Below are 47,633 nucleotides of genomic sequence, written 5' to 3'. Positions count from 1 at the left end.
GTCCCCCTCTTTGGCCCGTAGGCATCATGCGGTATTAGCCATCGTTTCCAATGGTTATCCCCCACATCAGGGCAATTTCCTAGGCATTACTCACCCGTCCGCCGCTCGACGCCGTTATCGTTCCCCGAAGGTTCAGATAACTCGTTTCCGCTCGACTTGCATGTGTTAGGCCTGCCGCCAGCGTTCAATCTGAGCCATGATCAAACTCTTCAATTTAAAGTTTTTGATTCCCTAAATAAATAGGGAGAGGCTCAATGAATACTGACTTCAAAACTACTAATGTAATTTTAAAGCTATTATCGTTCCAACAGAACGATAATGAATTGACTGTGCCAAGTCCGAAGACTTGATTGGTCACTTCGTTTCATTGAAACCTAATTTGATACCGCTTTCCGTTAAGAAAGAAATATCTAATTGGATTATCATCAACGAGTGCCCACACAGATTGATAGGTCTATATTGTTAAAGAGCTTGCTTCGTAAGCTTTGCTATCGAAGCGGAGGCGTATTCTAAGGAATTAATTTTCAGTGTCAAACACTTTTTTAAATTAATTTTTAGAAGTTTTCTTTCGCCTTCTTGCCAACCGCTTTTGCGTTTCCGCTTTGCCCTGACAACGGAGGCGCATTATAGGGAGATGATTTTTCTTGGCAACCCTTTTTTAGAAAAAAACTTTAAAAAAAACGTCGAGTGATGAAATCTCACTCAAACGCTTATTTTTAACACTTAGTTGTTAACTTAACGTAGCAAATAGGCAATCAATATGTGTCAATCCAAGACTCTTCAAAGCTTGTGATATCAAGATCCAGTGACTTCGCCGCTTCGATTTGCTCAATTGCCTCTAATTCTTTATTTACACTGCTCATCGTTAATGTGTTGTTGTCTAACTCAAACACCTGACTTTGAGTCGTATAGTAGAACTTAAGTATCGTCAGCGCTTTTACATCGTGCTCAACAGAAGCGGCTTTAATGCTTTTCAGTTTGCGAAAGATCTTGTTGTGCAGCTGCTTGAGCTTCCAGACATACAACACTTCTTCCATATAAGGGCGTGTTTTGAATTGGTTCAACAAAGACAGTGAAGTAGCTAAGGCAAGCACAACACCAATTAAGTTCCAGTGAAAGTTCCCCGTCGACTGTTCAGGTACTACATCTGTATTACCGAACAAAACGATCAATAGCGTACTAAAAGCAAGAGAAGAGATAGCAAGCAAGGCAACAAAGCCACCAATCACTAGGTTGACCTTCTTTCTATAGACTTGTTTGTTTATTTTTTTGATTTCCATATACCGCTCCTAACAGGTTGCCTCTATTCTAACCAGCACACTCCGCACGACAATCGAAGCTTTGTAAGTAAGTTCACATTTGCTATTAAACTCGCATCCCTTCCCTGCTTGGGTATATACTTCCGCGCATTCACTCTTCCTATATAGAGGCTAAATTCATGCGCTCTTTTGTTTTACGAGCTCGCGCGGCGCCAACCACCAGCAAAGCACTGTTAGAAAGTGTTGGTAATGAAGCGCATACAGAGATTCTTGCTCATACCATGATGAACACTATGTTCGTTGCTCAATCACACCGTGAAGATGTGGTTGTTCACCTGGTTTTGGAAAGCACAAAAGATTTCTCACGCACCATTACTATTCGCTCCAACGACATCACCAACATTGGCGGCTTCCATGAGTCAACTTTGATTGCAGCAGTGGCTCGCGCTTTGGATGCTTCGGTTGGTATGGGTAAAGAGCAACTTCGTGAAGTCGAACCTGGTATCACCGTTCGTACCGTCAGTTTTGAACGCCTAGTGCAAGAACTGGCAGAAGATCACCAACTATATATGTTGGATAAAAAAGGCGAATTTATTCGTGATGCAGAAATTGGTGAAAACCCATGTTTCTTGCTAACTGACCATATACCGATGCCGAAAAAGTCTTTTAACAGCTTAAAGCGCCTTGGCACAGAGAAGATCAGCTTAGGTCCTAAGATGCTTTTCGCTTCTCAGTGTGTGGTATTGATCCACAATGAGTTGGACATACGCGAATTCTAGTTATTCACGCACACGTTGCTAGACAATGAAAGAGGACTCCATTGAGTCCTCTTTTTTGTTTCTATAGGGATGCTAAGTTTACTTACCACCAATTCTCAAACGAGCAAAACGAACGTCTGGCGAGAAGAAAGTTCGGCTATCGTTAATTAACTGAGTATCACCCACTGCCTCAACTTCTTGCAGCATCTTGTAGAAGTTACCCGCTACCGTGATCCCACGAACTGGCTGAACGCGCTCTCCATCACGGCACAAGAAGCCACTCGCACCAAATGAGAAATCACCACTCACTGCATCCGCACCAGAATGGACACCTTGAAGCTCGACTAACTCTAGGTACTCTCCCGCTTTTACTTCTGATGCACTGCTGTTGCCAGTCGCAATCACTTTGTGATTCGCTGATACGTCTAAGCTCGATTTTGCACCGCGAGCGGCACTTGCCGTCGACACTGCACCCAAATAATTCGCTGTTTGGCTATTGTGCAATAGCGTATTTAGTTGGCCATTGGCGATCAACACATTGTCTTGAGTGGCAAAACCTTCACTATCAAACCCTGCGATAGCCATACCATTCGGCATGTAAGCCGCATCGGTAAAGGTAATCAAGTCACTCGCAACACGTTGACCAAGCTTGTCACCCAGTGGCGTAATGCCTTTCATCGCGCTTACGCCAGAGAAAGCACTGCCGAAAGCACCGAATAAACTTGCTAGCGCATTAATGTGGAAAATAGCAGGGTAGTTACCTGTCGCAACCGGAGCACCTTCCAGAAGATCACGAGCAAGGTTGTAGCCACCTTCGATACAGTAAGCTGGATTCAACTCATCAAAACGGCGACCAAGTGACATTCTACCCGCCATTGACTGTTTGCCGTCTTTTTCAAACAAGGTATACGCGTAACAAGTGAACGAGCGCTCGAAGTGTTGACACAATGTGCCTTGAGTATTGGCAATGATCAGTTGTGTTTCGCCATCGCTGTAACCATTGTAAGGTGCGCTAGAAGCGTGAGGCAGAGCCACTACGCCTTGCTCAAGTGCGAGAGACAGTTCAATTTTTTCATCAACCGAAGTTGTGTCTTCTTGAGCAATCTCAGCCACGTCAGTCGTGATTTGGCTGTTCACACAACTAATGGTCTGATGTTCATCTTGCTTGGAAAAACGAGCGCTTTGCAGTGCATTAGTCAGCATCAAATCTAAGCTTGGTTGTTCTAACGACTCAGAATAGCTTGTTGCAACACGCGCATCTTTCACAACACGAACACCCAGAACTTGGCTTGAGCTTACTTTGTACTCATCCAGCTTTCCTTGGTTCGCTTTCAAAGAAAAGCTACTGTTACGGTTTACAATGACGTCCGCTTCTGCACCTTGGCGTTTTGCTTCTGATAGGACGTAATCAACCGCATTAAGAAGTTGTTGTTCTTGGCTCATTAGTTACCGCCTCCTACCAGAATGTTATCGACTTTCAGCGTTGGCTGACCGACAGTTGTTGGTACTGAACCACTCACGGAACCACACATGCCCGGCGCAAGCGCCATATCTTTGCCGACCATGCTGATTTCTTTCAACACTTTTGGACCCGTGCTGATCAGCGTTGCTGTTTTCAGAGGCTTGGTGATTTTGCCATTTTCAATGAGATAAGCTTCACGAACGGCAAAGTTGAACTCACCCGTACCCGGTTGAACCGAGCCGCCGCCCATCTTCTTCGCATAGATACCACGTTCAATGCCTGCAAGCATGTCATTAAGTGAATGCTCGCCCTCTTCGATAAAGGTGTTACGCATGCGCGAGGTTGGTGCGAACTTGTAGTTTTGACGACGACCAGAACCCGTAGGCTCATAACCTGTCTTCATGCCACCCATTTTATCGACCATGAAGCTGGTTAGCTTACCGTCTTTGATCAGTTGAGTGCGCTGAGTCTTCATACCTTCATCATCAATGTGAATCGAGCCCCATTCGTTGGTCATGGTGCCATCATCGACTGCATTCACTGCGGTGTGAGCAACCATTTCGCCCATCTTGTCGTGGAAGACTGATGCTTTCTTCGCAACTGAAGTGGTTTCTAGCAAGTGACCACATGCTTCATGGAAGATAACGCCGCCAAAGCCGTTACCAATCACCACCGGCATTTCACCCGATGGACAAGCATCCGCGCCAAGTTTTACTAACGCTTGCTGCGCGATAGTTTGACCTAGCTCTTTGGCATCAAGCTGTTCACTGAATTCCCAACCAGCAAGAGCGCCAGGACCTTCCATACCAGAAGACTGCTCATTACCTTTTTGCGCGACAGTGTTACCAGCAACACGAATGTAGTGGCGAGTATCGTCAACGTGTAGACCTTCTGAGTTGAAGATAGACACTTGTTGCTCGCGCTGAAGAACGCTGCCAATAAACTGGCTGATATGTTCACTCTCAGCACGTGCGGCTTGGTCAACTTTCAATAGAAACGCGATTTTTGAATCTAGGTTAGCATCCTTACCTAGCGGCATGCGGCAACCATGTTGGATTGGGTAGCGGTTCAAATTCAAAGAACCCGCTGACGCGATTTGCTCACGCTTGTCTTTTGCAGCAAGCAGCGAGGTTACGCGCTTTAGTTCGGCTTCATCTGTGCTGTTGGTGTAACCGTAAAGCACCTTATGACCGAAAAAAAGACGAATACCGATACCAAAATCGATACCCGAGTTAACCTTATCCACTTCACCAGATGCGATCTGGACAGTGTTGGTTTGGTGATGTTCAACGAATAGTTCAGCGAAATCAGCCCCCAAAAAGAGCGCATGATCGATCACTGACTTCGCTGTTACAGAATTAAGCATGAAGTCTCCTTGCTCGATGATCGTCTTAGCCTTCCTAATTAACTGTGAAAAAGTTCAACAAAGTTAAATTGGCAACACGTTAAATTTTAACAGTTTTTTAACCTTGTTTTGTGCTAATCCTTGCTTAACGAGACCACGATTATTTATTAAATATTCCAGGTTCTACTCATTCACCAGAGCGTTGCACTAGTAAATTCCACCCAGCAAACCATTTAGGTGCTTACTTTATCACTCACCTCGCATAATTGAATACTCATTATAATTACGCTCAAAAAACGTATCCCTTCCGCAATGGTCCTGCTATCATCCGAACGAAATAGTCGGGGGGCCACACGACAAGTGTTGGCTGAGATCGAAATTCGAGACCCGTTGAACCTGATTCAGTTAGCACTGACGTAGGGAACTATGCACACTTTGCCTTTCGTCGCCCCTCTTAGGTAAGCGATAGCGATCGAAAAATCGATCTATCTGCAACGGTCAAAGTCAGTTCCTATACGTCTTGTAGTAGGAGCGACCATGACGCAGCAATCACAACCTCATTCACATCACACGCCAGCCTTGCCTACCCCTATCGTATTGACCATCGCGGGCTCAGACAGTGGTGGCGGTGCAGGTATTCAAGCCGACATCAAAGCGATGTCCGCAACCGGCAGTTTTGCTTGCTCGGTAATCACGGCGATTACTTCGCAAAATACCCAAGGCGTTTCTGCGATTTTCCCCATTCCTCTCGACCATGTAGAGAGCCAACTTGATGCAGTATTTACCGACCTCAACATCGTTGCAGTCAAAGTGGGCATGCTGGCAGATTCCAACATCATCAAAGTCGTTGCAGACAAAATTAAACAATACCAGCCAAAACACCTCGTGATTGACCCTGTGATGGTGGCCACCAGCGGCGATCTATTACTGGAACAGTCGGCAATCAGCACTTTAAAAGAAGAATTGATTCCGCTCGCAGACATCATTACCCCTAACCTACCCGAAGGCGCAGCATTGACGGGTAAGCCAATGCCTCAATCAGAATCTGAAATGAACGATATGATTACCGACCTTCGTGCGCTTGGCGCCAAAGCTATTCTGCTCAAAGGCGGTCACCTTGAAGAAAATGAAAACAGCAACGATCTGCTTATCATGCAAGACAGTGCCGAGTTAATTAGCGCCAAGCGATTTCCAACCAAAAACACTCATGGCACAGGCTGTACACTTTCTTCCGCCATTGCGTCTTATCTTGGCCAAGGCAACAACCTACACAAAGCGGTGCACCTGGGTAAGCAGTACATCAGCCAAGCTATCGCACACGCTGATGAATTGGATGTAGGTAAAGGCCATGGCCCTGTGAACCACTTTTTTGCGGGTCATACTTATGTTCGCTAACGCGATTGGCATTCAGCTTTCCGATGCTAGTCTGCGATACAAAGACAGCCAAACACCAACGCTAGCAGGGTTGAGTATGACTATTCCTGCTAATCAATGGACAGTGTTACTTGGTCGCAGTGGCTGCGGGAAAACCACAATATTGCGTTACTTAGCTGGCCTACTGGATGACCAAGTTGACTGGCATGGCGAACTCATCACAACGGATGGCGCTGCACTGCATGACCGTATCGCTTACATGGCTCAGCAGGATTTATTGCTACCGTGGTTGAATGTGTTAGACAACGTCTGCCTCAGTTCTCGATTTTCTCAAGTGCAAGCACCAGAGCAAAATAGACAACGTGCACTGACTTTACTAAGCCAAGTGGGACTCGCCGATTACGCGGATGCTAAGCCAGCTCAGCTCTCTGGCGGCATGAGACAACGTGTTGCCCTTGCTCGCACTCTGATGCAAGACAAGCCTCTAGTTCTGATGGATGAGCCTTTCTCTGCACTGGACGCGGTTACTCGTCATAAGTTGCAAACCTTGTCTGCCGAATTGCTGAAAGATAAGACGGTTGTTCTGATTACCCACGACCCACAAGAAGCGGTGCGATTAGCTCACCAACTCTATGTGTTGCAAGGCACACCTGCGCAAGCTCAGCACTTGGTCGTTCCAGACTCCAAGCCGCCCCGAGTTCTCGATGGAGAGTGCGCGGCGTTACAACAAGCGATTTTGGATCAACTGGAGAAAGACTATGAGTGATATGACTCAGTACAACTCCGTTTCGGCACGCATTAGTAAAAAAGAACGCGTGACCCATCCGGCTCTGCGCTTGGTCATTAGCACAGCGGTGATCTTGGGATTGTGGCAGTTGATTGTTGTGGTATTCGACATGCCAAGCTTCATCTTACCTTCACCAATTGAAGTGCTGGATAGATTGGTCACTCGTTACGATGTCTTGCTCAAACATACTTGGGTTACCGCGCAAGAGATTTTACTTGGTTTGGCGCTTGGATTATCAATGGGTTTGCTGTTCGCATTGCAAATGCTGATGTTCGAACCGCTGAAGCGTTGGTTACTGCCCATTCTGATTGCTAGCCAAGCGATCCCTGTGTTCGCCATCGCGCCAGTACTCATGCTTTGGCTGGGTTACGGCATTGCATCGAAAGTCGTCATGGCGGCGATCATCATCTTTTTCCCCGTCACCACATGTTGCTACGACGGCTTACGTAATACACCAACAGGTTACCTCGACCTTGCCAAGACCATGGGCGCGTCTAAATGGCAGTTACTTCGTCATATTCAATTGCCAGCCGCCCTACCAACTTTAGCCTCAGGCATTCGTGTTGCCGTCGTTATTGCGCCGATTGGAGCAGTGGTCGGTGAGTGGGTAGGTTCAAGTGAAGGCTTGGGTTATCTGATGCTCCAAGCTAACGCTCGCATGATCATTGACGAGATGTTTGCAGCGCTGTTTATCCTCGCCGTGCTGTCTATCTCACTCTACTTCATCACCGATAAATTATTGAAAAAAGCCATCCCTTGGGAAAGCAAGTAATTGCAGAAAACAACCAAAGGAAATTGGGAAAGAAAAGGAACAACCCCATGAATAAAAACAAACTTATGAGCGCAGCTGCTCTACTCGCTTCAGTGGTATCAACCAACGTGCTCGCTGCTGAAAAAGAGATGACACTGATGTTGGATTGGTTCGTCAATCCAAACCATGGTCCTATCGTGATTGCCAAAGAGCGCGGTTACTTCAAAGAACAAGGTTTGAAGGTCAACATTCAAGAGCCTGCAGATCCAAGTACACCACCTAAGTTGGTCGCGGCGGGTAAAGTCGACATGGCGATTTCATACCAACCGAGCCTAACTATCGATGTCGCGGCTGGTTTGCCACTAATCCGCTCTGCGACTTTGATTGCTACGCCACTCAACACGCTGATGGTGTTGGACAACGGTAAGAATGAAAACCTTGGCGACTTAAAAGGTAAGAAGATCGGTATTGCGATCGCAGGCAACGAAGAAGCGACAATCGGCACCATGCTTGCGCAAGAGAACGTGAAGTTTTCTGACGTACAAATCATCAACGTAGGTTGGGCGCTGTCTTCGTCTCTTGCATCTGGCAAAGTGGATGCGATTTGGGGTGGTCTACGTAACTTCGAAACCAACCAACTGGCACTAGAAGGTTATAAAGCTAAAGCCTTCTTCCCTGAAGAACACGGAGTACCAGCGTATGACGAGTTAGTCTTCGTAGCCAATGCAAAAACCTACGACAAAGAAGCCATCAAGGCATTCAACAAAGCACTAGAGCAAGCGACCACTTACATCGTTAACCATCCAAAAGAGTCGTGGAAAGAGTTTGTGGCTTATTCTCCAGACACACTCAACAACGAGCTTAACCAACGCGCTTGGAACGACACGCTAACTCGTTTCGCTCTTCGTCCATCTGCAGTGGATCTGAAACGCTACGATGATTATGCGCAATTCATGTATTCACAAAAAATCATCGAAACACTGCCAAAAGCGAAAGATTACGTACCGAGCTTTGACTAATTCTACTGACCTTAGGATCTAAGCCTAGGGTCTTTTGATAACGAGATACCCATAATGAAATACCAAGATTTGATCGACGCTTGCCGCCAAGATTGGCAAGAATACACTGAGCATGCTTTCGTGCAGCAATTGGCGCAAGGCACTCTAGCTCAGCCTTGTTTTCTGCATTACCTAAAGCAGGATTTTCTTTTCCTAAAGCAGTACGCACGAGCTTACGCATTAGCGATCTACAAAGCACGTACTTTGGATGACATGCGCCGTGCCCTACCAAGCGTACACGCATTGCTCGATTCTGAAATCGCCCACCACGTGACTTACTGTGAGCAATGGGGACTGACAGAATCCGACTTAGAAAACGAGCCAGAAGATTTCGGCACTGTGGCTTACACCCGTTACGTATTAGATGCTGGCATGACGGGCGATCTTGTTGATCTATACGCGGCACTAGCACCATGCTCTATCGGTTATGCCGTAATCGGTAAGATGCTGATTGAAGACGAAAGCACTGTGCTCGAAGGTAACCCATACGCAAGTTGGATCAACCTCTACGGTGGTGAGGAATTCCAATCTGGTGTCGCAAAAGGTGCAGAACACTTTAATCAGTTATTGGCGGAAATCGATATCAATAGTCAGCGTGGTCAAAACCTGATTCAGGTATTCAAAACTGCAACGCGTATGGAAGTGGCATTCTGGCAACAAGGTCTAAACGCTCAGCAAGATTAATCGGAGAGTCTCATGTTAATTGAACAAATCACCCAAGCATTAACCGCAGTACGCCAGCAAAAGCCATTAGTCGTCAACATCACTAACTACGTGGTGATGAATAACACAGCAAACGCACTATTAGCGATCGGCGCTTCTCCAATCATGGCGCACTCCAAGCAGGAAATGGCAGAGATGATGTCGTTCGCGGGTTCACTGGTTATCAACATTGGTACCCTAGACAGCGTTTGGACACCACGTATGAGCTATGCCGTAGAGCAAGCCAATGCCAATGGTAAAATCGTTGTACTCGACCCTGTCGGTTGCGGAGCAAGCTCACTACGTACAGAGACATCACGTGAAATCGCACGCCTTGCAGACAAGTTGATCATTCGTGGTAACGCTTCAGAAATCATCGCTCTCGCTGGCGAGCAAGCACAAAGCAAAGGCGTTGATGCGTTAGACAGCAGCGACGCAGCACTTGGCGCAGCCAACTTCTTAGTCGCAGAGTATGGTGCAAGTGTAGTGATTTCTGGCGAGACTGATTACATCGTCACGAAAGAGCAAACCGTCCAGTTGAATAATGGTCACGAGATGATGCCTTACGTAACCGGAATGGGCTGTACACTAACGGCACTGACGGGTGCTTTCGCTGCTGTTGGTGATGATACCGGCCTTGCTGCAGCGGCGGTACTGGGCGTTGTTGGCGAGATTGCAGCGGAACAAGCTCGCGGCCCAGGTAGCCTGCAAATGAACCTGTTGGATGAGCTTTACCAGTTGGATGAAGAAACGCTGGCAAAACGCTTAAAGCTGCAAGTGAGCTAAGCTTTGCTCTAATAAATACCGGCCTCTCATTCCATCTAGGAGAGGCCCAAAGGAAACACAATGAACGCCTATCGTTTATATTTGGTCACCGACGACCAACAAGATTTAGCCACACTAAAGCGTGTTGTGAGAAAAGCCGTGAAAGGTGGGGTCACCATGGTACAGGTGCGCGAAAAACATGGTGACGTTCGTGCATTTATTGAACGAGCTCAAGCCGTGAAGACGATCCTTGAAGGCACTGGCGTCCCGTTAATCATCAATGATCGTGTTGATGTTGCCCTTGCCGTCGATGCCGATGGTGTTCACCTCGGGCAGTCAGACATGCCAGCAGAGATCGCTCGTCAATTGATTGGCCCAAACAAGATTCTCGGCTTATCGATTGAGACTGAAGAGCAGTTGGCAGAGGCGGGGTCTCTGCCCATTGATTACATCGGCTTGAGTGCCATCTTCGCGACGCCGACCAAAACCAACACCAAAAAACATTGGGGTATTGATGGTTTGAAAATGGCGTTAGAGACGACTTCACTGCCGATTGTTGCCATTGGCGGCATTAACGAAACCAACATTCCTGCCCTGAGTGCGACAGGTGTACACGGTTTGGCTTTGGTTTCTGCCATTTGTCATGCAGAAAACCCAACCAAAGCAGCAGAGTACTTACTTTCTCTGATGGATTAAGACCCCAACGCTTAAGGATGAGCGCCTTTACCCTCCGGATAAATGTCATCAATTCATCACTCAACCTTCATTCCCTCGTCAAATTGACAGAGCGTTGATAAGTTTTTCACGCCAGATAACGTAAGATAAGCCCCTTATTTTCACGTGGTTGAATAACCCTCAATAAAAACAAAACGCTCTCAATGAAAACCAAAAAATATGGATTGATGATGCTCGCCTTGTTTGTTCTTGGCATCATCCCAATGTCGCTGTTTGGCTCTTATCACAATCTCACTTCACAGGTGCCGGAAAGTCTGGGGATTACTTTTACTTTGCTCACAGATTCTGCTGGTAGCAAAGGCTTTTTAATTACGTTAACACTGCTACTGCTTTCTTTATTTCGCTTTAAACCAAGTCGCATTGAGTGGATACAAAAACTCTCAATGTTAGGGTTGTTACTGGTGATTGGTTTTGCCAGCAAAACGGGGCTAAAACTGATGACAGAAAGCCCGCGTCCCTACACGGAATTGCTCGCAGCAGAACAATTGATTGAGCACCCAGACGCGTTTTATCAGTTGGATACAAAGCAGCAAGCCAACGTAATTAACCAGATTTCTGAACACGTCAGTGATTGGCGAACGCGCCATTGGCAAGGCGAGAAAGACTATTCTTTCCCATCCGGCCATACGATTTTCGTTTCGATTTGTTTGGCTTTCTTTGGCGGGTTGTTCTTACAGAACAAGTGCTATATCTCTGCACTGTCATTATGGATGTGGGGAATGAGCGTCGCATATAGCCGCTTATGGCTGGGGATGCATCGCCCTGAAGATTTAATAGGCTCAGTCTTGTTTGTCGCGATTGTATTTACTTTACTCCCGACATTTCAAATTAAGAAACAGATGCCATTTGTTTCTCTCGCTTCGCGCTAATGTGAACGATTACTAGATAAAAAAGAAGCCAGCGATTCGCTGGCTTCTTGCTTTAAAACGCTACTTTTTTCTAACCATTTCTTGGTGGTTCAAACGCTGTTAGTTCTAATTCTGGGCCAGTGTATTTTTCAATACGAACCAGCGCCGAGTTCGCCGCACAGCCGTTTGCAAGTCGAGAGGTCGGAATATCCAACGTTAACACGTTACAACCGCCGTTCTTACAAATGCCGGTTTTCGGATCCAGATCCGGCCAGCCGCCTTCATGAATACACACTGAACCTTGCTTGATTCGGTCAGTCACTTCTGCACCAACCAATACTTGGCCACGATTGTTAAACGCACGAACTAGATCGCCCGTTTTAATACCACGCGCTTTCGCATCTTCAGGGTGAATCCAAATAGGTTCACGGTTTGCAATTGCGTACTCTTCGCGAATCTTCGCGTAGTTGAATTGGCTGTGTAGACGATGCGCTGCGTGAGCGGTCATTAGCTGCAACTCGCCATCTTTCGCAGTACCCGTGTACTCGGTTGGTGCCATCCACGTTGGATGTGGAGGACAGTCTTCCAACTGATAACCTTCAATGGTTTTCGAGAAGATTTCGATCTTACCACTTGGTGTACCGAGTGGATTCATGATCGGGTCTTCACGGAAATCTGCGTAACGAACAAACTGTGCGTTCTTCTCGTTCCACTTCATCTCGATCAGTTGGTTATCTTCCCAGAACTTGCTGAAGTTCGGCATTGCTACGCGAGAGCCACGGCCACCTTGTTGCGCCGCCTTGTAGAAGCCGTACAGCCATTCCATTTCGGTTTTGCCTTCGGTGTATACGTCACGGCCACCCGGAGCTAGCATCTCTGCCATGTCCGCGAATACATCGAAGTCATTACGCGCTTCACCTTGCGGCTCAACCACTTGCTTCATTGGCACCAAGTGTTGGTTACTGTAGTCACCCGTCATCGTTAAGTCGTTACGCTCGAACGATGTGGTGATTGGCAGAACGATGTCCGCGTGCTTCGCAGCCGCCGTCCAGTAAGGCTCTGAAATTACGATCAGCTCAGGCTTTTGCCACGCTTTAATCAAACGGTTGGTGTCTTGGTGGTGAGTAAAGTTCGCACCACCTGCCCACCAAATCATCTTGATATCCGGAAACGTCAGTTCATGACCGTTATGATGGTAGGATTGACCTGGGTTTTCCAACGCCTCGACAATACGCGCTACAGGGAAGCTTTGCACCGCGCCAGACACCGCCCAGTCGTTCCCCGCAGAAGAGCCGCCACCCAGCGATGCCGAAATCGCAGGAAGTACGCCAGCATCACGAGCAGGGCTACCACCGTTTGAGTAGTGGTAAGAGAAACCAAAACCACCGCCCGGTAAACCGATTTGACCCAACATCGTTGCCAGTGTAACCAGCATCCAGTGACGCTGCTCACCGTATTGTTGGCGCTGCATGCCCCAACCCGCCATCAGCATGGTGCGGTTTTTACTGAAGATGTCAGCCAGTAGCTCAAGTTGCTTCGCAGGTACGCCACAGATTTGTGATGCCCATTCTGCTGATTTTTCTACGCCGTCTTCTTCGCCCATCAGGTACGCTTCAAACTTGTCGTAACCTGCGGTGTATTTATCGAGGAAGGCTTTATCGTGCTTACCTTGTTTCACTAAGGTGTGTGCGATGCCCATCATCATTGCCACGTCGGTCATTGGGTGAGGAGCAATCCACTCCGCATTCTCACCAAAGAACTCGATGGTTTCAGAACGAATAGGGTCAATCGCAATGACCGTCTTGCCTGATTTTTTCAATTGATGGAAGAACTCAAGACCAGCACAGTCTGTTGAGCTCCACGCGATTTTTAGAGTGTTGATCGGGTTTAAGCCCCAAAGCACAACCACATCGCTGTGCTCTAATACCACTGGGTACGTAGTTTGTTGCTCGTACACTTCGATAGAGCCCACAACGTGCGGCATGATGACCTGCGCAGCCCCCGTTGAGTAGTCACCCAAGTGGCCTGAATAGCCGCCCGCCATGCTCATGTAACGTTGCAGCAAGGTTTGTGCTTTGTGCAGCACGCCACTTGAACGCCAGCCGTAAGAGCCTGCAAACACAGAAGCCGGGCCGTATTCTTTGCGAATTCGCATGTGCTGTTCGTGGATCAGCTTGTAAGCCTCATCCCAAGACACACGCACAAACTCATCACTACCGCGCACACCTTCTGGCGACGATGGGTTTGCCAAGTAGCCTTTACGTACCATTGGGTACTTCACACGCGCCTTGGTATGCACTTGGTCAGGCCCAGTAGTTTGTAGACTATTTGGTACAGTTTGTGGAAGAGCATTAGTAGTCGAAACCAACTTACCATCTTTCACTTCACATAACATTGGGCCCATGCGGCCCGCTGTCAAAATGCCCTTGCCACGCTGGTTTGAAGACGCAACAGACATAGGTGCAAATGAAGTGAATGCCATTGCACCAGCCGCCATACCAGTGCCTTTTAGAAATCCGCGACGGGTCATATTAGTCATAATCTTATCCTTCTATTTATCGTTAGTGACCAACCACATCTTTCGCGTGGTGCTGGAAGAACTTGGTTAGAATTTCTAGGTTCTCGGCTGAAATATCAGTTCGATCACCCATACTTTTCGCTACCGGTCCCCATGCATTCACTGTGAAGTGATTTGAAGGAATTTTCGCGTGACAAGTTGCACAGTAAACGTTGTCCAACTCTTCTGCGTATGACCATACTGGTTCAAGCGTGTCAACAACTGGAGAATCAATAGCGCCAGTTAGAGAAACCGCGCGCCATTCGTTGCCGTAAACATCTGCCTCAAATTCACCAGTTTCAAGCGCTTGTTGGCCTTGCTCTGTTAGCGTTGCTACGATGGCACGTTGACCTTCTCCCATGTAAAGCACTTGCTCTGCGCCTTTCATTTGGAATGCGTTCAACTTAACAGTGCGGTTGTCGCCTTCAGAGCTGATTACTTCCAACTTCGTCGTTGGGTTAATTTTACCCATCTCACCCATTGCGATTTCAGTCACAGGGTAAACGACTTTGGCACCAGGTGATGTTTTTGTGGTGAAGCTCATCAACGTTTCAAATGCCTTGCTGTCTAGCTCTGCTTCTGGTGCAAAGTGCGCCACACCTTTATGACAATCGATACACGTTTGATCGTTTGCTTTCGCGTAAGCGTGCATCTTCGCCGCATCACGTGATTGCTCAAACTCTTCCATTGCATCGAAATCATGACACGAACGACACGTCGCTGAATCATTTTCACGGAACTGAGCCCATACCGTTTCAGCCATATCTTTACGATGTGCTTCATATTTCTCTGGCGTGTCGATCTTACCTGTCACAAATTCATGGTAGATGTCTTTCGACGCGCGAATTTTGGTGATCAGGTAATCCATTGGTTCTTGAGGAATATGACAGTCAGAACATTCCGCGCGAATGCCTTTCGCATTACTGAAGTGCACTGAGCCTTGGTACTCTTTGTAAGGGGTTTCCATAGAGTGGCACGAGAGACAAAATTCAGTATCTGAGGTGTAATGCATTACTGCCGCACTCCCCCCCAAAGTTAACCAGCCCACACCAATGCCGGCAGCAACCAGCAGTGCAACATATCGTTTTTTTATTGACATAATTAGCAACACTTCCAAATAAAATGTAATTATAGGTCGCAAATTACTACTTTATGGGTAGTTCTCTCTTGATCCACATCATTTCCGTGTTGCTCTGTATGCCTCAAGTATGAAATTTTGTTATTTGCATCTCAAAGATGAATATATGGCAATAATCCATTACCCAGCCAACCATTCACCACATAAATCACTTTTCTGAATGCAACTATTTGATTAAACAGATAAGAGGATGAGAGACTGAATCTCCACATTGATGCAGTAAGGACACGCATGTCAGTTTATATCGAGACGCACAGAAGCCAATTAAGACCCATCAAAGCCAGTGACTGGGAACTCTTTCAACGATTACTCTCCGAACAAGAGGTTATTGCGCTCTGTTTCGATCGTCCCAGCGAAACAGAAATAAGAGAAAAATTTGCTTCGCGATTATTACCATGGACCCCAAATAGCCAGCATTGGCTTTGCCTTGTAATACTCGATAAGCAATCTGAACAACCCATCGGCATCACTGGCTTTGCTATTGAAAACGGTAAGGCAGAGGTAGGTTACTTACTTTTGCCGGAATTTCATGGCCAACAGTTTGGAACAGAAACTCTTCAAGCGCTTCTATATTGGGCAACCTCGACACATAACATCAACCACTTTTCCGCGACGGTCACTGAAGGCAATATTGCGTCAGAGCGTGTCCTGATAAAATGTGGTTTCGAACTCATTGAGGTCATTCCAGACGCATACCAAATTGGTGGCAAACCCTACGCCGATAAAATCTACTCACTACAAAAATAAGGACGTATTTTGAATAAAGTAGTCATCATTACCGGCGCAAGCCGAGGCATTGGAGCCGCAACGGCGAAAAAGCTGGCCGAGCAAGGCTATCGCGTTTGCGTTAATTACCGCACTCAGCAAGAGGCCGCCGACCAAGTTGTGGCAGAAATACAAGCAAACGGTGGCAAAGCGATTGCCATCGCCGCAGACGTAGCCGATGAGAAGCAAGTGCTCTCCTTGTTTGATGAAACAGAACGTGAATTTGGTGCAGTGACGCACTTGGTCAACAACGTTGGCATCCTATTTACTCAATCGCCTTTGTCAGAAATCAGCTTGGAACGCTTTCAGAAAGTAATGAACACCAATGTGAATAGCTGTTTTCTCTGCTGTCGAGAAGCGGCGAAGCGATTCAGTGCAGGCGGTGCAATTGTGAATGTCTCCTCTGGAGCGTCGCGCTCAGGCGCGCCATTTGAGTATGTCGATTACGCCACATCAAAAGGCGCGATGGATACCTTAACTAAAGGGCTCTCGCTAGAGTTGGCAGAGCGCAATATTCGCGTCAATGGCGTTCGACCTGGTTTCATTTACACTGATATGCATGCCGACGGCGGAGAACCAAACCGAGTAGATAGACTCAGCCCTCAAATTCCTCTTAAACGCGGTGGCACGGTAGAAGAAGTAGCAAATGCGATCGCTTGGCTATTAAGTGACGAAGCCTCTTATGTCACGGGATCATTTATCGATATTGCAGGGGGCAGATAGAATGCAAGTCCATATCCGACAAGCAACTCCCGATGATTTAGACGAAATTTTTCAGCTTAATTTTCAAATTAATTCACTGCATTTTGCGAATGCGCCAGAAGCCTTTGTTGCGCCTTCAGAAGCTGACCGTAAATTTCTTGCACAAGCACTAGAGAACAAAGAGCGACTCTTTTTGATTGCCGAACGCGAACAGCAAATTCTCGGCTTCTTAACCGCGATGATCACCCAAAACGACACCGTCAGTTTTCTGATCAAAGACCCAATTTGTCGCGTGGGAACAATTGTTGTCGATGAAGCGCAAAAGCAGCAAGGAATCGGCCGCCAACTGCTCCAAACCTGTGAGCAATGGGCGCGCGATGCCAATGCCACACAAGTTCGATTGGAAGTGATGGAATTCAATCAGCCAGCACAGCGCTTTTACGATAATCAAGGTTTTAAAACTAACTCACGCATTATGCTGAAACATTTGTAACGATAACGACAATTAAGCGCTTTTCACGACTAAACCCACCTAAATCGCATTTATCGATGCAATTTACCCCCCTGATTTTAGAAAAAGACGATATGATGTGCGGATAAGGAGATTCGAACATGATTTATCTTTTCGATTGGGGGAACACCTTGATGGTAGATTTCCCTCACGCACAAGGAAAAATGTGCGATTGGGAACACGTAGAAGCTGTTCCTCAAGCCAGAGAAACACTGGCAATACTTTCCCAAAATCATCCCATCTACATTGCGACCAGTGCATCTGATTCCAACATGGAAGAGGTTCAGCGTGCATTTGTTCGCGTCGACTTAGACCAATACTTAAATGGCTATTTTTGTTTTGCCAACCTCGGTATCGCTAAAAACCTACCTGAGTTTTATCTCGCCATCGCAAAACAGTTAGGGGTTAACGTGAGTGGAATAACCATGGTTGGCGATTTACCTCACAAAGATATTTACCCTGCGATGAAAGCGGGCGTAAACACAATTTGGTTTAACCCAACGGGCGCTGATGCACCAGCCGAAGCCATTCCTAACCAAATTCGTTGTTTATCTGAGCTTATCCCCTAACCGTTACTAACCTGCACTAATCAAGGAAGATGAATGCAAATCAGATCCATCAAGGTGAGCGATATCGCGCGCTTCACCGCGCTGTGGAATCGAGTGTACTCCGAAGGGGAATTTTTGATTTCTCCTGCACCCGATAACGCAACGCTTCGCAGAATCCTGCAACGTGTGGAAAACGAGTCCATCCCTCAGTTTGTCGCGTTTGACCGCCAAAAACTTATCGGTAGTGTTGAAATCTACCCAGCTGAGATGTGCGGTTACGAAAGATGGCAACGCCTTCGCGTCGGTATTCTTGGTATTCACATCGACAAAAACTACCGAGGCAAAGGATTGGGGCGGAAACTATTGGCAGTCGCGATCGCACGTGGTTGGGAATTTGGTTACGACCAAATCGCACTCTACGTATACACAACCAACACACCAGCGATTGCTTTGTATGAACGGTTTGGATTTGAACATCAGGGGGAACTTGGGGAAGTGACCTTGCCAAATGGTAAAGTCTTGATGAGTCAAAAAATGGTATTGTATAAAGCGCAAAGCCCTTCGAAAAACCCCGATTTGTAGAGTCACGATAACCGTTGTTCGCAACACTTATTCGGGATTAACACCCTTGCGTCACATACCCTCGAACAATTGAATCGTTAGAGGCTTGATTCACGTAGTAGAAATAGCATGCCTCTTCTGCCAGTGTGTAACCTTGCGGCCAAATGTACACAACGCGATCAACTCCCGATTTATCTAAGAACTGATAATCAGGAATCGCGACAAAATGAGCACTGTTTGGGTGCTGCTGACCGATGATGCAAAAATCACTGCCTTTGCACGGCACGTCAATTTTCGAATAACCTCTGGCTGGTAGATCGATTTCTAACAAAGCTCGAATACTATCGGCACTCGCTTCTGGCATGCCTTTGCGTGTTTTGACATGTCGGTCAATGTAGTGAACGTGCTCTTGGCCGTAAGCGTTATCAATCACTGATTGAGCATGGAAGAACTTGAGAGCCGTACCCAAAGAAGACTGAGAACTGTGCAGCATCGCAGCGTATGCTTGGCGATGAATATCGAGTAGTACTGGTAAAGCAGCTAATGCGATGAAAGCCAAAGTGGTAAGCACTATGGTGATTTCCATCAGCGTAAATCCCTTTGATTTCACGTTTCTTATCTCAACTAGCCCAAGACAATAGCCCCACATCCATGTGAGACCGAGCCAATATATCGCCAATTTCTTACGATTAAAGGCTTAAGGGGTAAGAAGAGACAAACACCACGCAAACTTGAGAACAGCAGCCAAAGAGCAGTGTAACAAAACGACGCTATGTGTCAGATATTAGACGGTTTTTACTCTCTAGTTACTGAGTAAAGGCACATTATTTCGCACCAGACCACGACGAACATTCGTGCACATTTTGCCAAAACGACGAATCTCATCGAACTGCGGAACAATGCCGCGCTCCATGGCTGACTCCCAATAAGTGACTTCTGAATCGACCATTTCCAACAATTTCTTCGGACAGCCAATGCACTGCCCTTCTGGTCCACATACAAACGTTTCTGGTTCATAAATTGGTAGTTCCGCTTTTACTTGCTCGATGATGCTACGCATGGCGGTCATTCGATCTGGCTTTACCTTCATCATTCTGCTCCACGGATTAAGATGAAGCAGATTGTACCCACTGATACGCAAATGTCCCTAGCCAATTTAGGTATATTCTGTTTGAATCGATTTCTTTATCGTCAGATCCGGATTTTTAACCACCAAATACACCGCCGTAGCTGCCAGTACGAAACCAGAAATCCCCATCCAATCAAATGACTCTCCAAACGCGAGCCAAGCCTGAATCGCCGTCGTTGGCGGCACTAGGTAGAATACAGAAGCTACGCTCGATGCAGCACCGTTCTTAACCATGTACAGCAGCAGTAGAATAGCTACACAAGAGAGCACGACGACCAACCACAACACAGTCAAAATAAACTCCAGTTCCCACTGCACTTGCATGGTTTCAAACTGCATCGCAACGGGCAGAAACATGACGAGCGCGGCCAAATATTGCACCGTCGCACCACCCACCATATCCACTTGTTGGCAATGTTTTTTCTGATACAGCGTCCCTAGCGTGATACCAACCAAAGCCAACAAACACAAACCAATGGCCAACACTTTATGCTGCTCGGATTGCCACTCCATTTTGCCCATCAACACCATAGCGATACCGACAAAACCAAGAGCCAAACCCAACCATTGCGAGGGTTTAAATTCCTCACGAACAAACGCCACCAGTAAAGCCGCGGTTAAAATCGGTTGAATACCCACCAGCAACGAACTCAACCCAGCAGGCATACCCAAGGCGATAGCGAAATAAGTACCGCCCAGATAGAAACCGTGGATCAACGCACCAACTACACAGCTGTGCCAAAAATCTTTTCCTGTCGGCAACCTTCTACGCAATACCGCCACAAGAACCAGAAACAATAAGACATTGAATGCCATACGGATAGAAAGTAGTGTCGCTGGCTCGGCATATTGCAAACCAAAACGCGCACCAACGAATCCAGAAGCCCAAAGGATGACAAATACAAAAGGGATGGCTCGGATTAACATGATCGCCTCACTCACGCTTGTTTTATGTTTTGAGATACTGCTAATGTAATTAGGTACAGTGTTTTCAAAAAGTGACAGATGGAAGTGTTTTTATGGGTACAGATTTATTGGAAAGCGGTGAAGGGAATAAGTACCTCGTGGTGGAAAAACACCTCAAACAAGCCATCAATGGTGGCGTTTATCAGGCGGATGATCGACTGCCCTCCATTCGCTCGTTGAGCCAAGAATTAAACGTCAGTAAAAATACCGTGATTCGTGCGTATCAAGAGCTGGAAGCACAAAACTTGGTTTACTCGGTTCCCAAATCGGGTTATCGAGTTAAAGTCGCCTTGCCGACCTCTCGCTCAATTCCAGATCCGACTCGCGTGGATTTGCTCTCGATCTGCAAAGAAATCCTTACTTATCCTGAATACCAAGAGCGTTTGCCTACCGGTTCTGCCCACCCAAACATTGACTCCCCCGCGATCAAAAGCTTGTACGCCGAGATCGGCCGCCACAGCCGCCAGCAAACGCATGTACCGAGCCATTACCAATTACCACCCGGTGATCACCTCTTAATCAAACAACTAGCGAAAATCACGCAAGATTTGGGCACGCCAGCCAAGTTGGATGAGATCATGGTGACGCACGGCGCGCAACAAGCCATTAGCCTAGCGCTGCGCGCAACGACACAAAAAGGCGATATCGTCGCGGTGGAGTCCCCTTGCTATTTTGGCAACTTATTGATGCTAGAATCACTCGGCCTCAAAGTGGTGGAAATTCCGAGTTGCCCACGCGACGGTATGTGCCCCGAAGCCTTAGCAAAAGCAATGGCGACATGGGACATAAAAGCGATAATCGTAACGCCAAACTTCACCAACCCTACTGGTGCCATGATGCCGCTAGAAAAGCGCCAGCGATTGCTCTTGGCATCTGGCAATATTCCTATTATCGAAGACGATGTGTTTGGCGGGTTAAGCTATGACAAGCCGTTACCAAGCTTGAGATTGCTCGATGACAAGCAACGCGTAATTTACGTGAATTCGTTATCCAAAACGCTCGATTCGCGTTTGAGAATTGGTTGGATGTTGGCGGGGCGATATCGAGATCAAATTGAGCAATATCTACTGTGTGAGAACATGGGCAGTTTGAACCTGATGCAATCCGCCGTGGCAACGTTTCTAACATCAGGCAAGTATCGAACGCATACTGCGCGAATGGGACGGGTGTATCAAAACAACATGCGCCGATTTATCCAGATGCTTCATCAATACTTAGATGAGCACGAATCTCTAAAAAATCGATACCAGATCAACGCCGTACAAGGCTCGTTCTTACTTTGGTTGCGACTGCCCGAAGACACGGACAGCTATGCGTTGTATCAAGCATGCAATAAGCACAGAATCAGCCTACTTCCCGGCACCGTATTTGGCACTCAAGGGCAATATCGGCATTGCGTACGCCTCAGCGTGGCAAACTTTGGTCATGAAACCGATTGGAGTCACGCGATGCAAACACTGGCAAAATTGATAGCAAAGCATGCCTGTTAACTCGCTCTTACTAAATGAACTTATGCCGACACACGCAAACAGGTAACAACAAAAAACTCCACGCAAAGGTGGAGTTTTTCATATCGTCATCGCCTTCAGTGCGACTTAATTTGCCACATTCTCGCGACGTTTTCGGCTAAATTAGCAACGTTGACGTCGGCCTCTTTCATGGCCTCAGGTAAGCTCATCGCCCTTGGTACACAAGCAAACACCGCATCAATGCCGCACTCATAAACCGCCTGATAGTTGTCGCCCACACAGCCTGCTAATGCAATGACTGGTAAATTACACTTCTTGGCCACCTGAGCAACGCCCATCGGCGTTTTGCCATGTGCGGTTTGATAATCGATTCGACCCTCGCCTGTAAATACGATATCCGCATCCGCAACACGCTGAGCAAGTTTGACCGTATCAAGCACAATCTCAATTCCCGGTTGCAAACGTGCTGGCGTATACCCGAGCAAGGCCGCGCCCATACCACCAGCAGCACCCGCCCCTTCACGAGTCAGTACATGCTTACCCGTCGCTTGTTCCGTCAACTCGCCAAACTTGCGCAATGCGTTATCGAGCAGAGTGACGTCTGATACGGTCGCTCCCTTTTGCGGGCCAAAGATAGCCGACGCGCCTTTGTCACCACAGAGTGGGTTATCAACATCGCACGCTACCAACACTTCGCAAGTTGCTAAACGAGGGTCAAGACCAGAGATATCGATGGACGCAAGCGCCGCTAACCCGCCTCCATTTGGGGTAATTGCATGACCAGATTCATCAAGAAACGCCACCCCCAACGCGGTCAACATGCCCACGCCACCATCATTGGTAGCGCTGCCGCCCAAACCAATGATTAAGCGTTGAATACCTCTATCTAGCGCGTGTTTGATCAGCTGTCCAGTACCAATGCTACTGGTCAGTTTTGGGTCGCGAGCGTCACTCGGCACAAGGTGCAGACCACTGGCCTCCGCCATTTCAATAACCGCGGTTTCGCCGTCGCCGAGGATGCCATAAAACGCTTCAACATCATTCCCTAATGGCGCGGTCACCGTTGTGAAGACTTGTTCGCCTTGAGTTGCATCTATCAAAGATTGAACCGTGCCTTCGCCACCGTCTGCGACCGGAACCGTAACAAACTCGGCATCATGCCATACGCGAGCAAGACCCGTTTTGATCGCCTCGCTCACTTGTTTGGCGGTTAAGCTTTCTTTAAATGAATCAGGTGCAATTACCACTTTCATACGTATTTCCAGAGACTTATAAGAGGACGAGGCTCAAAATGTACACCAATGCCATTGCCGTGACACCTTGAACGAGCGTAGCCATGGTTTGCGCGCGGTACGCTAAGCCCACCGACATGCGGCTAAACTGCGAAACTACCCAGAAGAAACTGTCGTTTGCATGAGAAACCGTCATCGCACCAGCACCGATCGCCATCACCGTTAATACGCGGCCCATTTCTGAATCGAGCCCCAATTGCGTAAGCATAGGCGCAACCAAAGCCGATGTGGTCACCAATGCAACCGTTGATGAACCTTGCGCCGACTTTAGCGCAGCCGCAACGATAAATGGCATGAAAATACCCACGCCCAACGCCGATAGCGTCGTACCTAAGTATTCACCTAGCGGCGTTGCTTTTAATACCGCGCCAAAAGCACCACCCGCACCGGTAATCAAAAGAATAGGCGCAGCAGCCGTAATACCTTGGCTGATTCGCTCGCCAAATTCTTCAATCTTGTTGTCTGACTTGAGTAGACGAACAGAAAGGAACAGGCCAATCACCAATGCCGTTAGTGGCTGTCCTAAGAAAGTCAGAACATCAAACACAAAACCTTCGCCCAGCGGTAGGCTTGGGAATTTCGCGATAGAGCCAAAACAGATCAATAAGATAGGAACAAAAATAGGAGCGAATGCTTGGCTCGCCGTTGGCAATTTGCCGTAAGACGCTTTGAGTGCTTGCCAGTCTTGCTGAATTTCTTCTGCGGCTTCAATGCCATCTGGTTCAACATGTTGGAATCGGTTCGCCCACAACATCCCCGCTAACGCCGCAACCGCTGCAACAAACACACCCACACCAATCACTAAACCAAGGTTAGATTCCAGGCCTAAGTTACCCGCAGCGGCAATCGGTCCAGGAGTTGGCGGCACAAACGTGTGCGTTGCGTATAGGCCAGTTGCCAACGCCACACTCATCGCAACGCTTGAAGTTTTTAAACGCTTCGCGAGTGATTCTTTGAGCGAGTTCAGAATGACAAAGCCTGAATCACAAAATACCGGAACAGAAACGATGTAACCGATGATGCTCATGGTCAATGTTGGGAAACGCTCACCCAACACTTTGATGACCGTATCGGCCATAGTGATCGCTGCACCACTTTTTTCCAAAATAACACCGATGATGGTACCTAAAACGATAACCAAACCAATGTAACCAAGGATGCCGCCAAAGCCAGAAGCAATGGTTTTGGCAATGCTATCTGCCGGTAAGCCGTAAGCAAATGCCGCAAGGAACGCCGCGATGATCAGCGCTAAAAAGGGATGTAATTTGAATTTGGTGGTCGTGAGCACAATAAATGCGATCACCCCAAGCAGGATTAATATAAGGTTCATGATAACTCCATTTATTCTTATTTTGCTGAGCGAGTCAGTGTTGGCTCACTCAACATGTAGGGACGCATGAATTATTAATCGTTTGCTTTCGAATTCCTTTAGGCGGAGTGACAAATGATGTGGTCAAAAAATAACGCGTATTGTGCAAATGCACAACATCACGACATTTTTGAGAGCCGAGTCGCAATATAAAGCTCCGCTAACCCCACAAAATTGGTGGTTGGTAGCCCTGTTATCTCGGTGATTTTCTCTAACCGATAGCGCAGAGTGTTCCGGTGAATAAACAGCATTTTAGAGCATTCTGTTACATTGCCATTGCATTCAAACAGTGCATCTAGGGTTTTCAATAATTGCCCAGATTTGTCTTTCTCTTTCAACCGTTTCACACCATCAATAATTTGTTCACCTTGCCAAATATCCACCAACGGCGCTAACAAAACAGGCAAACGAAGTTCATCGAACAGGTACTTACGTTTCTCTGGGTAGAACTGCTTGCCAATAGCTAATACCTGCTTCGCACTTTGGTATGACAACGCGACATCTTTAGGCTCATTAAACAGCTGCCCTAGCGCAATGTGAAACGTATGCGAATCGTGATCGCTTAAACGCGACATCAACTTATCAATGCGCTCACTTTCAACTTGGCTATCCCACTGCTTGGCGGAATGACACGGTTTCAACACCACAATTTCATTCACTGAGACAATCGCAACTAGGTTGTTACGCTCTGGGTATTCAAGCAGCTCAACAATATTGCGCACACTCTTCATGCTTTTCGAGGCGGACGGCGTCGAGACTTCAATCACCGTTGCCACCCGTGGTTGAGTAACATCGATAGAAAGACGCATCGCCCAATCTTTCAGCTCTTCATCGGTCAATTTCCCATTGATCCAAGCCAGAATAAACTCTTCGCGATGACGTCTGTCCCACTGAAATTTTTCCACCAGCGCGGCTTGCTCGATTGTCAGTTCAGCGGTCATTTTAACCAGTTTTGCAAAATCTCGGATTTTCTCCGGCTCGCCTGTGACGCCAACAATACCGACCACGTCGCCATGTAATTTCAACAACATATTGATACCGGGTTTGACACCCTGCAACGTCAAACATTGCTGCTCATTAAGCTCTAGCGAATCGCCATGATTCAGCGCCAGTACCGCGCCATCATGCACTTGCCCAACACGTTTAGGGTCGCCACTGCCAATGATGATGCCTGCCGAGTTCATCACATTCACATTTTGACCAATGATGGACATGGTTCGATCAACAATTTGTTGTGCTAAAGCGTGGTCGAGAATCACCATTTCGAGTTTCCAAATTGACCGTTTAATCACTCAATAAATCACAAATGGCAAACTATCGCGATGCTGCGGTTCTAAATAACGGAAGCAGCTCAAAGCATTATCCAATTACCCATATTTAAAAAGTGGATTAAACCTTCATTTTTAGCAGCGGGTTATATACTTAGAACAAAGGTTACCAATGCATTCTTCACTGTGCATTGATGCCACTCGTCTACCTACAGAGGAGAGATCAACATGGAGTTACGGAATAAATCGGGGGAAGTTGCAAATATTGCTGATAACCTCACTTTGAAGGAAATCACAGAAATGGGCTACACCGTAGATTTATGCGATGAAGCATTTGCTCCTGGAGAGCATTGGAAAGCGGAAGGTAAAACGCAAGGTATGGGCGAGTATCCAGAGGAGTAAACGTCCTGGCGAACCAGCGTACAAAAGCGTTCCACAAACAGAAAAGCCGAGCGACTTAACGCTCGGTTTTTTTACTTTTGAACTTCTTGAATAAACAAGCTCATCTCTTCAAGATAATTGCCGTTTGAGCATCCCCAGTCGGTGACCTCAATCAACTCTGTAACTAACTGTCCAGACTCATCATCTTGCACTCTCTGCACAAACGCTTCAAAACGTTCCAGTTGCGCCTGACTCTTAACGCCATGCACGGCATATTCTACAAGCAAGCCGTTGTACGTCTGCCAGCGCTGATCGCCCGCAACATCATTGCTTAAAATCACAGAACACTTTTGTTGAATGCTTTCAACCGCATCATTTCTTGGTGGCGCGACTGTGGAACATCCAACTAAAATCGTACCTACCGCCAATAACGTAACTTTTGTCTTATTTATCATATCGTTTCCAACTGTATCGCCACGATATGGAAATCTTATTACACCTGATAAGGATCATCGATAGCGCACCGCAGATTAATTACTTAATAAACTGTAAACTCCATACCAGTCTTAACACTGCAAGCTCATAACTCCTATTAACTCACCCAAATGTAAACAAATAGTAAAATCACCTTTACGCGATGCAAAATCGACAAATGAGATTAGCGTTCCTTTCTCGCGACCAAGCGTGCAATAATCAACTGTCTACATAACGAAACCATTTGAAGGATCAAAATGACCGCAACGGATTACCTCAACGACCTCAATCAACGTTACCTTGCGATTCACCGCACCAAAGAAGATTTCTTTTGGGAAACTTACATGGGGATCAGCGATGACCATGATGGCTCGACGCAAGCACAAACGGCATGGACAAGCTTTTTAAGCAACGCCGAGCAAATTACTGCCATCAAACAACAGCTTGAAGCCGCGGACTCAATTACCGACCCACAAGAGAAACAACAAACCATTACGGGTCTATCTGGTTGGCTGGCGATGTTTGAATCTCACGCTATCGAGGGCGAAAAAGCACAAGCGTTGAAAAATCAGCTCATTGCCTTTGAAGCTGAGCTCTTCGAGAAAAAACAGAACCACGTACAAACATTTACCGATGAGAACGGCGAGCAAGTAGAAGGTTCACTACCCGTATTAAGCTCAACCATTCGCACCAGCAATCATGAAGAAGTTCGCCAATCGGCTCATCAAGCGTTGCTGAACCTTGAACAATGGCTACTGCAAAACGGCTTTATAGAGCTGATCAAACTGCGCAACCAGTTCGCTCGCTCACTCGGTTATGCGACTTTCTTTGATTACTCCGTGCAAAAAACGGAAAAGATGAGCTCTGAACAGCTATTCGAGATTTTGGAAGATTTCGAACAACGCACGCGAGATGCGCATCTAAACAGCTTAGAAAACTTGGCGAAAGAGAAAGGCGCAAGCGCACTAGCAAGCTACAACTTTGTTTACTCATTCGCGGGTGACGTTATGCGTGACCTTGACCCATACGTGCCGTTCTCAAAATCTCTGAGACGCTGGGTAGAATCGTTTGGTCGCCTAAATATTGATTACTCTGGTGCGACGCTAACGCTGGATTTACTAGATCGCAAAGGTAAGTACCCGAATGGGTTCTGCCACGGCCCTATTCCTTCTTTCTATAATCAAGGCGAATGGGTCGCAGCGCAGGTGAACTTCACCAGTAATGCCAAACCAGACCAAGTGGGCAGCGGCTACGATGGCATTAACACGCTGTTCCACGAAGGTGGCCACGCAGCACACTTTGCGAACGTAAAAATGAACGCACCTTGTTTCTCGCAGGAGTTTGCGCCGACGTCAATGGCTTATGCAGAAACTCAGTCGATGTTCTGTGACAGCCTGTTAACCGATGCCGATTGGCTAAAACAATACGCACTGGATGATGAAGGGAATCCGGTTCCTGATGAGATCATTCAAGCGATGATCAACAGCCGTCAGCCATTCAAAGCTTATGAAGAACGTAGCATCTTGGTTGTGCCATATTTTGAGCGCGCGTTGTATCAGTTGAGCGATGACGAGTTAACGCCAGAGCGCATCACTAAGCTCGCTCGCGATTGTGAAAAACAGATCCTTGGTTTGAAATGCAGCCCTCGCCCACTGATGGCGATTCCACATTTGCTATCCGACGAAGCAGCTTGTGCGTATCAAGGTTATCTACTCGCGCACATGGCGGTGTATCAGACCCGTGCATACTTCCTTGAGAAGTTTGGTTACCTGACGGATAACCCAGAAATTGGCCCACTGCTGGCAAAACACTACTGGCACGCAGGCAATCACTTGTCGCACAACGAAACCATTGTCAGCCTGACTGGCGAAGGCTTCAATGCCAAATACCTTGCAGACGTGTGTAACCTGTCGCCAGAACAGGCATGGGAAGTGCAGCAGAAGAAAATCGACTCACTTGCGACGCGAGAGCGAGCATCAGTCGCTTCACTGAACGCCGCGATTAAAGTCGTCGACGGCAGTAAAGAGCTGGCAAGCAACGCCATCTCTGACGAACAAATGTGTGACGATTTTGAACGTTACATCGTAGAGACTTACGGTCGATAACACGCAGAAAGCCAGGAGCTCGCCTTCTGGCTTTTTATTCTTTAGCTAATGCAATAAGAAGGAAGATCCATGTACCAAGAAGTCATCAAATTTTGGTTCGAGGAGCTATCGCCCAAAAATTGGTTTGAAAACAACCCAGAACTGGACAAGCGTATTACATCGCGATTTGCCTCGGTATTAGAACAAGCGGCTCGTTGTGAACTGTTTAATTGGCGTAACAGCGCACAAGGACGATTGGCCGAAATCATCGTCCTCGACCAGTTTTCACGTAATGTGTATCGCAACACCCAAAAAGCGTTTGCACAAGACCCACTCGCATTAGCATTGGCTCAAGAGGCAATTCGGTTAGGTTACGACAAAGAATTAGCGCCTGAGCAGCTAAGCTTTTTGTACATGCCGTTTATGCACAGCGAATCTCGCCTCATTCATGTCCAAGCTGAAAAATTGTTCCGCGCATCAGGGCTTGAAAATAACTACGATTTTGAGCTAAAACACAAAGCCATCATCGACCAGTTTGGGCGCTATCCTCATCGCAATGCGATACTGGGAAGAGAGAGCACTCCCGAAGAGTTAGCGTTTTTGCAACAACCTGGGTCAAGTTTCTAAATAACAATGAATAATGAGTTAACCATGAGAGACCACGCAGTATGCTGGCCATGCTTGCTAAAACTAGACGGCGACGATGAGCTGATCTACACGCATTCCCAGTCCGACTTAGACTCTGAATGCGAAGCCCTCATTTTTGGGCAAGATGATTACGTTATTGACTCAAATGGCAACACGTTTGAATTGAAAAACAATGGTTCGAACACCACTCTTTTACACCCAAAAGAACGAACGCTGTCCGTAGAAGAGGTTACGTCATTAATCCAATCGCATGAATTCAGCCTCGCGCAACGGTGTATTATCAAGATTCATTTCACCTCGGTGAGGCAAGCTGTTGAGGCCTTAGCTCACTAACTCAATCCCAACATGCATAGCATTAAATAAAATTATCATTTTTATAATTTATGATAATTTCATGTAATCAACATCACGCCATATACTCTCCCACATCGAAACAAGACAACGTTCAAACACACATGTTGGGAGCAAACAAATGAAAATGAATCATGTCGGTATTATGGTCGGAGATATGGACAAAGCGGTTGAGTTTTACACGCAAGCGCTAGGTCTAAAAGTCGTTATGGGCAACACGAAAGTGATTGAAGAACGCGAAACGGCAATTGGCAGAATGTGTATTGCGGTCTTTGGGAAAGGCTTTAAAGGCTTCAACATTGCGCACCTTGTGACAAGTGATGGCATCGGCCTTGAGTTATTCGAAATGAAAGAACGTCAAGAGCGCCATGAAGTGGATTTTTCTCGCATCGGTATCTTCCATTTCTGTTTACAGACAGACGATTTTGAAGGTGCTATCAAACGCACCGAAGCACTAGGTGGCAAAGTTCGCATGGACATCATGCGTTACCACCCAGAAGACGATAATAAGCCTGCGAAAATGGTTTACCTAGAAGACCCATTCGGCAACCTATTCGAGCTTTACTCACACTCTTACGAAGAAACTTACGCTTCTGATTACGAGTAATAGCCCCATCCATATCCCAAAAGGCTAGCAATACGCTAGCCTTTTTTGTTTGCTTTGAGTTGCAGTGTTTCTGCACTCGCTCTAGCAAAAAAACATCTGGAATTTGATCATTTCTCTCACCACTTTTAAGGTCACTTTATACTTACCTCAACACAATGCAAAAAGGAGTGAAGCATGCCCACCAAAAATCCAATCGCCATCAAAGCGCTTGATCATGTTGTTTTAAGGACCTGTAACCTCGATGCTATGTTGCATTTCTATCGAGACATTTTGGGCTGCCCTGTCGAACGCGAAGTAACGGAACTTGGTTTAACTCAACTTAGGGCAGGTAACGCATTGATTGATGTAGTGACGGTAGACAGCGAATTGGGCCAACTCGGCGGTAAGCCACCAGTTCAAAATGGTCGTAATATTGACCATTTTTGCCTGCAATTGGCGCCTTTTTCCGAGGATGAATTACTGGAATATCTGCGTGCGCGCGGCATTGAAACCGAAGAGTTTGCGAAGCGGTATGGCGCACAAGGGTTCGGTAGATCACTCTATATACATGATCCGGAAGGAAATGTCGTCGAGTTAAAACCTCAAGTGATTGATGAGTAAGCGAGTAAAAAACCTTGTTATATTCTGAAAATAACAAGGTTAACTTCTAAAATAATTATTGAAGTAAGAACATATTATTAAGTCAAAATTATATCTGGCTCACCTCTTTCTTTTTCTCGCCACCATTGTTTATTTATATGTTCTTGATGAACGTAAAAACTCTCCCCCGGCATTGGCGTCAGCAGCGTTATATGTTCTTTTTGACAATGGGTAAGCAAATCTAAAATCGGTTCGTCCCAGCGGTGAGTAAATAGCTCGTATGTAGCCCAATGCACGGGCAACAGTTTTTTCGCATTTAAATCGCGAAACGCTTGCACGGTATGATGAGCCTGCATGTGCCCCCAGTTTTCGACCGGATAACCTTGGCCTTTCACATCAGCAGCCACTTCCAAACAGGCAATGTCGATTGGTCCACATCGCAGTGCGATCTCGGAAAAGTGCGAATCGTAAGCTGAATCGCCACTAAAATAGAGCGTCTCTTCTTTGCCTTTGATGACCCAAGAAGCCCACAGGGTCGAGTTTTTATCGAAATAAGTACGACCCGAATTATGGTTAGCAGGCGTACAAATCAGTTCGATTCCGGCATAGTGCACGCTATCCCACCAATCGAATTCCACGATGTTGTCTGCGCAAACGCCCCACTTTATCAGATGCTTGCCAACCCCTAAGGGTACATAAAACGTCACGGGTTTATCGGCGTAGAAACGTATGGTCGATGCTTCTAAATGGTCGTAATGATCGTGCGAAATCACGATAATTTCAGGAATCGGCAAACAATCTCTGGCATGGGTATTGGGAATATTGCGTTCAAACCACGCTTTTGCGATGAACGGAGAAGCGTAATCAAATACCGGATCGGTCAGAATTCGAATGCCATCGACCTCCACCAGCATGGTGGAATGGCCCAGCCAAGTAACGCGCATCGATTCACTTCGCTGCGCAAACTGCGTAGGTTGAATTGGGAAATGTGGCAGATGTTCGTTAGGACTCAATGGCGTTCTACCACCAAGATAGCTCCAACACACCTGCCAGAATGATTGCGGGCTAGGGACATTTGGCATCTCGTTTTTAACGCGGCCGTTTTCAAATTGAGGCGAGTGGTGAACACGGTGCGCCAACTGCTCATGGTAGGTTTGAGGGGAAATCAGTGAACTTGGCTTTTGTGTCTTTTGTTCACTCGTTAGGTATGTGCGCTTAAGTATCGTCTCAGACATATCGTAGTTTTGTCTCGCTTGTGAACGCTCAACAGTAGGTTTATTAAAACGTGCGTGTATGTCTATTTCGTGACCAAAATGAGGTGTAAGATGAAGATTCAGTTTCAATCAAACGTTTTCTATATTAAGGAAGCAGTTCTCAAACCTTCTGAATACTGCGTCGGTTTGAAAGGAGAAAACTATGGTGACTTGCAGCCAATACGATTTTATTGAAATCGCCTGTATGTTTAAGCTCCCTATCGAGATCACACTAAAAAATGGTGAAACTCATCAGGGCAACGCGTTCGACACAGGCTACGACATGCAGCGACAAGAGTGCTTGTTTTTAGATATGGATGGTGAGCACACCGCCTTCCCGACTGAACAATTAGTCGCAATGCGCGCGCTCAAAACCAATCCGCATTTTGACGAAGTGACGTTTGAGTAAACGTCCTTCTTTCACTGGCACTGTCCAATAAAAAACGCCTCTCAAGCTGACACAACTTGAGAGGCGTTCTCTTACACTATTCACCGGAACTTCATGTTATTCACGCGACCGAATGAAAACCAGCATCGGCATCATGATCACGAACATCACTCCCACAAGCTGGAAGGTGTGCACAAACGCGACCATTTGCGATTGCTGCTGCAACATCTGTTGGTATTGGTCTAACGCAACCGGGTCGGTAATAGAAAGCCCCTGATTGGCCGCCCAGTCATGCAAGTTAGGATTATAAGGATTAATACCCTCTCCCAGTGCATGCCATTGCTGCTGACTATCACGATATTGGAACGTGGTTGCGATAGAGATACCAAACGAACTACCAATGGTACGGAACAGATTGTAAATACTCGCCGCCGCAACAGATTGCTCTTTCGGAATCGTTAAATACGCCAAGGTGGATAGCGTCGAGAAAGTTAAACCAAGCCCCATCCCCTGAATCATACTCGGCATCACAATCCAAAATGTATCGATCTGCAGTGAGTACTGCGTCATCAAATAGCTACCAATCCCGATGCAGCTCAAGCCAAAGACTATTTTGATTCTGGGATCGAATTGCGGATTGAGCTTAATCACCAAAATCAACATCGCCGCTGACGCCAACCCACGCGGTGCCATTAATAAACCAGTGGTTGAGACCGGATAATCCAGCAAGCTTTCCAACAGCATTGGTTGTTGAGTCGTCAGACCAAACATCGCCATCGACACCACGGCAATCATCAATGACGAGACCATAAGGTTTCGGTCTTTCAGTAGCCACAATGGCGCTATTGGACTTTTGGTTTTCCAACTGCGATATATCCACATCACCAATCCCATGACTGCGAGCAATATCGCGGTCTGGATCATGCGTGAGTTGAGCCAGTCTTCTTCGTTACCTTTATCCAACACAAACTGCAACGCGCCCACACCTAACGCCATGTAACCGATGATCCACCAGTCAAAGTTAGGTTTGGATTTGTTGTCGATATGGATATAGCGATAAATCAAAGAGGTACAGATCAAACCGAATGGCAAGTTGATGTAAAAAATCCAGCGCCAGTTAATGTTGTCGGTGATCACACCACCCACAACTGGGCCCAAAATAGGACCAAGCAAAATGCCGATGGAGAAAATCGCCATCGCTTTGCCTTTTTGCTCATACGGATAAATCTGCACTAACGTCGACTGCGCCAATGGAATCACCGACGCGCCGAAAGCGCCTTGGATAATGCGAAATAGCACCATCTCTTCAAGAGACTGTGCTTGCCCACAAAGCGCACTGGCAATCACAAAACCGATCACAGCAACCAACATGACTTTGCGTTCACCAAAACGCGACACCCAGAAACTGGTCATCGGAATGAAGATCGCTTCCGCCATGCTGTAACCCGTCAACACCCACGTAATTTGGTCTGCCGTTGCGCCCAACGCGCCCATCATGTGCGATAGCGACACGTTCGCAACGGTCATATCGATTAACACCATGATGGCAGAAAGCATCACGGCGACGGTGGCAATCCCCCGTTTGTCTGCCGTAATTTGATGGCTCATTGCACGCTACTTTGCAAATCAATGGTGACTTCTGAGCTCGCACCCACGCGAAGTTGCGGCGCATCGGCCGGTACTTCTAATGCCAAACGTACAGGGAAACGCTGTTTGATTTTAACCCAGTTACCCGTTGCGTTTTCTGGTGGCATCAAGGAGAACGATGTACCACTCGCAGGCGACAGTTGCTCTACCGTTGCTTTCCACACCACGTCTGGGTACATATCAATCACCACATCCGCATGCATGCCAGGTTTAATATGAGTAAGATCGGTTTCTTTAAAATTCGCGCGTACCCAATAGCTGTCTTTTAAAATCACAGGGAACAGCGTTTGACCCACGCTAACGACCGAGCCTACGTGCGTATTGATTTCACCGGCAATGCCATCCACTGGTGACGTAATGTCGGTGTAACTCAAGTTCAGCTCCGCTTGCGCTAACTGTGCCGCCGCTTGTTGAACAACCGCAGCCTCTGCGCCTTCTTCACCACGGTTCGCAATGGCTTTTTCTACCGTCGCGCGCGCTTGCTCTAGGCTCGCTTGAGCATTGGCTAGTTTGTTTTTCGCCGTATCTAAATCTTGGTCTGACGCCAGTTTGCGTTTCACTAGAGAATCCGTACGTTTGTACTCTACTTGCGCTTCTGTCAGGTTAGAGCGCGCCGCATCTAAGCCCGCAACGGCTTCAGTTACCTGCTTATCGGCAACGTCATGTTGCTGGACCGCCAATTGGTATGCCGCTTTTGCTTGCTTCACTGCCAACAAATATGGGCGTGAATCTATCTTCAGCAGTAGGTCACCTTTGTTAACGGATTGGAAATCTTTAACATCCACAGAAACCACTTGGCCTTTTACCTGAGGCGCTACCGACAGAATTTTTGCCCTAACGTAGGCATCTTCCGTGCTTGGGTGACTGTCTGAATACAGCCAAGACCAATACATCGCACCAAATGCGATAACACAGAGAGTAAAGAAAAGAGTTTTTACCAGCTTAGATCTGGAGGAGGAATGCTTTGCGATGTCGTCGCTCATTTATATTGTCCACTTGTTCAATTATGTGATCAGTGTAGGACTTTTCGATCTTCCGACAATAAAATGATCTGCAAGGTAAAGATCCAATTTTGCATGTTGCTAAGTGGAGTAAATGATGTGCAATCAAAACGAGGATAAAAAAGAGGGGCAGTCCCCGTAACCGCCCCCAAAGTCATGCCAATAATAGTAATGTGCGTGTAACTACTGGTTTTTCTTAGAACTTGTAACCGCCGCTGATCATAAATACCCAAGGGTTAATTTTGACGTCGGTTTTTTGCTTCTCTCCACCTGCTTTGTAAGTTGCTTCTGTTTCAATGTTTGCGTACCACGCAGCAGCGTTGAGGAACCATTGATCGTTGATCATGTAGTCCACACCAATATTCGCTGCTAGACCGAATGAGTCATCCAACTTAAGATCTGAAAGACCAGCGCCTTTACCCGTGCTATTGAAGCCCTCATCAAAGAACATGGTGTAGTTGAGACCTGCACCCACGTATGGACGGAACTTACTTTGTGGCTCGCCAAAGTAGTACTGCACCATAAGCGTTGGTGGAAGGTGTTTGGTGTCCGCGATATCACCAAGACCTAACAAGTCTGTTGAAATATCGTGGCTGAATGGTGTTGCTGCTAGAAGCTCTAAACTGATGTTGTCTGTAAACATGTAGCCAAACGTCAAACCAAGCTGCGTATTTGAATCCACTTTCAATTCTTCTTGAGAACCAAGAATCTTATCGCTGCTGTCGTTTGGAACGACAGACGCCGCACCAACACGAAGAACGAAGTCACCTTGTTTATGAGCGAAAACACTTGGTGACACGAGTGCAGCAACCACTGCTAGACTGCAGATTGTTTTTTTCATTTTTATTTCCTTTCGTAGGGCTTCGTTATGTCGTACCCAAAGGGGTGCCTGCTAACTGATCTGAGATTTCAAGTAAACTCAGCGCCTCGAAGCACACGGGTATCTATATCTTTTTGAGCTGTGCGCAATCTAGCACATAGAAACCCTACTATTTTGATGGAAATCAATTTGTGAAAAATATAGGTTTTTTGTATGGAGAAACGCCATACCGATCAACAAATTATGCAAATAGGATACAATTCTGTAATGCAAACTGTGCGTGTGAGTTGCCATGCATACCCATAAATGCGAATCCTCTCGTTAAGGCTCGTAGCCAGCAAAAACTTTCTTCTTCCTCTACGTCTTCTATTTTCAAAAAACAACCCACTTAAAACGCTCGTTTGACCCCTTAAAATCGCGATTTGAGGGGTTTGTAAAACACTGAAATACAAGAAGTTATTTTTCTGGAAAATCAGTTACTTGGAGTGCTAGTCTGCTCGCAGCTAAGGAGAAGACATGTTAAAAACCGATCTCATTTTTGAACGAGAAAACTTTTCTCATCACGATTTTCAGAATGCTACCTTTAAAAACTGCCACTTTTATATGTGCAGTTTCGACCATGCCGATCTGCGCGATGCTAAGTTCATCGACTGTCGCTTTATCGAATCCAAAGCGCTAGAAGGGTGTAGTTTTCGCTTCGCGAACTTAAAAGATGCCAGCTTCACGAACTGTATGTTGGCGATGAGCCTGTTTAACGGCGCAAATTGTATGGGCTTGGAGCTGCGTAAGTGCGATCTCAAAGGGGCAAACTTCCAAGGTGCGAACTTTGCTAATCGCGTCAGTAACACCATGTTTTTCTGTTCTGCTTTTATTACTGGCTGCAACCTCACCTACTGTAACTTCGAGCGAGTGTTACTAGAAAAATGTGACCTCTTTGAAAACCGTTGGAACGGTGCGAACCTCGCAGGGGCAACTCTCAAAGGCTCGGATTTATCTCGCTGCGAATTCTCGCCAGAACAATGGGGAACCTTTAACGTTGAGCAGTGTGATCTGACTCATGTCGAACTGGACGGGCTGGATGTTCGCCGCGTTTCTCTGTTTGGTGTTAAAATTTGTGATTGGCAACAAGAGCAATTGCTTGCGCCTTTTGGACTGATCATTCTCTAAGGAAAGGCCATGAATCTTTTTAAAGACTTACCGAATAACCTCGACGAGGAAGTGTTCGAAGACCTGCTGACCCACAAAAACCTGCGTATAGAACGCATTGTCTCAACGGGGCAAACCTCGCCCGAAAGTGGCTGGTACGATCAAGAAGAACATGAATGGGTCTTGGTTCTTAAAGGAGCAGGAGAGCTGACTTTTGAATCAGGTGTCGTGCAACGACTTGAGGCAGGCGATCACGTTACGATTCCAGCTCATACCAAACACAAAGTGAGCTGGACTGACCCAACGCAAGAAACCATCTGGTTGGCGGTGTTTTATCAATAAACACAAAACGATCTTAAACCAAAAAATAGGCGCTGAGTTTGCTCGATACTACTAAGCCGTCACTGGCACTGTTTGATTTTGATGGCACCATCACCCGAGAGGATATGTTTAGCCTTTTCCTCCACTATTCTGCTTATGGCCTGCGCAAACGAGTAGGAAAGGTCGCTATCATGCCATTTTATGCGCTGTACAAACTCGGAGTGTTACCCGCTCGTGTTATGCGCCCTCTCAGCAGTTTTATTGCATTTTCAGGGAAAGAAACGCAGAAAATTGAAGCGATTGGCACTCAGTTTGCCCATGAAGTGATCCCGCTGTACTTACGGCCAGAAGCGATGGAAAGGCTTGCTTGGCATCAACACCGAGGCGATACCATCGTAGTGGTGTCGGCATCACTCAATGCGTATCTCAAGCCTTGGTGTGAGGCGAACGGTTACCACTTGCTGTGCAGTGAACTGATCTCAGAACAGCCAAAACTGAGTGGCTTTTACCAGCAAGGTGATTGCAGTTTAGAAAGAAAAGTCTCACGCGTGAAAGCGGCGTTTTCGCTCGACGAATTTGCGTCTGTTTATGCCTACGGTGATACACACGAAGACATTCCGATGCTCAAACTGGCAGACTACGCGATGCTCAACTGGAGCGAGTGGAGAGCAAGCGAATAACGATATATGCTCTGATTTTCAAGACAACCACTCGACCAAAGTGGTCGTTTTAGACTGAAAAAACAAACCCTTCTCACATGAGAAGGGTTTTATTGATCAGGGCCCGAATAACTGGCTTAACGCCATACACCCCATTGACCCGTTGTGCCTGGTTCCTCACCAGACGTCCACCACTGGGCAGTCCATTCTTTACCGTTGTGCGTCACCACATCACCTTGGTTGTATACGGCCGTCTTGTCCCACAAGTTGGTTGGTTCAACTGGTGGCGGTACATCCGCTTTGATCAGTGACAACGCATAACTGAAGTCTGCGCTTGGCGCTAATACTTGATTCGCATTCACGTTGTTACTATCGAACATGTAGTGGTTCATCTCTTGATGCCAAATGCCCACATACCAATCGCCCGTTTGCTGCGCGTTAAATTGATCTGCTATTTCTGCCGCCCAAGTCGCCGTATTGTTCGCACTGATTGGTAGTGAAATATCGACAATTTCATTGCCTGTCGCATTAAACGTACGGAAACGGATGGTGTCACCCGCTTCTACTGGTCCGAAACCTTGCTGAACAAAGTAGCCTAGAGATGTCAGATTATTGCCCGGTTCGGTTGGATCAACAGGGTCAGTCGGTGGCGTCGTGCCTGTTCCGTTTAACGTAATGTCACTACAGTTGTAGAAACCTTCCCCAGCGACATCAATACGCTGCCAACGAGTGTAAAGTACCGCATCGCCCGAACGATCAGCAGGGAAAGTCACCTGAATACGGTAGCGTTTTTCCGCATCAACATACACATCACCTGCGGTGTCGATCAGCTCTAAATCACTCCAAGTAAGAGGTTTTGAATCATCATAAGTTGGCTTGGTGAGATAGAATTCCCAGTACGATGGGTTGTGCGGCGCTTTGCCGTAAAACACCAATTCAATCTGGTTATTTGCATCTGGCGTAACATTGGTGCGCTGCCAGTTTGGAGAAGGAATGTTCAAGCCTTTCTTAGCTGTATCGCCAGCAGAACATAGCTCACCGTCGCGAACCACGGCTTTCACATGCTCCATATCTCGGTAATTTGGTACGTTTGCTGCAATTTCGCTGCGTTGCACAAACGGGTACGCACCAGATTCTTCAAAAGCCGCTTTACACGCTTGGTTAGGGATCTCGTTGGTCCAAAAGCCACCGTCTAAATAACACGTATTTTGACGAGCACTTGGAAACTCTACCCAGCCGTGGGCGTTGACGTTAAATGAGCTCAATGCGGCAACAGCGCTTAAGCTCAAAAGAGGAAGTGTTACATGTGATTTCATCGTTCATCCTTAATTTTGCTGACTCGCCGCTCTGAAACACAAGCGGTTTAAGCAAAACTAGCAGGATGGGATTATTTAGAAGGTGAGAATAAATATGGAAATTGTAAGAGTGCCATCTGCTTTCCAGCATTTGTTGTGAACCATTCTCATACTCGACTGACTCTTTCGAGTCACTTCAAATTCATGTGCCACAAAAACTGTCACTCTCGTTTGGCTATCGCTCGTCTTTTGGTGTGTCCATCACCACCATCGTTGTGATCGACTTGACGTGTTCGCACTCACCCAACACATCAGCGTGAAACGCTTTATAAGCGGCGAGATCTTGCGTTTCCACACGCAGCAAGTACTCGTTCGCACCAGTGATGTTGTGACATTCCACCACCTCGTTTACAAAACGCACATGCTCTTCGAAACCCAACTGCGCCTGCTTAGAGTGCGAGGCCAAACCAATCGACACATAAGCGACAAAACCCACGCCAAGTTGCTGATTATCCAGTACCGCTCGGTAGCCTTTGATCACGCCTTTACGCTCTAAATCTTGCACTCGGCGTAAGGTTGCAGACGGAGATAAACCAACGCGTTCCGACAGCTCCACATTGGAGATTCTTCCGTCTCGTTTGAGCACTTGCAATATTCTTTCGTCAAATCTATCCATGATGATGTTTCATTGCTTATTTAGTTTCTAATCATCAAATAAAAGCACAATATTGACCTCAGTTCTACTTATAGTTGTTCTCAACTTATCGAGAACTGATTCAAGGAACAATCTATGGAATATCATCAACTGGGCGCTTTGGCGTTGTTCGCTTTTGTCTCCACTTTTACGCCGGGTCCCAATAACATTATGTTGATGACCTCAGGGGCAAATGTCGGCTTTAAACGCACTATCCCACATATGTTGGGCATTACCTTTGGCTTTGGTGCCATGCTAATTTTGGTGGGCATTGGCTTGATGAGCCTGTTCCACGCATATCCAATTACACACTCCATTTTGAAAGTGTTGAGCTTGAGTTATTTGCTGTACTTGACGTACAAAATCGCCACCAGCGACAAAACCGAAGCAAAACACGATTTTCGCCCAATGTCTTTTTTAGGGGCGGTGGCATTCCAATGGGTGAACCCAAAAGGTTGGTCGATGGCGTTGACGGCCATTACGGTATACACCAGTGGCGGTTCTTGGCTCGAACTGACTTTTATCGCCGGTATCTTCTGTTTAGCCAACTTGCCATCGGTGACATTTTGGACGGCGGCAGGTATGCAATTGCAGCGTTGGTTGACCACCGATAAACGCATTAAGGGGTTCAACTACAGCATGGCCGCTCTGTTGCTTTTGTCTACGATTCCAATGATATAAGTCCATTTATGGTTAAAAAACGACTCACTTTACGTGGTTAGAGAAAGGATAGAGGTAATATTTTTCTTGAGGCTTTGGCGTTAATTCACAGTGTAAATTTGTTTAAAGACGCTACCCTCTTGTTAGGGAACTTGATAATCTTTAAATGAGAAAGAGAATAATTATCGAGTAAAGTAACAATGAAAAAGAAGCCTCAACCTAAAACGCTTGTTGTCACAGACACAGAAACCATCACTCCAAACATGCAGCGCATTACCTTGCAAGGTGAGGCGCTGAGCCACTTTCCTCGTGACTGCGAAGGCAGTTACATCAAATTACTGTTTAACGATATGGGTGGCTCGGATCTGAGCATCCTGTCAGAAGACGACCGACCAATCATGCGCACCTACACTATTCGACGCTTTCATCCAGAAACCAGTTCAATCGAAGTGGATTTCGTCCGACACGTAACGCAAGATCTGCAATGCGGATTTGCAGCGCGTTGGGCAATGGCCGCGCAAAAAGGCGACACGATCAGCATTGTTGGGCCAGGTAGCATCTCCAACTTAAATACTGAGGCGGATTGGTTCTTCATGGCTGCCGATATGACAGCACTTCCAGCACTTTCTGCGAAAATTCGTACGCTGCCAGAAGAGGCCAAAGGCTACGCTGTGATCAGCGTGATGTCTCCAGACGACATCCAACCCCTACACGCGCCAGCAGGCATGGAGTTGATTTGGTTAACCGAAGGGCAAGCCTTGGCTGATAGCGTTCGCGAACTCGAGTGGTTAGATGGTAACGCTTCGGTATGGTGTGCGTGTGAGTTCGATTCAATGCGCGCGCTGCGCCAATATTTCCGCAATGAGAAAGAAGTCGATCGCGAGAATATCTACATCAGCAGCTATTGGAAAAAAGGCGTGTCTGAAGATGGGCACAAAGTGATTAAACGTGAAGACGCGGAATCCAACCAATAGTGATTCATGTCTTTTCGATTCCAGCTCTCATCCTAATAAAAACGCCCGGCATCACCGGGCGTTTTAGCAACTTCAGTTGTATTAAAGTTCATGAAAACTCTAATCCGCTAGTTCCTGCGCTAAAAAGTCGATCAACAACCTCACTTTGGGCGATAAATTTCGGCTTTGTGGATACAGTGCCCAAATGCCTTCACGGTCGTCTCGGTAATCGGTCAGCACCTCGACTAGCTCACCGTTATCTAGGGCTTCTTGAACGTAATAGTCCGGCAACTGCACTAAACCCAAACCACGTTTGGCGGCGCCCATTAGCGCAAAACCACTATTGCATTTAATCCTCCCCGATACGCGCAAAGACTTATCGCGTTTATTTTCCTTAAAATGCCAATAATCGACCGAACCAACTAGGCACTGATGTCGAGCCAGTTCGGATAATGTGTGAGGCTCGCCAAATCGCTCCAAATACATAGGGCTAGCACACACGTAATTTTGACGCGACGAAAGACGCTTTGCGATCATGCTGGAATCTTGCAGGCGGCCAAGACGAATCGCCACGTCTACCCCTTGCTCTATCAAATCCAGTTTTTGATTGGTCAGAACTAAATCGAGGTCCACACGCGGGTACTTCTCCAAAAACTGATGCAAGAGCGGTGCGAGGTTCATTTCCCCATAGGTCACAGGCGCTGTCACACGCAGCAAACCTCGCGGTTCGGTTTGCATTTGCGTTACAGCAAGCTCAGCCAGTTCTAGCCCTTCGACCAAGTGTTTGCACTGCTGATAATAAAGCTGTCCAGCTTCAGACAGAGAAACTTTTCGCGTCGTGCGATGCAGTAACTTAACCGCAAGGCGCTCTTCAAGTGCCGATACGCGGCGACTGATTTGTGCCACTGACGTTTTCAGTTTAGCCGCGGCAGCTGTAAAGCTGTTAGTTTCCGCTACGGCAACAAACTCGCTGACTCCTTCCCAATTCGCCATGCTGTATTCCTGTCGACCTCTTCTAGACAAATAGTGATTACATTGTTCTCGTCGCGCTACGCTTTGAAAACGGGAAAACTTTACGCGTCAGGTAACGGACGAAGTTCGTCGTATTGCGCATCAAGCTCAATGCCAAAATATTCTTTCAACGCATCCAGGTAGGTTTGACCAGGCTCTAGCTCTATTTCTGTTAGCGCTTCATGATTGGCGCATCTGAGTGTGTAGTTAAGCAGCGTCACCAACCCACTTTCTGTCGCTCTAGCAGCGACTCTTGCGCTAGTAAAACGCGAATTAGGCGAAGTCGAGGTAAAGAAGTTGCTACATGCAATGTCACCAGCAAACACAAACTCTAGGTCAAAGCTGTATAGATTGTTCCACGTGTCCGTTCCATCGGTTGAAAGCACTTGGAGGAAATAACCAAACTGAGCATCTTTGACAAAACGGAAGGTTTGTAAATCCGTCTGAATCACTTGGTCAAGGATAAATGGCAATGGCGCTCGAGGGGTATTGGAGCCAAAACCCACATCGACAATCCATGTTTGTTCCTCTAACGTCACTAACGTGATTTGATGACTACGACCTGTTGGTGTACCAGACACATGTACACGCCCTAGCAAACTTCGCGCTTCAAACCCAAGAGTGTTGAGCACATCAAGCATTAAACCATTTAATTCAAAGCAGTAACCACCGCGAGAGTGGTACACGGTTTTTTGAATAATATCTTCAATCTCAACAGAGACGCCTCGCTGCAATGCGATGTCAAAATTCTCAAACGGCAGGCAACGATGCTGCGCCACGTGAATTCTGTGCAATGACTCCAAATCGGCGGGCAATTCACTAGGCAAGCCTAGCTTGGTTAAATAGGCACTCAGATCCGTCTTATTCATAATCACTCTTACTTAGCTGATGGTTTGACAGTTTTCTACTTTAGCCCCTCTATCTAACTTCAGGTCAATCACCTTTTCCATTTCCCTTCCGCTTTAAGGAGGCATCGCACTCTTTTTACACGCTCACCTTATCATTATTACGCATATGTAAAAATCATTTTCAAAATGGACGGATTATCATTTTTACTGAAACACCTAAAATGAGCACCAACAAAACGACGAAGCGCGGTAAGCAAACCTTAACTACGCTTATTACGTCACTCCATATACTGAAAATATAAAGGAAACATCCAATGTCGCTTGAAATCAAACCTGGTCAAACTCACATAAAATCAAAAGCAATGGTCGCTTGGGCTGCAGGTGAGCCGCTTAAAATGGAAGAAGTTGATGTACAACTTCCAAAAGCCGGCGAAGTGCTAGTACGCATCGTAGCAACTGGGGTTTGTCACACTGACGCATTCACACTATCAGGTGACGATCCAGAAGGTATCTTCCCTTCAATCCTTGGTCACGAAGGTGGCGGTATCGTTGAAATGGTTGGCGAAGGCGTAACAAGCGTTGAAGTTGGCGACCACGTTATCCCACTTTACACTGCTGAATGTGGTGAGTGTAAGTTCTGTAAATCTGGCAAAACGAACCTATGTCAGGCCGTTCGTGAAACTCAAGGTAAAGGCCTAATGCCAGATGGCACAAGCCGATTCTCTATCAACGGCGAAACTATCTTCCACTACATGGGTTGTTCTACTTTCTCTGAGTACACGGTTCTTCCAGAAATCTCACTAGCGAAAGTAAACAAAGAAGCACCACTTGAAGAAGTTTGTCTTCTAGGTTGTGGCGTAACCACTGGTATGGGTGCGGTATTAAACACAGCTAAAGTTGAAAAAGGCGACACAGTGGCAATCTTTGGTCTAGGGGGTATCGGTCTTTCTGCAATCATCGGTGCTCGCATGGCTGGTGCCAGCCGCATCATCGGTGTAGACATCAACGAAAGCAAATTCGACCTAGCGAAACAACTTGGTGCAACTGATTGCATCAACCCACAAAAATTCGACAAGCCAATTCAAGAAGTGATTGTTGAAATGACAGACGGTGGTGTTGACTACTCATTCGAATGTATCGGTAACGTAAACGTGATGCGCCAAGCACTTGAGTGCTGTCACAAAGGTTGGGGTGAGTCAGTCATCATTGGTGTTGCTGGTGCAGGTCAAGAGATCTCAACTCGTCCATTCCAACTGGTAACTGGTCGTGTATGGCGTGGCAGCGCTTTCGGTGGCGTTAAAGGTCGCTCTGAGCTTCCAGAAATCGTAAACCGTTACATGGCTGGTGAATTCGGCTTACAGGAGTTCATTACCCACACAATGGGATTAGCAGACGTCAACAAAGCGTTTGATCTGATGCATGAAGGTAAGAGCATCCGAACGGTTATCCATATGGATCAATAATGCTGCCTCAGGCTCTCCTTTTGGGGAGCCTGAATTCCTTCTGCTAATTAGAGAGTTTATTCATGACCATTGAAAATGTAAGCCAAGCCAAAGTGTTTGGCGGTTGGCACAAGCAATATACACACGAATCCAATGCCCTAAACTGCACCATGCGCTTCGCGATATTCTTGCCACCTAACGCAACGAAATCAAATCCCGTACCCGCGCTATACTGGCTCTCTGGTTTAACGTGTACCGATGAGAACTTTATGCAGAAAGCGGGCGCATTTCGTATGGCGGCCGAGCTTGGCATTGCGATCATTGCACCAGACACAAGTCCGAGAGGCGAAGGTATCGCTGACGACGAAAGCTATGACCTAGGAAAAGGAGCTGGCTTTTACCTTAATGCGACGCAAGCACCTTGGTCACTGCATTACTGCATGTACGACTATGTGACTGAGGAGTTACCTGCGATCATCGAAAGTAACTTCCCAGTCTCTGACGTGAAGTCAATTTCCGGTCACAGTATGGGCGGCCACGGAGCGCTCACCATTGGTCTGAAAAATTCAGAACAGTACCGTTCAATTTCAGCGTTCAGTCCAATCAGTAACCCAATGCAATGCCCTTGGGGACAAAAAGCCTTTACTGCTTACTTAGGCAAGGAGCTTGAAAGCTGGAAGGAATACGATGCAAGTGAACTTCTAAAACAACAACAATCACCATTACCAATTTTGGTTGATCAAGGTGATGCTGATGGCTTCTTAAATGAGCAGCTTAGACCGGAAGCGCTGATTGCTGCGGCAAAAATACACGATTCAAACCTAACCTTGAGAATGCAACCAGGCTATGACCATAGCTATTACTTCATCTCAAGCTTTATTGAAGAGCACCTCAACTTCCATGCAAAATATTTGTTTGCATAGTTAATTTAAGTAAGCTCATGAAATAAAAAAATAAAGTCACCAAAACTAGGTGACTTTATTTTCTTCACGTACTAACAAATACATATCTGAATATCGATGATTTAAATATGTAAAATAATGTAACTTAAGAACAAATTCGACGTCCCATTTCTCGCCTTATTAAATTCTCATTTCCGACACAGTATCTTTATTAAAAATGATACAAAGTTGCACTAAAAAGTAATTAAATACCGCGAAATCATTACGAAACTCTACCATCATCCCAATACTCTGAGCTTTTAATTAAGAAGCAACTTAATAACCTTGACGTGACGTAAACCGACAGTTATTTTTGAAACATAACGTATTATAAAATCTCATCCGGTTGGCTCTATAATTATAAATAAATTACCGCTAGCACCTTTGTCCTAGCTAAGAAAAAAGAATAAAACTCAAAAGGGCATATGATGAAAAAGATAGTCGCGCTAGGTCTGTTTTTTGTTGCGCCATTCTTGTCTGCAAATACGATCGTATTTAGTAGTAGCCAGCAGCCTAGTGTCATACTGGAACTGGAAGAGATCCAAGCTTTACCTACCACTAGCTACACGATGACATTACCTTGGCTTCCTGCCTCGTCAGAATTTTTAGGCGTTAAACTCAGCACGCTTCTTACACACGTCTACGGAAAGGTACCAGAGCAGGTTGATATCAGCAGCTTAAACAACTATCACTCGACATTGTCCCGACAAGATATTCTTCGATATCAACCAATACTGGCTTATCAACAAGATCAGAATTACATAAAAGTCAGGAATAAAGGCCCTTTCTGGGTGATATATCCACTCAATCTCTATCCAGAGCTAAACTACAATAAATATCATGCGCAAATGGTATGGCAAGTAAATGAAATAAAAGAAAAATAATAAGAATGAAGTTATCAGAACCCTATTCTAAGAAACAAAGAATATTGCAATATTCTACCACCAGCAAAATGCTGCTGGTGGTGTTTGCCGTTTCTTTGCTTCTCGCGAATGTCGTGCTTTTACAGCAAACACGTTCACTCTCACAAAATTTTAATAACGAACAAAAACAAGCGACTTGGTTTTTATTCCAACTCTCCAAAGAACTATCAGAACTTGTCGGCGAGGCCAGACGGTTAGATGAAAACGTATTGAATATTGATGGTGCAGAGCTTCAATACGAGTTAGCGTGGAGTCGCTTTGACTTATTGACCAGTAGCACGAAAGCCAATAAGTTCTTTTCTCGGAACAACATGCACCTTTACTTCATTAACCTTTTTGAAGAGTTCAAAGAGCTAGAAAAACAACTAGTAGAAGCTAGAACAGGTGA

51 protein-coding genes, 1 rRNA gene and 1 riboswitch (1 of these 53 only partly in view) are annotated in these 47,633 nt (G+C 46.5%); of the genes, 31 read left to right on the top strand and 21 right to left on the bottom strand.

Going from position 1 to position 47,633, the window contains the following annotated elements:
• Positions 1-216 (bottom strand): 16S ribosomal RNA (locus tag NL626_RS18420); the annotation flags it as partial.
• Between the two features lie 539 nt (positions 217-755).
• Positions 756-1,280, bottom strand: a complete 525-nt coding sequence (locus NL626_RS18415; RefSeq protein WP_253657618.1) for a DUF3087 domain-containing protein — start codon at positions 1,278-1,280, stop codon at positions 756-758.
• A gap of 158 nt (positions 1,281-1,438) precedes the next feature.
• Between NL626_RS18415 and trmY the strand changes: the two genes are divergently transcribed.
• Positions 1,439-2,038 carry a tRNA (pseudouridine(54)-N(1))-methyltransferase TrmY gene (gene trmY, locus NL626_RS18410; protein WP_213886343.1) on the top strand — a complete coding sequence of 200 codons (600 nt, stop codon included), beginning with the start codon at positions 1,439-1,441 and terminating at the stop codon, positions 2,036-2,038.
• Positions 2,039-2,116: 78 nt separating this feature from the next.
• Here the strand turns inward: trmY and NL626_RS18405 are convergent, their stop codons facing one another.
• Both NL626_RS18405 and NL626_RS18400 read right to left on the bottom strand, forming a co-directional pair.
• On the bottom strand, positions 2,117-3,460 hold the full coding sequence (locus NL626_RS18405; protein WP_213886344.1) for a TldD/PmbA family protein: 1,344 nt from the start codon (positions 3,458-3,460) through the stop codon (positions 2,117-2,119).
• Entirely contained in the window at positions 3,460-4,845 is a 1,386-nt protein-coding gene (locus NL626_RS18400) for a TldD/PmbA family protein (protein ID WP_017820998.1), read from the bottom strand. The genes NL626_RS18405 and NL626_RS18400 overlap by 1 nt, the downstream gene beginning before the upstream one ends.
• Positions 4,846-5,156: 311 nt before the next feature.
• A riboswitch (TPP riboswitch) is annotated at positions 5,157-5,264 on the top strand.
• 97 nt (positions 5,265-5,361) lie between these two features.
• Between NL626_RS18400 and thiD the strand changes: the two genes are divergently transcribed.
• The 8 genes from thiD to NL626_RS18360 all read left to right on the top strand — a co-directional run bounded on the left by thiD (position 5,362) and on the right by NL626_RS18360 (position 11,865).
• Positions 5,362-6,219 (top strand): bifunctional hydroxymethylpyrimidine kinase/phosphomethylpyrimidine kinase, encoded by an 858-nt coding sequence (gene thiD, locus NL626_RS18395; RefSeq protein ID WP_005383329.1) that lies wholly within the window; start codon positions 5,362-5,364, stop codon positions 6,217-6,219.
• Complete coding sequence (locus tag NL626_RS18390; RefSeq protein WP_033907185.1) at positions 6,209-6,964, top strand: ABC transporter ATP-binding protein; 756 nt, start codon at positions 6,209-6,211, stop codon at positions 6,962-6,964. The genes thiD and NL626_RS18390 overlap by 11 nt, the downstream gene beginning before the upstream one ends.
• Positions 6,957-7,757 carry an ABC transporter permease gene (locus tag NL626_RS18385; protein ID WP_154204137.1) on the top strand — a complete coding sequence of 267 codons (801 nt, stop codon included), beginning with the start codon at positions 6,957-6,959 and terminating at the stop codon, positions 7,755-7,757. Before NL626_RS18390 ends, NL626_RS18385 begins: the two co-directional genes overlap by 8 nt.
• A 47-nt stretch (positions 7,758-7,804) precedes the next feature.
• Positions 7,805-8,755: an ABC transporter substrate-binding protein gene (locus NL626_RS18380; RefSeq protein ID WP_102778546.1), complete on the top strand. Its 951-nt coding sequence runs from the start codon at positions 7,805-7,807 to the stop codon at positions 8,753-8,755.
• A gap of 54 nt (positions 8,756-8,809) precedes the next feature.
• Positions 8,810-9,478 (top strand): thiaminase II, encoded by a 669-nt coding sequence (gene tenA, locus NL626_RS18375; protein WP_053304011.1) that lies wholly within the window; start codon positions 8,810-8,812, stop codon positions 9,476-9,478.
• Positions 9,479-9,490: 12 nt separating this feature from the next.
• Positions 9,491-10,282 (top strand): hydroxyethylthiazole kinase, encoded by a 792-nt coding sequence (gene thiM / locus NL626_RS18370; RefSeq protein WP_151515186.1) that lies wholly within the window; start codon positions 9,491-9,493, stop codon positions 10,280-10,282.
• A gap of 60 nt (positions 10,283-10,342) precedes the next feature.
• The gene (gene thiE / locus NL626_RS18365) at positions 10,343-10,957 is read left to right on the top strand and encodes a thiamine phosphate synthase (RefSeq protein ID WP_253657617.1); all 615 of its coding nucleotides are present in this window, start codon (positions 10,343-10,345) and stop codon (positions 10,955-10,957) included.
• 182 nt (positions 10,958-11,139) lie between these two features.
• Complete coding sequence (locus NL626_RS18360; RefSeq protein ID WP_005374297.1) at positions 11,140-11,865, top strand: phosphatase PAP2 family protein; 726 nt, start codon at positions 11,140-11,142, stop codon at positions 11,863-11,865.
• A 70-nt stretch (positions 11,866-11,935) separates the two neighbouring features.
• Here NL626_RS18360 and NL626_RS18355 read toward each other — a convergent pair whose 3' ends face one another.
• Positions 11,936-14,383 carry a trimethylamine-N-oxide reductase 2 gene (locus NL626_RS18355; protein ID WP_253657616.1) on the bottom strand — a complete coding sequence of 816 codons (2,448 nt, stop codon included), beginning with the start codon at positions 14,381-14,383 and terminating at the stop codon, positions 11,936-11,938.
• A 22-nt stretch (positions 14,384-14,405) separates the two neighbouring features.
• Positions 14,406-15,500, bottom strand: coding sequence for a NapC/NirT family cytochrome c (locus NL626_RS18350; protein WP_017634357.1), 1,095 nt, complete (start codon positions 15,498-15,500; stop codon positions 14,406-14,408).
• Positions 15,501-15,770: 270 nt separating this feature from the next.
• Between NL626_RS18350 and NL626_RS18345 the strand changes: the two genes are divergently transcribed.
• The 5 genes from NL626_RS18345 (at position 15,771) to NL626_RS18325 (ending at position 18,647) form a co-directional block, all read left to right on the top strand.
• Positions 15,771-16,286 carry a GNAT family N-acetyltransferase gene (locus NL626_RS18345; RefSeq protein ID WP_025768771.1) on the top strand — a complete coding sequence of 172 codons (516 nt, stop codon included), beginning with the start codon at positions 15,771-15,773 and terminating at the stop codon, positions 16,284-16,286.
• Between the two features lie 9 nt (positions 16,287-16,295).
• The gene (locus tag NL626_RS18340) at positions 16,296-17,027 is read left to right on the top strand and encodes a glucose 1-dehydrogenase (protein ID WP_193837835.1); all 732 of its coding nucleotides are present in this window, start codon (positions 16,296-16,298) and stop codon (positions 17,025-17,027) included.
• Position 17,028: 1 nt separating this feature from the next.
• A complete protein-coding gene (locus NL626_RS18335; RefSeq protein ID WP_062730850.1) occupies positions 17,029-17,499 on the top strand; it encodes a GNAT family N-acetyltransferase in 471 nt (156 codons plus the stop codon).
• A gap of 119 nt (positions 17,500-17,618) precedes the next feature.
• Complete coding sequence (locus NL626_RS18330; RefSeq protein WP_017821009.1) at positions 17,619-18,086, top strand: HAD family hydrolase; 468 nt, start codon at positions 17,619-17,621, stop codon at positions 18,084-18,086.
• Between the two features lie 33 nt (positions 18,087-18,119).
• Positions 18,120-18,647: a GNAT family N-acetyltransferase gene (locus NL626_RS18325; RefSeq protein ID WP_253657615.1), complete on the top strand. Its 528-nt coding sequence runs from the start codon at positions 18,120-18,122 to the stop codon at positions 18,645-18,647.
• Positions 18,648-18,684: 37 nt separating this feature from the next.
• Here NL626_RS18325 and NL626_RS18320 read toward each other — a convergent pair whose 3' ends face one another.
• From NL626_RS18320 to NL626_RS18310, 3 genes are all read right to left on the bottom strand, one after another.
• Positions 18,685-19,275 carry a type II secretion system protein gene (locus tag NL626_RS18320; protein WP_225474250.1) on the bottom strand — a complete coding sequence of 197 codons (591 nt, stop codon included), beginning with the start codon at positions 19,273-19,275 and terminating at the stop codon, positions 18,685-18,687.
• Between the two features lie 153 nt (positions 19,276-19,428).
• Positions 19,429-19,716: a hypothetical protein gene (locus tag NL626_RS18315; RefSeq protein WP_005374318.1), complete on the bottom strand. Its 288-nt coding sequence runs from the start codon at positions 19,714-19,716 to the stop codon at positions 19,429-19,431.
• A 66-nt stretch (positions 19,717-19,782) separates the two neighbouring features.
• On the bottom strand, positions 19,783-20,682 hold the full coding sequence (locus NL626_RS18310; RefSeq protein WP_253657614.1) for a DMT family transporter: 900 nt from the start codon (positions 20,680-20,682) through the stop codon (positions 19,783-19,785).
• Between the two features lie 92 nt (positions 20,683-20,774).
• Between NL626_RS18310 and NL626_RS18305 the strand changes: the two genes are divergently transcribed.
• Entirely contained in the window at positions 20,775-22,211 is a 1,437-nt protein-coding gene (locus NL626_RS18305) for a PLP-dependent aminotransferase family protein (protein ID WP_253657613.1), read from the top strand.
• A 95-nt stretch (positions 22,212-22,306) separates the two neighbouring features.
• Here NL626_RS18305 and NL626_RS18300 read toward each other — a convergent pair whose 3' ends face one another.
• The 3 genes from NL626_RS18300 to NL626_RS18290 form a co-directional block, all read right to left on the bottom strand.
• Positions 22,307-23,443 (bottom strand): glycerate kinase, encoded by a 1,137-nt coding sequence (locus tag NL626_RS18300; protein ID WP_253657612.1) that lies wholly within the window; start codon positions 23,441-23,443, stop codon positions 22,307-22,309.
• A 16-nt stretch (positions 23,444-23,459) separates the two neighbouring features.
• Positions 23,460-24,812 (bottom strand): GntP family permease, encoded by a 1,353-nt coding sequence (locus NL626_RS18295; protein ID WP_017634362.1) that lies wholly within the window; start codon positions 24,810-24,812, stop codon positions 23,460-23,462.
• Positions 24,813-24,970: 158 nt separating this feature from the next.
• Positions 24,971-26,113 (bottom strand): sugar diacid recognition domain-containing protein, encoded by a 1,143-nt coding sequence (locus tag NL626_RS18290; protein WP_253657611.1) that lies wholly within the window; start codon positions 26,111-26,113, stop codon positions 24,971-24,973.
• Between the two features lie 234 nt (positions 26,114-26,347).
• Here NL626_RS18290 and NL626_RS18285 point away from each other — a divergent pair, with 234 nt between their 5' ends.
• On the top strand, positions 26,348-26,521 hold the full coding sequence (locus NL626_RS18285; protein ID WP_005374332.1) for a hypothetical protein: 174 nt from the start codon (positions 26,348-26,350) through the stop codon (positions 26,519-26,521).
• Positions 26,522-26,592: 71 nt separating this feature from the next.
• On the opposite strand, the gene NL626_RS18280 is transcribed toward NL626_RS18285, so the two are convergent.
• The gene (locus tag NL626_RS18280) at positions 26,593-26,955 is read right to left on the bottom strand and encodes a hypothetical protein (protein ID WP_017634365.1); all 363 of its coding nucleotides are present in this window, start codon (positions 26,953-26,955) and stop codon (positions 26,593-26,595) included.
• A gap of 276 nt (positions 26,956-27,231) precedes the next feature.
• Between NL626_RS18280 and NL626_RS18275 the strand changes: the two genes are divergently transcribed.
• From NL626_RS18275 to NL626_RS18255, 5 genes are all read left to right on the top strand, one after another.
• Positions 27,232-29,079, top strand: a complete 1,848-nt coding sequence (locus NL626_RS18275; protein WP_213873630.1) for a M3 family metallopeptidase — start codon at positions 27,232-27,234, stop codon at positions 29,077-29,079.
• Positions 29,080-29,148: 69 nt separating this feature from the next.
• Positions 29,149-29,685, top strand: coding sequence for a DUF924 family protein (locus NL626_RS18270; RefSeq protein ID WP_053350101.1), 537 nt, complete (start codon positions 29,149-29,151; stop codon positions 29,683-29,685).
• A 24-nt stretch (positions 29,686-29,709) separates the two neighbouring features.
• Positions 29,710-30,039, top strand: coding sequence for a DUF4144 domain-containing protein (locus tag NL626_RS18265; RefSeq protein ID WP_033907198.1), 330 nt, complete (start codon positions 29,710-29,712; stop codon positions 30,037-30,039).
• A 139-nt stretch (positions 30,040-30,178) separates the two neighbouring features.
• Positions 30,179-30,664, top strand: coding sequence for a VOC family protein (locus tag NL626_RS18260; RefSeq protein WP_239932102.1), 486 nt, complete (start codon positions 30,179-30,181; stop codon positions 30,662-30,664).
• A gap of 174 nt (positions 30,665-30,838) precedes the next feature.
• Positions 30,839-31,264, top strand: coding sequence for a VOC family protein (locus NL626_RS18255; protein ID WP_017634369.1), 426 nt, complete (start codon positions 30,839-30,841; stop codon positions 31,262-31,264).
• A gap of 77 nt (positions 31,265-31,341) precedes the next feature.
• On the opposite strand, the gene NL626_RS18250 is transcribed toward NL626_RS18255, so the two are convergent.
• Positions 31,342-32,478, bottom strand: a complete 1,137-nt coding sequence (locus tag NL626_RS18250) for an MBL fold metallo-hydrolase (RefSeq protein ID WP_253657619.1) — start codon at positions 32,476-32,478, stop codon at positions 31,342-31,344.
• A 181-nt stretch (positions 32,479-32,659) separates the two neighbouring features.
• Between NL626_RS18250 and NL626_RS18245 the strand changes: the two genes are divergently transcribed.
• Entirely contained in the window at positions 32,660-32,905 is a 246-nt protein-coding gene (locus NL626_RS18245; protein WP_005374351.1) for a Rho-binding antiterminator, read from the top strand.
• A 96-nt stretch (positions 32,906-33,001) separates the two neighbouring features.
• On the opposite strand, the gene NL626_RS18240 is transcribed toward NL626_RS18245, so the two are convergent.
• From NL626_RS18240 to ompW, 3 genes are all read right to left on the bottom strand, one after another.
• Entirely contained in the window at positions 33,002-34,492 is a 1,491-nt protein-coding gene (locus NL626_RS18240) for an MDR family MFS transporter (RefSeq protein ID WP_025793523.1), read from the bottom strand.
• Positions 34,489-35,514: an HlyD family secretion protein gene (locus NL626_RS18235; protein WP_253657610.1), complete on the bottom strand. Its 1,026-nt coding sequence runs from the start codon at positions 35,512-35,514 to the stop codon at positions 34,489-34,491. The genes NL626_RS18240 and NL626_RS18235 overlap by 4 nt, the downstream gene beginning before the upstream one ends.
• 214 nt (positions 35,515-35,728) lie before the next feature.
• The gene (ompW, locus tag NL626_RS18230) at positions 35,729-36,373 is read right to left on the bottom strand and encodes an outer membrane protein OmpW (RefSeq protein WP_064354457.1); all 645 of its coding nucleotides are present in this window, start codon (positions 36,371-36,373) and stop codon (positions 35,729-35,731) included.
• 495 nt (positions 36,374-36,868) lie between these two features.
• On the opposite strand from ompW, the gene NL626_RS18225 reads away from it, so the two are divergent.
• From NL626_RS18225 to NL626_RS18215, 3 genes are read left to right on the top strand one after another with little or no spacing between them, the layout of a single operon-like run.
• Positions 36,869-37,519 carry a Qnr family pentapeptide repeat protein gene (locus NL626_RS18225; protein WP_005460782.1) on the top strand — a complete coding sequence of 217 codons (651 nt, stop codon included), beginning with the start codon at positions 36,869-36,871 and terminating at the stop codon, positions 37,517-37,519.
• Between the two features lie 9 nt (positions 37,520-37,528).
• Positions 37,529-37,840: a cupin domain-containing protein gene (locus NL626_RS18220; RefSeq protein ID WP_005383281.1), complete on the top strand. Its 312-nt coding sequence runs from the start codon at positions 37,529-37,531 to the stop codon at positions 37,838-37,840.
• Between the two features lie 38 nt (positions 37,841-37,878).
• Positions 37,879-38,499, top strand: coding sequence for an HAD-IB family hydrolase (locus tag NL626_RS18215; protein WP_033907205.1), 621 nt, complete (start codon positions 37,879-37,881; stop codon positions 38,497-38,499).
• Between the two features lie 116 nt (positions 38,500-38,615).
• Here the strand turns inward: NL626_RS18215 and NL626_RS18210 are convergent, their stop codons facing one another.
• Together NL626_RS18210 and NL626_RS18205 are read right to left on the bottom strand one after the other, a co-directional pair.
• Positions 38,616-39,794: a lytic polysaccharide monooxygenase gene (locus NL626_RS18210; RefSeq protein ID WP_213893172.1), complete on the bottom strand. Its 1,179-nt coding sequence runs from the start codon at positions 39,792-39,794 to the stop codon at positions 38,616-38,618.
• Between the two features lie 214 nt (positions 39,795-40,008).
• Positions 40,009-40,449, bottom strand: a complete 441-nt coding sequence (locus tag NL626_RS18205) for an Lrp/AsnC family transcriptional regulator (protein ID WP_005482841.1) — start codon at positions 40,447-40,449, stop codon at positions 40,009-40,011.
• A 114-nt stretch (positions 40,450-40,563) separates the two neighbouring features.
• On the opposite strand from NL626_RS18205, the gene NL626_RS18200 reads away from it, so the two are divergent.
• Both NL626_RS18200 and NL626_RS18195 read left to right on the top strand, forming a co-directional pair.
• Positions 40,564-41,148, top strand: coding sequence for a LysE family translocator (locus tag NL626_RS18200; protein WP_047102500.1), 585 nt, complete (start codon positions 40,564-40,566; stop codon positions 41,146-41,148).
• Positions 41,149-41,327: 179 nt separating this feature from the next.
• Positions 41,328-42,101, top strand: coding sequence for a siderophore-interacting protein (locus tag NL626_RS18195; RefSeq protein ID WP_213889933.1), 774 nt, complete (start codon positions 41,328-41,330; stop codon positions 42,099-42,101).
• Between the two features lie 99 nt (positions 42,102-42,200).
• Here the strand turns inward: NL626_RS18195 and NL626_RS18190 are convergent, their stop codons facing one another.
• Positions 42,201-43,073 (bottom strand): LysR family transcriptional regulator, encoded by an 873-nt coding sequence (locus NL626_RS18190; RefSeq protein WP_017633836.1) that lies wholly within the window; start codon positions 43,071-43,073, stop codon positions 42,201-42,203.
• A gap of 80 nt (positions 43,074-43,153) precedes the next feature.
• Positions 43,154-43,960, bottom strand: a complete 807-nt coding sequence (locus NL626_RS18185) for an arylamine N-acetyltransferase (protein ID WP_213870800.1) — start codon at positions 43,958-43,960, stop codon at positions 43,154-43,156.
• A gap of 293 nt (positions 43,961-44,253) precedes the next feature.
• On the opposite strand from NL626_RS18185, the gene NL626_RS18180 reads away from it, so the two are divergent.
• The 4 genes from NL626_RS18180 to NL626_RS18165 form a co-directional block, all read left to right on the top strand.
• Positions 44,254-45,402 carry an S-(hydroxymethyl)glutathione dehydrogenase/class III alcohol dehydrogenase gene (locus tag NL626_RS18180; protein ID WP_017821027.1) on the top strand — a complete coding sequence of 383 codons (1,149 nt, stop codon included), beginning with the start codon at positions 44,254-44,256 and terminating at the stop codon, positions 45,400-45,402.
• Positions 45,403-45,464: 62 nt separating this feature from the next.
• Positions 45,465-46,304, top strand: coding sequence for an S-formylglutathione hydrolase (fghA, locus tag NL626_RS18175; RefSeq protein WP_213886361.1), 840 nt, complete (start codon positions 45,465-45,467; stop codon positions 46,302-46,304).
• 446 nt (positions 46,305-46,750) lie between these two features.
• The gene (locus NL626_RS18170; protein WP_213886483.1) at positions 46,751-47,206 is read left to right on the top strand and encodes an oxidoreductase; all 456 of its coding nucleotides are present in this window, start codon (positions 46,751-46,753) and stop codon (positions 47,204-47,206) included.
• 5 nt (positions 47,207-47,211) lie between these two features.
• On the top strand, positions 47,212-47,633 hold the 5' end (the start) of the coding sequence (locus NL626_RS18165) for a GGDEF domain-containing protein (RefSeq protein WP_053303994.1). It continues 676 nt past the right edge of the window; only the first 422 of its 1,098 coding nucleotides appear in the window; it begins with the start codon at positions 47,212-47,214; its stop codon lies off the right edge, out of view.

Source organism: Vibrio sp. Y58_MX_L22, from assembly GCF_024181865.1.
In the GTDB taxonomy this organism is placed as follows: Bacteria; Pseudomonadota; Gammaproteobacteria; order Enterobacterales; family Vibrionaceae; genus Vibrio; species Vibrio alginolyticus.
Note: the sequence above shows the minus strand (reverse complement) of the source record. Positions and strands in the feature narration are given on the sequence as shown.

Bases quoted from the DNA above. Each gene is read 5' to 3' on its own strand.
- NL626_RS18415 (WP_253657618.1), bottom strand. From the start codon at position 1,280: ATGGAAATCAAAAAAATAAACAAACAAGTCTATAGAAAGAAGGTCAAC.
- trmY (WP_213886343.1), top strand. From the start codon at position 1,439: ATGCGCTCTTTTGTTTTACGAGCTCGCGCGGCGCCAACCACCAGCAAA.
- NL626_RS18405 (WP_213886344.1), bottom strand. From the start codon at position 3,460: ATGAGCCAAGAACAACAACTTCTTAATGCGGTTGATTACGTCCTATCA.
- NL626_RS18400 (WP_017820998.1), bottom strand. From the start codon at position 4,845: ATGCTTAATTCTGTAACAGCGAAGTCAGTGATCGATCATGCGCTCTTT.
- thiD (WP_005383329.1), top strand. From the start codon at position 5,362: ATGACGCAGCAATCACAACCTCATTCACATCACACGCCAGCCTTGCCT.
- NL626_RS18390 (WP_033907185.1), top strand. From the start codon at position 6,209: ATGTTCGCTAACGCGATTGGCATTCAGCTTTCCGATGCTAGTCTGCGA.
- NL626_RS18385 (WP_154204137.1), top strand. From the start codon at position 6,957: ATGAGTGATATGACTCAGTACAACTCCGTTTCGGCACGCATTAGTAAA.
- NL626_RS18380 (WP_102778546.1), top strand. From the start codon at position 7,805: ATGAATAAAAACAAACTTATGAGCGCAGCTGCTCTACTCGCTTCAGTG.
- tenA (WP_053304011.1), top strand. From the start codon at position 8,810: ATGAAATACCAAGATTTGATCGACGCTTGCCGCCAAGATTGGCAAGAA.
- thiM (WP_151515186.1), top strand. From the start codon at position 9,491: ATGTTAATTGAACAAATCACCCAAGCATTAACCGCAGTACGCCAGCAA.
- thiE (WP_253657617.1), top strand. From the start codon at position 10,343: ATGAACGCCTATCGTTTATATTTGGTCACCGACGACCAACAAGATTTA.
- NL626_RS18360 (WP_005374297.1), top strand. From the start codon at position 11,140: ATGAAAACCAAAAAATATGGATTGATGATGCTCGCCTTGTTTGTTCTT.
- NL626_RS18355 (WP_253657616.1), bottom strand. From the start codon at position 14,383: ATGACTAATATGACCCGTCGCGGATTTCTAAAAGGCACTGGTATGGCG.
- NL626_RS18350 (WP_017634357.1), bottom strand. From the start codon at position 15,500: ATGTCAATAAAAAAACGATATGTTGCACTGCTGGTTGCTGCCGGCATT.
- NL626_RS18345 (WP_025768771.1), top strand. From the start codon at position 15,771: ATGTCAGTTTATATCGAGACGCACAGAAGCCAATTAAGACCCATCAAA.
- NL626_RS18335 (WP_062730850.1), top strand. From the start codon at position 17,029: ATGCAAGTCCATATCCGACAAGCAACTCCCGATGATTTAGACGAAATT.
- NL626_RS18330 (WP_017821009.1), top strand. From the start codon at position 17,619: ATGATTTATCTTTTCGATTGGGGGAACACCTTGATGGTAGATTTCCCT.
- NL626_RS18325 (WP_253657615.1), top strand. From the start codon at position 18,120: ATGCAAATCAGATCCATCAAGGTGAGCGATATCGCGCGCTTCACCGCG.
- NL626_RS18320 (WP_225474250.1), bottom strand. From the start codon at position 19,275: ATGTGGGGCTATTGTCTTGGGCTAGTTGAGATAAGAAACGTGAAATCA.
- NL626_RS18315 (WP_005374318.1), bottom strand. From the start codon at position 19,716: ATGAAGGTAAAGCCAGATCGAATGACCGCCATGCGTAGCATCATCGAG.
- NL626_RS18310 (WP_253657614.1), bottom strand. From the start codon at position 20,682: ATGTTAATCCGAGCCATCCCTTTTGTATTTGTCATCCTTTGGGCTTCT.
- NL626_RS18305 (WP_253657613.1), top strand. From the start codon at position 20,775: ATGGGTACAGATTTATTGGAAAGCGGTGAAGGGAATAAGTACCTCGTG.
- NL626_RS18300 (WP_253657612.1), bottom strand. From the start codon at position 23,443: ATGAAAGTGGTAATTGCACCTGATTCATTTAAAGAAAGCTTAACCGCC.
- NL626_RS18295 (WP_017634362.1), bottom strand. From the start codon at position 24,812: ATGAACCTTATATTAATCCTGCTTGGGGTGATCGCATTTATTGTGCTC.
- NL626_RS18290 (WP_253657611.1), bottom strand. From the start codon at position 26,113: ATGGTGATTCTCGACCACGCTTTAGCACAACAAATTGTTGATCGAACC.
- NL626_RS18285 (WP_005374332.1), top strand. From the start codon at position 26,348: ATGGAGTTACGGAATAAATCGGGGGAAGTTGCAAATATTGCTGATAAC.
- NL626_RS18280 (WP_017634365.1), bottom strand. From the start codon at position 26,955: ATGATAAATAAGACAAAAGTTACGTTATTGGCGGTAGGTACGATTTTA.
- NL626_RS18275 (WP_213873630.1), top strand. From the start codon at position 27,232: ATGACCGCAACGGATTACCTCAACGACCTCAATCAACGTTACCTTGCG.
- NL626_RS18270 (WP_053350101.1), top strand. From the start codon at position 29,149: ATGTACCAAGAAGTCATCAAATTTTGGTTCGAGGAGCTATCGCCCAAA.
- NL626_RS18265 (WP_033907198.1), top strand. From the start codon at position 29,710: ATGAGAGACCACGCAGTATGCTGGCCATGCTTGCTAAAACTAGACGGC.
- NL626_RS18260 (WP_239932102.1), top strand. From the start codon at position 30,179: ATGAAAATGAATCATGTCGGTATTATGGTCGGAGATATGGACAAAGCG.
- NL626_RS18255 (WP_017634369.1), top strand. From the start codon at position 30,839: ATGCCCACCAAAAATCCAATCGCCATCAAAGCGCTTGATCATGTTGTT.
- NL626_RS18250 (WP_253657619.1), bottom strand. From the start codon at position 32,478: ATGTCTGAGACGATACTTAAGCGCACATACCTAACGAGTGAACAAAAG.
- NL626_RS18245 (WP_005374351.1), top strand. From the start codon at position 32,660: ATGGTGACTTGCAGCCAATACGATTTTATTGAAATCGCCTGTATGTTT.
- NL626_RS18240 (WP_025793523.1), bottom strand. From the start codon at position 34,492: ATGAGCCATCAAATTACGGCAGACAAACGGGGGATTGCCACCGTCGCC.
- NL626_RS18235 (WP_253657610.1), bottom strand. From the start codon at position 35,514: ATGAGCGACGACATCGCAAAGCATTCCTCCTCCAGATCTAAGCTGGTA.
- ompW (WP_064354457.1), bottom strand. From the start codon at position 36,373: ATGAAAAAAACAATCTGCAGTCTAGCAGTGGTTGCTGCACTCGTGTCA.
- NL626_RS18225 (WP_005460782.1), top strand. From the start codon at position 36,869: ATGTTAAAAACCGATCTCATTTTTGAACGAGAAAACTTTTCTCATCAC.
- NL626_RS18220 (WP_005383281.1), top strand. From the start codon at position 37,529: ATGAATCTTTTTAAAGACTTACCGAATAACCTCGACGAGGAAGTGTTC.
- NL626_RS18210 (WP_213893172.1), bottom strand. From the start codon at position 39,794: ATGAAATCACATGTAACACTTCCTCTTTTGAGCTTAAGCGCTGTTGCC.
- NL626_RS18205 (WP_005482841.1), bottom strand. From the start codon at position 40,449: ATGGATAGATTTGACGAAAGAATATTGCAAGTGCTCAAACGAGACGGA.
- NL626_RS18200 (WP_047102500.1), top strand. From the start codon at position 40,564: ATGGAATATCATCAACTGGGCGCTTTGGCGTTGTTCGCTTTTGTCTCC.
- NL626_RS18195 (WP_213889933.1), top strand. From the start codon at position 41,328: ATGAAAAAGAAGCCTCAACCTAAAACGCTTGTTGTCACAGACACAGAA.
- NL626_RS18190 (WP_017633836.1), bottom strand. From the start codon at position 43,073: ATGGCGAATTGGGAAGGAGTCAGCGAGTTTGTTGCCGTAGCGGAAACT.
- NL626_RS18185 (WP_213870800.1), bottom strand. From the start codon at position 43,960: ATGAATAAGACGGATCTGAGTGCCTATTTAACCAAGCTAGGCTTGCCT.
- NL626_RS18180 (WP_017821027.1), top strand. From the start codon at position 44,254: ATGTCGCTTGAAATCAAACCTGGTCAAACTCACATAAAATCAAAAGCA.
- fghA (WP_213886361.1), top strand. From the start codon at position 45,465: ATGACCATTGAAAATGTAAGCCAAGCCAAAGTGTTTGGCGGTTGGCAC.
- NL626_RS18170 (WP_213886483.1), top strand. From the start codon at position 46,751: ATGAAAAAGATAGTCGCGCTAGGTCTGTTTTTTGTTGCGCCATTCTTG.